Origin of the sequence: Pseudofrankia coriaricola (genome assembly GCF_032027725.1) — a bacterium.
Lineage (GTDB): Bacteria > Actinomycetota > Actinomycetes > Frankiales > Frankiaceae > Pseudofrankia.
On record NZ_JASNFO010000003.1, the window covers coordinates 230687 to 288357 of the forward strand.

Consider the following 57671-nt stretch of genomic DNA (forward strand, 5'->3'; position numbering starts at 1 on the left):
AGCTGGGCTCGCCCAACTCGTGGGTCCGAGCCGGTCCAAGAACGCCCTTTGGCGACGGCACGATCAGCCAACACAGGACAAGCGGCCGGTATAGCTGCCGGACGCGATGAAGGATGGGGCCATGAGCGAGTCGACGACACCGACGGACAGCCCGAACAAGTGGGTTGCCGACCATACCCGCACCTATGTGGAGAGCGGCGGCGAGGAGGGGCACCTCTGGTACGGCCCGGACGGCTCCCTGGCCGAGGGCGTGCCTACGCTGCTGCTGACGACGATCGGCCGGCGGTCCGGCCAGCCCCGGCGCACCGCGCTGATCTACAGCCAGGACGGCGACGACTACCTGGTCGTCGCGTCGAAGGGCGGCGCGCAGGCACACCCGCTCTGGTACCGCAATCTGGTCGACAACCCCGAGGTCGAGCTGCAGGTGAAGGCGGACGCGTTCAAGGCGACCGCCCGCACCGCGACCCCGCAGGAGAAGGCCCGCCTCTGGCCGAAGATGGTCGAGGTCTGGCCGCCCTACACCGACTACCAGAAGCGCACCGACCGGGACATCCCCGTCGTCGTCCTCACCCCCGTCTCCTGAGCCGCGCCGGCTGAGCCACCTTTCCCGAGCCGCGCCTCCTGACGCGCGCGCCGGCCCGCGGGTACCGACCGGCGCGCGCTCGGGCTCAGCCCTTGATGAAGGCGACCAGGTCCCTGGAGAACTCGGCGCTGTGGTCGCCGTACAGGCCGTGCGGCGCACCCGGGTAGACCTTGAGCGCCGCGTCCTTGACGAGCTTCGCGGTCTTGTACGCCGAGGCGACGATCGGGACGATCTGGTCGTCGTCTCCGTGCGCGACCAGGGTCGGGATGTCGAACTTCGCCAGGTCGTCGGTGAAGTCGGTCTCGGAGAACTGCTTGATGCAGTCGTAGGCGGGCTTGAGGCCCGCCTGCATGCTCAGCAGCCAGAACTCGTCGATCACGCCCTGGGAGACCCGCGCGCCGGGCCGGTTGAAGCCGTAGAACGGCGTGGCGAGGTCCTTGTAGAACTGCGACCGGTCGGCGAGCACGCCGGCTCGGATGCCGTCGAACGCGTCGATCGGCAGGCCTTCCGGGTTGGCCTCGGTCTTCAGCATCAACGGCGGGACCGCGCCGAGCAGCACCGCCTTCGCCACCCGGAAGGTCCCGTGCCGGCCGATGTAGCGGGCGACCTCGCCGCCGCCGGTGGAGTGGCCGACGTGGACGGCGTCGTGCAGGTCCAGCGCCGTCACCAGCTGGGCCAGGTCGTCGGCATAGGTGTCCATGTCGTTGCCGGTCCAGGTCTGGGTGGACCGGCCATGCCCGCGCCGGTCGTGCGCGATCGCGCGGAACCCGGCATCGGCGACGGCCTTCAGCTGGGAGTCCCAGGCATCCGCGTTCAGCGGCCAGCCGTGGCTGAAGACCACCGGCTGCCCCGAGCCCCAGTCCTTGTAGAAGATCTCGGCACCGTCGCGGGTCGTGATGAAGGGCATGATCTTCCTCCTGGAAGCTGGCGTGGATCAGCGGCCTGCCGGCGTGCGCAGGCGCCTCGGGCCCTGCTCAGCGCCGCCGCGGGCGCCCCGCCGACGTCTTCGACGCTAGATCAGCGACTGCCGGCCGTCATCCGTCACGTGACTGCTGTCCACCACCGCCCGTCAGGACGGCCGCCCGCCGGCCCGTTCCGGCCGCCGGCCGGTCAGACCGGTGGGCCGAGCGGTTCCGGCTGGGCGCGCGGGAGGCTGACCTGGAAACGGGTGTCGCCGGGCTCGGAGCTGACGACGCGCAGGTCGCCGTGGTGCTTGTTGACGACGATCCGCCAGGAGATGTCCAGCCCGAGGCCGGTACCCTCGCCGACGGGTTTGGTGGTGAAGAAGGGCTCGAAGATGCGGCCGACGATGTCCGCCGGGATGCCCGGGCCGGTGTCGCCGATCTCGACGGTGACCGACTCGCCGTCACCCCAGGTACGCAGCGTCAGCGTGCCGATGCCGCCCATCGCCGAGACGGCGTTGTCGATCAGGTTCGTCCAGACCTGGTTCAGCTCGGCGGCGTAGACCGCGATCGGCGCCAGCGTCCGGTCGAAATCCTTCACGACCTCGATGCCGTCCCCGATCTTGCGCCCGAGCATGACGAGCGTGCTCTTGAGCAGGTCGTGGATGTCGACGGTCTGGAACGGCGCCCGGTCGAGCTGGGAGTACTGCTTGGCCGCGCCGACGAGCGTCGACACCCGGGTCGTCGAGTCCTCGATCTCGTTCATGAGCAGCTCGGTCTCGACGGTGTAGCCGAGCCAGCGGACCGCGCTGGCCAGGTGCTCGCCGCCCACCAGCTCGGCGACCTGGTCGAGCCAGCCGATGTCGATGCCCGCCTGCACGAACACCGGCGCGACGTCCCAGCCGGAGTCGACGCCGTGCTCGTCGAACCAGTCGCCCAGCTCGTCCTCGCGGTCGCTGGCCTCCAGCGGCGACAGCGTCGGTGCTTTGGCAACCCGTTCCGCCGCCTCCTCCTGCAGCCGGATGAGCGTGCTCAGCACCGCCTTGTCATACAGGCCGTCGGCGATGAGGCTGAGCTTGTGCCGCATGCCGGCGACCCGCTCGCGCAGGCCCGCCGTCGCCCGCACGGCCGCCGCGGCGGGGTTGTTGAGCTCGTGCGTCAGGCCCGCCGACAGCGCGCCGAGGGCGAGCAGCCGTTCGCGCTGTCCGACGGTCTCCTGGAGGTTGCGCAGCCCGAAGAACAGGCCCTCCAGCAGGTGCACCGCCATCGGGAACCAGTCGCGCATGAGGAACGCGAACTGGTCGGCGTCGAGCACGAAGAACCGGGACGGCCGTAGCGCCCGCAGCGACTGCGGGTAGGTCTGCGGGACCCGGTCGCCCAGGTAGGCGTTCCAGGCGCCGCCGTAGACGCCCCGGTGGTCGGTCCGGCTGATCTCGACGTCCACGCCCTGGACCCGCTTGATGACGGCGACCTCGCCCTCGAGCAGGACGACGAACAGCTCCGCCGGCTCGCCTTCGACGATCACCATTCCCGACTCGGCCTCGATGACTCGGCCCCGCTCGCACAGCCAGGCGAGCTGGGCGTCGGTCAGCTTCTCGAACAGGAACAGCGACCGCAGCTCGTCAACGCTGCACGGCAGCCCGCCTGCCGGTGGCGTGCCCTGGGGCGCCTCGCCCGCGCTCATGCGAGGTACCTGTGGACGAGCGCGATGGCCATCGCGCCCTCGCCCACCGCCGAGGCGACTCGTTTCACTGACTCCGACCGTGCGTCTCCGGCCACGAACACCCCCGGCAGGCTGGTTTCCAGGTGATACGGGTCCCGGTCGAGCGTCCAGCCGCGCGGGCGGCGCCCGTCGACGACGAGATCCGGACCGGTGAGGACGAAGCCGTGCGCGTCGCGCTCGACGGTGCCGTCGAGCCAGTCGGTGCGCGGCTCGGCACCGATGAAGACGAACAGCCGGCTGGCGGGGACCGTCTCGGTCGCGCCCGTCGCGCTGTCGCGAAGCGTGAGGGTGCCCAGATGCTCGTCGCCCTCACCCGCGACCACGTCCGTACAGTTCCGCACGGTGATGTTCGCGATCCCGGCGATCTGCTCGATCAGGTAGTGCGACATCGAGGCCTGCAGCGACCGGCCGCGCACCAGCATCGTCACCGACCGGGCATGCCGGGCGAGGTAGACCGCCGCCTGCCCGGCCGAGTTGGCCCCGCCGACGACGTAGATGTCCTCGCCAGCGCAGCCGGCGGCCTCCGTGAGCGCGGAGCCGTAGAACACCCCGCGGCCGGTCAGCCGCTCGAGCCCGGACGCCGGCAGCTGGCGGTAGGCGACGCCGGTGGCCAGGACGATGGTGTGCGCGCTGAGCTCCCCGCCGTCGGCGAAGCGGACCATGCGGGTGTTGCCCGCCGTCCGCAGCTCGACGACCTCCCGGGCAGTGATCACCTCCGCCTCGAACTTGACGGCCTGGCGGCGCGCCCGGTCGGTGAGCTGCGCGCCGGACACGCCGTCGGGGAAGCCCAGGTAGTTCTCGATCCGCGAGCTCTGCCCGGCCTGGCCGCCGGTGGCCGTGCGTTCGATGAGCACGGTCTTGAGGCCCTCGGACGCCGCGTACACCGCCGAGCCGAGCCCGGCCGGCCCCCCACCGATGATGATGACGTCGTAGAAGTCCTCGCACGGGGTGGTGCTCAGCCCGACCTCGGCGGCGATCTGAGCGTCCGTCGGGTTGACGAGCGCGGTCCCGCCCGGCGTCACGACCACCGGTAGCGCGACGGTGTGCCCGTTCGCCGCCGCGCCGTTCGGGCTCCCGATCACGGGGACGTCGGTGTCCGCGATGGCGTAGGTGTCGACGGGGACTGGGGCCGGGGCCGGGGCGTCCGCGGTCGCGGCGGCGAGCAGCCGGCGTCCCTCCGGCTCGTCCGCGAGATACCACCGGTAGGGCACCTGGTTACGGGCGAGGAACTCGCGGACCTCGTAGGACCGGGAGGACCACCGGTCGCCGACGACCCGGGTCTCCAGCACCGGCCGCCGGTCCGAACAGTTCCAGGAGTCCAGCAGCGCGTCGATGACCGGGTAGAGCTTCTCCTCCGGCGGGTTCCAGGGCTTGAGCAGGTAGTAGTCGAGATCGACGACGTTGATGGCCTCGATGGCGGCGTTGGTGTCCGCATACGCGGTCAGCAGCACCCGCTTGGCTTCCGGGTAGAGGTCCATCGCCTGCTCGAGGAACTGGATGCCGTCGAGCTGGGGCATCCGGTAGTCGGCGACCAGCACGGCGACGTGGTCGCCGCGCAGTTTCATCTCCCGCAGGGTGTCGAGCGCCTGCGGGCCGGACTCCGCCCGCACGATCCGGCACTGCTCGCCGTAACGGCGGCGCAGGTCACGGGCGACCGCGCGGGAGACGCTCGGGTCGTCGTCGACGGTCAGGATCGCCGGCCGGCCCACGGCGGCCGGTGCCGGCTGGGTGGCGCCGGCCGTGGCCGGCCGCCCGGCGGCGACGGAGGTGGTCTCGGTCACGATCGGCGCCCCTGGCGAAGCCGGCCGAGGCTGGTGGCCGTGGCCGAACGCGCCCGGCCGCGGACCGCGTGGCCGGCGGCGTCACTAAGCACAGAACCGGAAGACACAGAACCGGAAGACATGTATGGAGATCCTGGGGGGCCTGGAAGGTCGGGACTGCCTGGCACTCGCGGGATGCTGGTCACGGTCGACTCCCTGCTCGGGCCGGCCGCCGGGGGCAGAGGCTCCGGGGGACGCCCCAACCCACTGCTCCCGGACCGGCGGAAAACAACCCGGCGCCTCAAGCATAGGTATCCAGCGGCCGGGCGACCTGGCCGTGCGCATCTCCCGGCCGGCCGGCCAGGTCCGGGCTCGCCGCGCGTCCGGCCGGATCGCTCCCCGCGTCCGCGGCGTGTCGCGGCGTCTGCGCGGCCCGATATCCGCGGCCCAGCCGGGCGACCAGCGGGAACGGGTTGTCCGCCCACGTCCGGGTACCTCGGCCAGGAACCCAAACCGGTAGCGCAGCGTCGCGCACCGGATGCGGAAGAGCAAGGGAGGCGAATAGATGTGAGCGCGATCGCGCGGACGGCGGCGACGGCCGCGACGGGCAGGCAGGCGAAACCAGACGAGACCGGACGAACGTGGTTGAGGCCCTGCGTCGCGGAGGGGATCGGCACGTTCTTTCTGGTCCTCGCCGGCGTCGGGACGGCCGTGCTCGCGGGGGGCTTCATGGGGGCGCTTGGAGTGGCGCTCGCCTTCGGCCTCACCCTGCTCGTGCTGGTCTATGTGATCGGCCCGGTCTCCGGCTGCCATGTGAACCCGGCGGTGACGGTCGGCCTGTGCGCGGCGCGCAAGATCGCGCCGAAGGCCGCCGTCGCCTACATCGTCGCGCAGTGCCTCGGCGCGATCCTCGCCGCGGCGACGGTCTGGCTGATCGCCGACTCGGGGCCGTTCGGCTACTCGGCGGGGGCGCAGGGCCTGGGCGCGAACGGGTACGGCGCGCACTCGCCGAGCGGCTTCGGCCTTGGCGGGGCGTTCCTCGCGGAGCTGGTCCTCACCGGCCTGCTCGTGTTCACCGTGCTCGGAGCGACCCACATCCAGGCGCCGCCCGGTTTCGCCGGCATCGCGATCGGCTTCGTGCTGGTCGTCGGCAACCTGGTCGCGATCCCGGTCGACAACGCGTCGATCAACCCTGCCCGCAGCCTGGGCCCGGCGGTGTTCGCCGGCGGCTGGGCGCTCAGCCAGCTGTGGCTGTTCATCGTCGCGCCGCTCATCGGGGCGCTGCTCGCGGCGGCCGTGCACCTCGCGTTGCGGGCCGGGCCGCAGGTCCGCGCGTCGACGTTCCGCGCGCTGCCGGAGGAGTCCGCGTACCGGCTCGCGCAGGAAGCCGCCCGGCTCGAGGGTGTGCGACTGTCGCTGGAGGACCTGATCCGGATGCCCGGCGGTGCCCCGGGCCGGCCGGACGGGCGGGGCGAGCCGGCCGGATCGACGGCGCGCTCCAACGGGGCCTCCCCGGATCTCTATCCGGACGACCAGCCCAGGGGCGACGCGCGCCAGCCCCGCGACGACCGGGCCGGCACGGACCGGTCCGGCGGGCGCTAGGGACGCCAGGCCAGGCACCGGCCCGCGTGGTCGAGCCTCGGTCTTCGGGGCCTGGGCGCTCTTTGGGCCAGGGGTCCGCGACGCTCGAGGGGGCCGCGATTCCCATTGGGGACGCGGCTTCTGGTGAGGCCGCGGCCGCGCCGGCCCGCACGGGGGCCGCGCCGACGGGAGGCATGCACGCCGCGGCGACAGCCCACGCCTGGGTTGTCCACAGGTAGGACGGTGCGGGCGACGATGTCGCAGGGGGCTTCTACAGTAGCCGGGTGACCTTGCCTGTGACTGAGACCGCGGGCGCCTCCGTCCAGGCGCCGAGTCCACCACCGCCGGCACCGGCGGACGCCACCGAGCCGGTGAGCGCCGCCCGGCGGGTGCTGCGGCGGGTGTTCGGGTACGAGTCGTTCCGCGGCGGGCAGCAGGAGATCATCGAGCACGTCATCGATGGCGGCGACGCGCTCGTGCTGATGCCGACCGGCGCGGGTAAGAGCCTCTGCTACCAGATCCCCGCGCTCGTCCGGCCCGGCACCGGAATCGTGATCTCGCCGCTGATCGCCCTCATGCAGGACCAGGTCGACGCGCTGCGGGCGCTCGGCGCGCGGGCCGACTTCATCAACTCCACCCAGGACCCCGACCAGCGCAGGACGGTCGAGGCGCTCTTCCTCGCCGGCGAGCTGGACCTGCTCTACCTGGCTCCCGAGCGGCTGCGGCTGCCGTCGACCATGGACCTGCTCGACCGGGGCAGGATCGCGCTTTTCGCGATCGACGAGGCGCACTGCGTCGCGCAGTGGGGCCATGACTTCCGGCCCGACTACCTCGCGCTGTCGGCCCTGCACGAGCGCTGGCCGGACGTGCCGCGGGTCGCGCTCACCGCGACCGCGACCCCGGCGACGCACCAGGAGATCACCGGCCGGCTCGGCCTGGAGAGCGCCCGGCACTTCGTCGCCGACTTCGACCGGCCGAACATCTCCTACCGCATCGTCCCGAAGAAGGAGCCGAAGCGGCAGCTGCTCGATCTGCTGCGCTCGGAGCACGCAGGCGACGCGGGCATCGTCTACTGCCTGTCGCGGGCGTCCGTCGAACAGACCGCCGACTTCCTGGTCACGAACGGGATCGCCGCGCTGCCCTACCACGCGGGCCTGGACTCACGGGTCCGGGCCACGAACCAGGCGCGGTTCCTCCGCGAGGACGGCCTGGTCATGGTCGCGACCATCGCGTTCGGCATGGGCATCGACAAGCCGGACGTGCGCTTCGTCGCCCACCTGGACCTACCAAAGTCGGTCGAGGGCTACTACCAGGAGACCGGCCGCGCCGGCCGCGACGGCCTGCCGTCCACGGCCTGGCTCGCCTACGGCCTGCAGGACGTCGTCCAGCTCCGCAAGATGATCAATTCATCGGACGGCGACGCGGCGCACCGACGTCGCCAGGGCGTCCACCTGGACGCGATGCTGTCGCTGTGCGAGACGGTCGAGTGCCGTCGCACCGGCCTGCTCGCCTACTTCGGCCAAGAGCGCGCCGGCTCCTGCGGCAACTGCGACACCTGTCTGAACCGGCCCGAGACCTGGGACGGGACGGTCGCCGCGCAGAAGCTGCTGTCGACGGTGCTGCGACTGGCCAAGGAACGCCGGCAGAAGTTCGGCGCCGGCCACGTCACCGACATCCTGCTCGGCCGCATTACCCCGAAGGTGACCCAGCACGAGCACCAGACGCTGACCGTCTTCGGAGTCGGCGCCGAGCTGAACGAGTCGCAGTGGCGCGGCGTCGTCCGCCAGCTGCTGGCGCAGGGGCTGCTCACCGTCGAGGGCGAGCACGGCACCCTGGTACTCACCGAGACGAGTGCCGACGTACTGCGCGGGACACGCAAGGTCTCGATGCGCCGCGACCCAGAACGCCCCGCGAAGACCGCCGGTGGCTCCCGCGGTGCCGGGTCGGCGGACGGCAAGGCCAGGCGCGCCGTCGCGGCCGTGGACCTGTCGGCCGAGGCCGCCGCCGTCTTCGAGCGGCTACGCGCCTGGCGCGGCGCCACCGCCAAGGAGCAGAGCGTCCCGGCCTACGTCATCTTCCATGACGCCACCCTGCGCGAGATCGCGAGCCGGCTTCCGTCGACCCTCGCGGAGCTGGCCACGATCAACGGCGTGGGCGAGAACAAGCTCACCAAGTACGGCCAGCAGGTCCTCGACACCCTGGCCGCCCCGTGAGAGTCATCGGGTCGGCATAAGGGCCGGCCCGGTGCCGGCGCGTCCGTGGGCCAGGCTGTCCGGCGGCGGGAGTGGTGGCTCACGGGACGAGGTCCGCGAGGACCTCGGCGGCGAGACCGTGCGACGTCGTCATTCCTATGCCGGTCGTGACGACGACGGCCCGCACGCCCGGATGCGGCGTCGCGACCAGGAACTCGCGATCGGGTGCGGTCGCGTAGTAGCCGCGCCAGCGCTCGCGGACCACCAGCTCGGCCGCCGGCACACCGAGCAGCTCGGCGGTCTCGGCCAGCACCAGGTCGTCGACCCGTTCGGCCTGGAACGGGTGATGCGTGACGGCGCGCTCGTGGGTGTCGCCGATGATCAGATCGCCGTCCGGGAGCTGGGTGAACATCAGGTTCATGTCGACGGCAAGCAGGTCGGGCCGCTCGGCCTCGAAGCGGGCACGCAGCGCCGGCAGGGACGGGCAGCGCTCGAAGGCGGCGTAACGCAGCAGCGACAGCCCGGTCAGCACGCCGGGGCGGAAACGCGCGCCACTCGCGCCACCATCCACCTCGCCGCCGCCGGCGCCCCCGCCGCCGGCGCTGCCGGGGGCGCCGGTGCCGCCAGGGGCGCTGACCCGGAGCATCCGCAGCGCGCAGCGGCGCATTCCGGCCTCCTCGGCGAGCTCCGGGAGCAGCCAGTCGAGGTCGTGGCCGGTGGCCAGCACGATCGCGGGCGCGGCGAGGTCACCGCGGCTGGTGTGCAGCAGGCCCTCCTCGACACCAGTCGCGGCGGTCCGCCAGAAGAACGTCACACCCCGTCCGGCAAGCCAACGGGCCAGCGCTCCGACAGCCTCGCGCGGGTTCACCCGGACGTCCCAGGGCAGCCAGGCACCGCCGAGCAGCGTCCGCGCGCGCGACGGCACCCGGGCACGCACCCCGTCCGCGTCGAGGAGCTCGACAGGGGCCGGTCCCACGGCGGCGAACTCGCCCAGCACGGCGAGCTCCTCCTCGGAGCGGGCGACCACCACCGAGCCGGTGGGCTCGGCGAAGAACCCGGCAAGCCGGCCGAGCTCGAGCCAGCGCTCGCGCGCCACCTGGGCGTAGCCCATCGCGGCGCCCGCCTGGCCGCTCACGCAGCCGTGGCCGAAGTTGCGCACGGACGCGCCGCGCGCGAACGCGTCCCGCTCGACGACGGCCACCCGCAGCCCGCGCCGCACTCCCTCGGCCGCGTGGGCCAGCCCGATGATCCCCGCGCCTACGACCACCACGTCGAACCGCTCGCGAGCAAACCGCATGGGTCGAGCATTTCGGCGGGGAAAATCCCTGGTCAACGGCGGGGAGAGGAGTTGGCCGCGTGTTCATGTCGTGCCCATGCGTCCGCCGTCCTCGTCCTGGGAAGGTGAACCCGTGGCCGCCGACTCCACCGACTCCACCGTGTCCACCGGCTCATCCGTGTCCGTCCTCGTGCCGCCCGCGCCGGGCGTCGGCGCCGCCCCGGGCGTTGTCGCCACGGACGGCGCCTCGGGCGTCGTCGCGGACCGCCCGCGCATCGACCTGGCGGTGTTCGACATAGCCGGCACCACCGTCGAGGAGCACGGCGCGGTGTACCAGGCGCTGCGGCGGGCCGTCGAGGCCGCTGGCGGCGCGCCGGGCGACGACGACATCGAGCGCTGGATGGGCGCCGACAAGCGGGCCGCGATCCGCGCGCTGCTGACCGGCGCCCCGGCCCGTGCCGCCGAGGACCAGGCGAGCGTCGACGCGGCGGAGGTCGAGCGGGTCTTCCTTGACTTCCGCGGCCGGCTCGCGGCCGCCTACCGGACGCGGCCGCCCATGCCCATACCCGGCGTGGTCGAGGCCTTCGGCACGCTGCGGGCCCGCGGCATCCGGATCGCGCTGACCACCGGCTTCGACCGGTCGGTCGTCGGCCCGCTGCTCGCTTCCCTCAGCTGGGACGGTGGCCTGCTCGACGCGGTGGTGTGCGCGGACGACGTCCCCGCTGGCCGACCCGCCCCCTACATGATCTTCCGTGCGATGGAGCTGACGGGTGCCACCGCCGTGGCCCGGATACTGGTCGCCGGCGACACCGTCCGTGACCTGCGGGCCGGGACGAACGCGGGCGCCGGTGTCGTCGTGGGGGTGCTGACCGGCCAGGTCGGCGCGTCCGTGCTCGGCGCGGTCCGCCACACCCACCTGCTCGCCAGCGTCGCCGACATCCCCGCTCTGGTCACCGGGCCCACCGGCTGAGGCCGTCCCGCGACGGACGCTCCGCGCCCCAGACCTCCCAGATCGCTTCGCGATCCGGCAGGGACCCCGGCCGGGCGCGGCCTGTCGGGCGCGGAGCGCCCTCCCACGTGATTCCGGGCCGATGCCTATGACGGTGGTCGGCCTGGTTCCGGGGCCGATGAGGTGGTTGGGTTCGCGCAGCGCTGATGCGCCGTCACCATTGGTGGCCGGGTCACGCGAACGGCTCACTGGCACGATGCGACGCCCCGCATCGTCACTCGACACCCAATCCGATGGCTTCGCACCCAAGCACGACGAACACGGGGCGTCGTGGAGCGATGAGTTCGGCGGCCAAGGACGGTCATTTCCTGGACGGCCGCCGGAAGTCGGCGGCGCCCGTCGACGGGGGCCATCTCACCGCCGACGACCTGGGAGGTTGCCAGCATGCCGAAGACGACGCCGTGCCTGTGGTTCGACGGCCGGGCCGAGCAGGCCGCCGAGTTCTACGTCTCCCTGTTCCCGAACTCGAAGATTCTGGACGTGTCGCGCTACGGGCCGGACACCCCGGGGACGGCGGGCGCCGCGATGACCGTGGGCTTCTCGCTGGACGGGCAGGAGTATCTCGGGCTCAACGGCGGCCCGCAGTTCCCGTTCACCGAGGCGATCTCGTTCATGATCTCCTGTGGTTCGCAGGAGGAGGTCGACCACTACTGGTACGGGCTGACCGCGGGCGGCGGTGAGGAGGGAAGCTGCGGCTGGCTGAAGGACCGCTTCGGCGTGTCCTGGCAGGTTGTCCCCGCCGCGCTGTACGAGCTGCTCGGCGACCCGGACCCGGAGCGCGCGAACCGGGCCACCCAGGCGATGCTGAAGATGAGCCGTCTCGACATCGCCGGGCTGCGCCGGGCCGCGGGCGAGACGCCGGTCGCCGGCTGAGGGCGTCGCCGTGTCAAGGGCGTCAGTACATCATCCGCGGGTCGGCATAATGCTTGAACTCCAGCAGGTTGTCGGACGGGTCGCGTAGGACCAGCGTCCGGTGCTCCTCGACGAGCCCCTCGAACCTGAGACCGATGGGCTGGAACACCGGGACGCCGCGGATCCGGACCAGGCGCAGGAGCGCGTCGAAGTCCTCGGCGTGGTGGAAGGTGACGCCGAAATGGCGCGGGTAGAGCTTCAGCCGGAGCGGCAGCGGGCCCGCGTCACGGTCCGGCGGCTCGGACAGATGGCACACGACCTGGTCGCCGAAGAAATCCAGGGTGATCCGGTCGGGATAGCGCCTGGCCAGCTTGCAGCCGAGCTGGCCGACGTAGAAGTCGACGGCCTCGTCCAGGTCGTAGGCCGGGATCGCCAGGTGGAACGCGTCCGCCGGTTCACGCATACCCGCCCCCGGCGGCGGCCCGGCCCGCGCGCGGCCCGAGGTCCGTCTCGACGTCGAGCAGCGTGTCCGAGCGCAGGCCGAGGCGCAGCGTCTCCAGCGCGAGCACCTCGGCCGGCGCGATGTTACCGAGGTTCACGTTCGTCCCGACCCGGCGCACGAAGTAGGTCTGCAGCTCCTTCGTCGGCGCCTCGAACAGCAGTTGATCCGCCGGTAGGCCGGCGTCCAGGATGTCCTCGATCAGCCCGAAGCGGAGCCGGCCGTCGGGCCGGCAGATGCCGCTGCGGCCGCTTTCCCTGGCCTCGGTGATGACGAGGTCCGCGCCCGCGTCCAGGTCCGCGCGGATGAACTCGACCCAGCGCGACGGTGAGAGCCGCTCGGACCGCTCGCCGTCCTTGAAGCCGACCTCGCTGAGGACGACGAAGTCATCCGTGAGCTTCTCGATGTATGCGTCCTTCTCGTGGTTCGGCAGCTCGATCGTCCCGTTGGACACCTCGATATGACTACAGCCATGGGCTTTGCAGAAAACCCGGTAGTCATCGAACCGATCCTGCAGCACATGCTTCTCGAACAAGGTCCCGCCGAAGAAGTAGTCAATTCCGAGGGACCGCAGGACATCAATCTTCCGGTCGAGGCCGGACGTGACCAGGGCGGTCCCCCAGCCGAACTTCACCAGGTCGATGAACTCGGCCGCACTGCTGATAGCGTCCTGGAAATGGCCGGTCGGAAGGCCGTTGTCGATCACCATTGTCAGCCCTCGCGCGCGGGGCCTGACCTGCCGGTTCGGTAGCCGAAGGGCGGTCTCCCGCATATTCGATTCCTCCTCGCGTCAGCCCCCACCACCGATCCTCACCAGGAAACCTGAACCATCCCTGAAAGGACGATACGAAAGAGCCATGTGCCGCCGCGCCGACGGCGGCGCCGCCCTGCCGTCCGTGCACGCGACGGCTACCTGCGCAATAATGCGCGCGGCCAGCTTCGCCGGTGGCCGGGTGAGAGCCCGCGCCGCGCTCGCGGATGAAAATGCTCACAGCGCGGACTCAGGCTCCCCGAATGTCATCCTCAGGTTTCCGGGGAACCGTCTGGCCAATGAGGACCCACGCGGATGGAGCCGATATCGGCCGGACGGCGGGCACCGATGGGCTTTTCGAACTCATCGCCCGGCGCGGCACCGGCCCCGCCGCCGGCCGCGCCTACCTCACCAGTGCGCGCACCGGCCGCCAGGTGACGTACGAGGATCTGGCGCACGCCGTGCACGACTGGCTGGGCGAGTTCGACCGCCGAGGAGCACATCCGGGAAGCCGGGTGGCGCTGGCGGTGGCGGACCCGCTCGACTTCGCCGCGGTCTTCCTCGCGACGGTCGCCACCGGCCGCTGCGCGGTCCCGCTCCCGGCCCGCGCCCCCGGGCCCGAGTTCGCACGATCGCTGGCGACGCTCACGCCCGATCTCGTCGTCGCGGACCACGCGATCACGACCGGGCAGCGCGCCCTGACACCGGACGCCTGGGGTGGCGGTGGCGGTGGCGCCGGTGGCGGCGTGCTGCTGGCGAGCTCCGGCACGACCGGGACGCCGAAGCAGGTGTTGCTCGATGCCGGCCGGCTGCTGCACGTCGCGACGGCCATCGCCCGCCACCATCAGCTCACGGCGGCCGACGTCGGCTTCAACTCGCTGCCGCTGGTGCACGTGAACGCGGAGGTCGTCGGCCTGCTCGCGACCCTGGTCGCCGGCGGCGAGCTGGTGCTCGACGAGCGCTTCCACCGGAAGGGCTTCTGGAACCTCGTCCAGTCCCGTGGCGTCACCTGGATCAACGCGGTGCCAGCGATCCTCGCCATTCTCGCCCGCGGGCCGGCGCCGAGCGCCGCGCAGACGCGCACGGTGCGGTTCGCGCGGTCCGCCTCCGCTCCCCTGCCCGCCGCGGTGCTCATCGCGTTCGAGGCCCGCACCGGCCTGCCGGTCGTCGAGACCTACGGGATGACGGAGGCCGCGAGCCAGATCACGGCGAACCCCGTGGGCGGCCGGCGCCGGCCCGGCTCGGTCGGCCGGCCGGTCGGCACCGAGGTGCGGATCGTCGACGAGGACGGCCGCCCGCTTGGGCGCGGGCAGGTAGGGCGGGTCCAGATCCGCGGCCGCGGGGTCATCTCCGCCTACGCCACCCAGGCCGGCGACGATCTTTTCCGCCCGGGTGGCTGGCTCGAGACCGGCGATCTCGGCCAGCTCGACACGGACGGCTACCTGTTCCTGGTCGGGCGGACCGACGACGTGATCAACCGCGGCGGCGAGAAGATCTTCCCCCGGGAGGTCGAGGAGGTGCTGCTCGCCGACGCCCGGGTCGCCCGGGCGGTCGTCTACGGCCTCCCGCACGAGGTGCTCGGCCAGGTGCCGGCGGCGCGCGTCCAGCTGGCGGGCCCGGCGGACGGCGCGGAGCGACGGGCGCCGCATCGGCGAGGCCCCGCGGCGGCGGCCGCGGCGCACGGCCTGCTCGCCGACCTGTCCGAACGGTGCGCCGCGCAGCTGGACCGGCACAAGCGCCCGGTTCGCATCGAGGTCGTTGACGACATTCCCGTCGGCCAGACCGGCAAGGTGCTGCGTCGGCTGATCGAACCTGGACAGGCCGTCGACGGCTCGGAAGCGGCCTGATGCCGCCGGCACAGGCCACCACTGTCACCATCGCCACCGCCGTCACCACCACTGTCGCCGACCCCGCCGCAGCTACCGCGCACACGGCCAAAGACGCGGACCCGGCTGCCGAAGGCGCCAGGCTGACCGATGCCGCCTCGCCGCCTCGAGCCGCCGCGAACGCCGGCCCGGCCGGCCGGCCGGCGGGCGGGCACCGGCACGTGCACGAGGTCGACGTCGTGCGGGTGCTGACGTTCGTGGCCGTGATCGGCGTCCACGCGACCGGCGGGACGACCGACGGCGGCAGCTACCTGGGCAACGCCGCGCTGAACCTGCTGCACTTCACCCGCGAGGCGTTCTTCGTCCTCACCGGCTTCGTCCTGGTGTACAGCTACGCCGACCGCCCGCCGCGGGGAGACGGGCTCCGCAGGTTCTGGGCCCGGCGGCTGCTGCTGGTCGGCGTTCCGTACGCGGTATGGACAGCGGTCTACGGCGCCGCGGTGGTGGGCACCCGGACGCGCTCCGACGGTCCATGGGGCGGCCTCGCCCAGTTCGGTGGGCTCCTGCTCAGCGGTGACGCCCACTACCACCTGTACTTCCTGCTCGTGTCCCTGCAGATCTACCTGGTGACGCCGCTGTTGCTGGCCCTCGTCCGGCGCGCCGACCGTCACCTGGCCTGGCTGCTGGCCGCCGGCGCGGCGGTGCAGGCGGCGATCCTCCTGGAGATCCAGTACGGCCGGCCACGCGGCGGCCTGGCCGGCTGGCTGCGGGACTACTGCCACGCCCTGCTGCCGACCTACCTGTTCTGGGTCCTGCTCGGTGCCGTCGCCGCCGCCCGCCTGGACGCGGTGCGCGGCTGGTTCGACCGGCACCGGCGCCTGGTGCCCGTCCTCGTGCTCGGCGGCGCCGCGGCCACGCAGGTCTGGTACTCGGTCCTGGTCCACCGCGGCCGCGGTCCGGCCTTCGCGTCCTCTGTGTTCCAGCCGGTGATGATCATCTGGGGTACCGCGACCGTCGTCGGGCTGTTCGCGGTCGGCCGGCTGTGGGTCAGCCGGCGCACCGCCGGCTCTCGCCTGGACCGGCTGCTCCGCCTCGGCTCGGAGCTGTCCTTCGGCGTCTACCTGATCCATCCGCTGTTCGTCGACAACCTCGTCGACGTGCTGGCCGGCAGGATCCCGGCGCCGCTGTCGACTCTCCTGATCGTCGTGGCGGCGCTGGCCGCCTCCGCCCTGCTGGTCGCGTTCGCCCGGCGCACCCCGCTGAGCCTGCCGGTTGCCGGCCGCCCGATGCGGCGTCGAGCCGCCGGCGGGACGAACGCCGCGCCTCGGGCGGCCGACCGCAGCTAGTCTCCCGCTGGGTGCGAGCCGCGTTCTCGGCCGCGGGCGAGAACGGCCGGCCCGAGAACAGGCGACCAGATCACGGCAGGCGGGCGGCACGGCGACGACCGTGAGTTGAGGAGTGGTGCTGTGACGGTGACGGGCGGGTTCGAGCTGGGGCTGGCGGGCAAGGCCGCGGTGGTCACGGGCGCGGGCGCCGGCCTCGGGCAGGCGATCGCCCTCGGGCTGGCCAGGGCCGGGGTGCTGGTCGGCCTGGTGGAGATCGACCCGACCAGGGCGACCGCCACCGCCGAGCTGATCGAGAAGGGTGGCGGGAGGGCGCTGCCCCTGCCGGCGAGCGTGATGGACACCGCCGCACTCGCCGAGGCGATCACCGCCGCGCACGCCGAGTTCGGCCGGCTCGACATCCTCGTGAACAACGCTGGCGGGGTGAAGGGCGCCCGGTTCCTCGACCAGAGCGAGCGCAGCTGGCGGCGTCACATCGACATCAACCTCGTCAGCATGCTCGCGGCGACGTCGACCGCCGCGCCGCTGATCGCCCAGACCGTCGCCGCCTCGGGCGACCCCGCGAGCCCCGTCGGCCCCGGTGGCCATGGCCGCGGCGGCGGCGGCTCGATCGTCAACGTCACCAGCATCGAGGGCATGCGTGCCGCGCCCATGTACGCCGTCTACGCCGCCTGCAAGGCCGGAATGATCAATTTCACCCGGACGATGGCCGTGGAACTCGCCGACCAGGGCATCCGGATCAACGCGATCGCCCCCGACATGACCGGGACCGCCGGTCTGCGCGGCATCATGCGCGGCCCGGTCGACCCGGACGAGCTGCCGCCCGTCCCGCCCGGGCGCCTGCCCGGGATCGAGCGCTACGTCCCGCTCGGCCGGGAGGGCGTCGCCAGCGAGGTCGCCGACGCCGCCGTCTTCCTCTGCTCCGACCGTGCCAGCTACATCACCGGCACCACCCTCAGCGTCGACGGCGGCACCGCCGCCTCCGGCGGCTGGATCCGCTCCGGCACCGGCTGGACCCTTCAGGGCGACCCCACCCCCTCCGGCTTCACCCACGGCGGGCCGAGTGACGGCCGCCCGGACGGGGCGTGAGATCTCGCAGCGGGCACGGTTCGGCGCGCTGCGAGCCGTCGAGTCGTGGCGGCTGCGCCGCGGGCATGCCATTCCCTGGCACGCCGAGGAGGGGCCCCGAGCCTTTCTGACCACCGTCATCCGCATACCGGAAACGGTGGGCGACCGGCTGCGCGAGGCGGCGCGGCCGGCCGCCGGGGCCGGTGGCCACCACCTTTACCCGGCGGCGAGCCTGCACGTGACACTCATCAATCTCGATCGTCACGCGGACGTCCCGGTGGCGCGGGTCGAACAGGTGCTGGCGGACTGCGTCTCGGCCGCCCCGCCGGTCGTCTTCGACCTGTGGGGGCTGGCGGTAGCACGCAACACCATCTATGTCCAGGCATACGCCCGCCCGGCACGGGCGGTTCCGTGGCTGCGCGCGTCGATCCTGCGCCGGCTGGACCCGGACCGCCGGGAGGGGCCGCCGAGGGGGGCGGCCCTGGCGTTCAGCAACGTCGTCCGGTTCCGGTCGACCGACATCGCCGCGGCCCGGGAGGTCACCCGCGCGCACCGGGCGGACCACTTCGGCTCGTTCTCCCTGGAGGCGGTCGAACTGGTCAGGACCGACAAGGTGATGTCGGCGGCGGGAACGGAGACCCTCGCCGTCTTCCCCGCGCGGCGGCGGCCACGCTGACCGGCCGGGCGGGGCGATCCCACGCCGCCGAACGTGAAGTGGGACTCGTCAGCCGCGAGCGGGCCGGACGGGCCCGTCGTCCGACGTGGCGCGCGGGTAACGTGTGAACAAGAGCATTCCGCTGTTCAGGCCTCGGCCAGGCCGGCTTCGGCGAGCCGGCGGGAGTCCGGGATGGCGGACCCGCGCGAGGCCGGAAACCCTGCGGCGGGGCGGGGTCAGGTTCGCTGGACCGTAGGGGGTCCGATGGCTCAGGTGGACACGTCCGCCGTCGCCGCGCCGACGACGCTGTCCGCCAAGGGCACCCGCCTCAACCGGCGCGGGCTCGCCACCCGGGGGCGCATCCTGGACATCGCGGTCGACCTGCTCAGCGGCGGTGGGCCGGACGCGGTCAGCGCGAACCTGATCGCCCGGGAGGCCGGCGTCACCTGGGGGACGATCCAGCATCAGTTCGGGGAGGCGGACGGCGTCTGGGCCGCGGTCATCGAGCACGTCTCGACCAGCCCGGACTTCTACCCGAAGACGGAGCATCTCTCGTCCGTGCTTCCGTTGACGAGGCGGCTGGAGGCCGTCGTCGACCTTGTCTGGACCGCACTGGACTCGCCGAGCGTGCGAGCCGTGCACAACCTGCGCCTGTACCTGCCGCGCGACCTCGCGGTGCTGGAAGAGGAGTTCCCGCGCACCGCGGCCGCGCTCGCCGCCTGGGACGCCCGCTGGGCGCAGGCCTGGGATCGCATCTTCGACGGCCTGAGCGTCTCCCGGGAACGCCTGGCCAAGGCACGTTCCCTCGTGCCCGCCGCGATCCGTGGCCTGCACGACATCAGCGACCTGAGTACCTACACGGATATCAGCCTCGCCCGGACCGGCCTCATCGAGGCCATGGCGCTCTATCTCTCGTAGCAGTCTCTCGTAGCACCCGGTATCTCTCGTAGCGGCCCGCGCGCCGGCGGACTAGAACCCGTTGCATGTCGGAGCGCGTCGCGGCACGGTAGCCGGATGGGCGGCGACAGCGACGCGGGTGAGCCCGCGGTCTTCGACAGCGGCGCCGGCTCCCGCCCAGGCCTCGCCGCCCCCGTGGTGGGGGCGGTGGACGACGCGCGGGACTTCGCCGGCCTGCCTGGAGTAGCGGTCGTCGCCGGCGGAAGCGGCGGGATCGGCGCGGCGGTCTGCCGGCTGCTCGCCGAGCGCGGCAGCGACGTCGTCCTCACCTACCACCGCAACGCCGACGCGGCGGCGGCGAGCACCGTGGCGGTCGCGGCCGCCGGGCGCCGCGGCGAGGCCCGCCAGCTCAGGCTCGAGGACGAGGCGGAGACGGCCGCGTTCGTCGCCGACGTCGCCGCCCGGTTCGGCGCGATGCACACCCTGGTGGTCGCCTCCGGCCCGCACGTCCCGCAGAAGCACCTCTCGACGGTGAGCCCGGCCATGTTCCGCCGCCAGGTGGAGGGCGAGGTGGTGGCGTTCTTCAACCTCGTCCAGCCCGCGCTGTCGGCGCTGCGGGCCGCCCGGGGCAGCGTCGTGGCGGTCACCACGGCGGCGACCCGCCGCTACCCGGTCCGCGACGGCCTGTCCGCCGGCCCGAAGGGGGCGGTCGAGTCGGTGGTGCGCGCCCTCGCCGCCGAGGAGGGCCGCTTCGGGGTGCGGCTGAACTGCGTCGGCCCCGGCATGCTGACCGACGGGATGGCCGGGCGGCTGATCAGCGCCGGCGACTACGCGGACGGCGCGCTCGACGTCGCCCGCCGCAACATCCCGCTGCGCCGCTTCGGCGCGGCGACCGACGTCGCCGAGGCGGTCTGTTTCCTCGCGTCGCCGCGCGCCGCCTACATCACCGGTGTCATGCTCGACGTCGACGGCGGCTACCACCTCTGACGGCCCGCCACCGCCCACCGCCGGCCGGCCACCCGCACTGGTCCGCCGCCCGCCGGCGCGGGCGGCGCGCCCCTCCGGGTGGCACCCGGCTAGCCCCACCACGGATCGGGGCACAGCACCAGTGTGCCCAGGGCGCCGCGCTGGTGAGCTGATCTCATGGAAAAGCTCCAGCAGAGGGCGCAGGCCGGTGCCGAAGCGTCGCCCGCGCCGAGCGCCGCCGAGAGCAGGGCAGTGGCGCTGCGCGACGTCCGGAAGGTCTACGGGCGGCGGGCGGCGGCCGTGACCGCCCTGGACGGCGTGACCCTCGACATCGACCGGGGCACGTTCGTCGCGGTGATGGGGCCGTCCGGCTCGGGCAAGTCGACGCTGCTGCAGTGCGCGGCGGGGCTCGACCGGCCGAGTGCTGGCGAGGTGTTCCTCGACGGCGTGGACCTGCGCCGACTGAGCGAGAACGAGCTGACAGTGCTGCGCCGGGAGCGGATCGGCTTCGTCTTCCAGTCGTTCAACCTCGTTCCGGCGCTGTCCGCCGAGTTGAACGTGGCGCTGCCGCTGCGGCTGGCCGGCCGCCGGCCGCGGCGGCGGGAGGTGCGGGACGTGCTCGCCGCCGTCGGGCTCGCCGGGCGCGGCCGGCACCGGCCGGCCGAGCTCTCCGGCGGCCAGCAGCAGCGGGTCGCCATCGCGCGGGCACTGGTCACCCGACCGGCGGTGCTGTTCGCCGACGAGCCGACCGGGGCGCTGGACACCCGGACCGGCCGCGAGGTGCTGACGCTGCTTCGCGAGCTGGTCGACGTCGACGGCCAGACGATCGTGATGGTCACCCACGACCCGGTCGCCGCCTCCTACGCCGATCGGGTCGTGTTCCTCGTCGACGGCCGAGCCGCCGGCGAGCTGCTCGGCCCGGACCCGGCCACCGTCGCCGCCCGGCTCGCGGGCCTCGAGCCCGATGGCCGCGAGTACGACCACGAGGACCACGAGGACCACGACGGCCCGTCGGCCTGGCGGCCAGCGGCCCGCGCGTCGGCGAGGCCGGCCACGCGGGCCTCCGGGCCGCTGCCAGCCCCCGCGGCGCTCGGCGAGGAGAGCTGACGTGACCGGCCTCGTCTGGCACACCGTCCGTGCCCGCATGGGCAGCCTGCTGGGGACCTTCCTAGCGCTGGCGCTCGGTGTCGCGCTGCTCGCGGCGATGACGCTGACGCTGGTCAGCACGGTCGGCGGCTCCGCCCGCACCCCGCGCTGGTACGTCGCGCCGGACGTCGTCGTCGCCGGCGCCGGCACGGTCAGCGTCACGACCGGCTCCGGCGACGACCGGGAGACCTCCTCGACCAGGACGACCTTCACCCGCGCGCTGCCCGCCGGGCTCGCCGGCCGGCTCCAGGCCGCCCTGGGCGGCGAGGCGACGGTGGTCGTGGACGTCGCCGGCTACGCGGCGGCCGACGGCGCGCCGGGTGACACCGTCCATCCGTGGTCCGCCGCGGCCCTGCACCCCTACTCCTGGGTCGCGGGGGGCGCGCCACGGGCGGCCGGTGACCTCGTGCTCAGCGCGCCGACCGGGCACCGCCCCGGCGACCGCATCACCGTAGTGACGACGCATGGCACACGTGTGTTCACGGTGAGCGGGGTGCTGCGCACCGATGCGCCAGGCGCGTTCTACGCCACCGACGCCGTCGCCACCGAGCTCGCGGACGGCCGGGTCTCGGCGGTGGCTCTGACGGGCCGCCCGGCCACGGCCGCCGCCGGCGGCCCGGCCGCCGCCGCGGCTCGCCCGCGCGACGCGGCGGCGCTGGCGACGGCCACGCGGGCCGCCGTCCGCGAGGCGAGCGCCGACGACGGCTCGGTCAGGGTGCTCACCGGCAACGGCCGCCGGGCCGCCGAACCCGACCCGGACGCCGAGCGCCGCACGGTCGCGATCGCCCTGCTCGGCACCACCACCGGCCTCGGCGGCTTCGTGTCGGTCTTCGTCGTGGCCGCGACGTTCGCGTACTCCGTCGCCGCCCGGCGGCGCGAGTTCGGCCTGCTGCGCGCCGCCGGAGCCACCCCGCGCCAGGTTTTCCGGCTCGTGCTCGGCGAGGCACTCACGGTCGGCCTGCTGGCCTCGCTCTCCGGCGTGGCGCTGGGCGCGCTGCTCGCCCCGGAGTTCGCGCACGTGCTCGTTCGTACCGGGTTCGCGCCGAGTGACTTCACCGCGCACTTCATCTTCTGGGCGGTGACCCCCGCGTTCGGGACGGGCCTGCTGGTCGCGTTGGTGGGTGCCTGGGCGGCGGCGTGGCGCGCCGGCCGGATCCGGCCGGTCGAGGCGCTACGGGAGGCGGCCGTGGACCGGCGGGCGATGACCGTGGGACGCACGGTCATCGGCCTGCTCGCGTTCGGCGGCTCTGTGCCACTCATCGCCGTGCTGATGGCGAACCCGTCGGCGGACGGCGTGGCGCTGATCATCATCGCGGCGATGCTGCTGATCGTGGGGTTCGCGCTGTTCGCGCCCGTGCTCATCCCGCCGCTGGCGTGGCTGCTCACCGCGCCGCTCGCCGCCTCGCCCGGGGCCGTCGGGCTGCTCGCCCGCCATGGCGCGCGCGCCGCCGTGCGGCGCACCGCGGCGACGGCGGCGCCGATCCTCGTGACGATCGGCATCGCCGGCGCGACGCTCACCGGCTTCGGGACGCTGCAGGCGGCGAGCGACAGCGCCGCCCGCGACCAGATCACCGCCGACGCGCTGGTCGTGCCGGCCGTCGGCGCCGGCCTGCCCGACGCGACCGTCGACGCGCTGCGCGCCATCCCCGGCGTGCGGGCCGCCGTTCCGGTCGCCGACGCGTCCGTCTACGTCCGCGACGGCGAGGACCCAGAGGCATGGGTCGCCCGGTATGCCCCCGGCGGGGATCTCGACGCCGTGCTCGACATCCCGGTGACGGCCGGCCGGCTCGCCGACCTGACCGGCACCGACACGGTCGCGGTGCCGGCCGGCAGCCGCTGGAAGGTCGGCGAACGGGCCGAGCTGTGGCTCGCCGACTCGACGCCGGTGCGGCCGCGGGTGGTCGCCGTGCTCGGCCGGCGGCTCGACCTCGACGAGACCTTCCTGCTGCCGGCGGCGCTACGCACCGGGCACGAGCCGACGCTCGCGACCGTCGTCTACCTGCGGCTCTCGCCAGAGGCGACGCGGTCGGCGGCCGCCGGGGCCGCCGTCGCCGCCGAGGTGGCGGCGACGACGGCCGCCACCGGAAGGATGGTCGGCACCGGCGAGTACCTGTCCGCGGCGAGCGCCGAGCAGGCAAGGGCCAACCGCCAGGCGTCGGTGGTGGTGCTCGGCATGGCGCTCGTCTACACGGCGATCGCGATCGCGAACACGCTGGTCATGGCGACCCGGGACCGGGCGCGTGAGTTCGCCACCGTCCGTCTCGCCGGTGCCACGCGTCGGCAGGTGCTGGCCGTCGTCGGCGCCGAGGCCGTCCTGGTGACCGGCATCGGCGCCGCGCTCGCGGCCGCGGTCACGGCGATCACGGCCTGGGGCGCCCAGTACGGCCTGGCGGACCTCGCGCCGTCCGTACCGATCACCGTTCCCTGGGGCCCGCTCGGCGCGATCGCCGCGGCCTGTCTCACCATCGCCCTGCTCGCCAGCGTCATCCCCGCCGCGCTGCTGCTGCGTCGCGACCCTGCCGACCTGGCCGCCGTCCGGGAGTGACCGGGCCCGTCCTCACGAACTGGCCGCTCCGGGCGGGTGCGACACTCGTCGCCTGGTTCGGCGCAGAGGCGGGAGGGACGACGCATGGCCGACGACAGGGCCGACGACAGGCGCGCCTCGGCGCGCAACTGGGCCGGGAACGTGACGTTCGCGGCGGCCCGCGTCGTCACCCCGACGTCGGTCGCCGAGCTCGCGGAGGCGGTGACCGCCGGCGGCGCGGTGCGCCCGCTCGGCACTCGGCACTCGTTCAACCGGATCGCTGACACGGACGGCACACTGATCTCGACCGCCGGGCTGCCACGCCTCGTCCGCGTCGACCCCGCCGCGCGGGAGGTGACGGTGAGCGCCGGCACCCGCTACGGCGACCTGGGCCGTGAGCTCGACGCGGCCGGCTGGGCGCTGCGCAACCTCGGGTCGCTGCCGCACATCTCGGTCGCCGGCGCGTGCGCGACGGCGACGCACGGCTCGGGCGAGCGCAACGGCAACCTGGCCACCTCCGTCGTCGCCCTCGACCTGGTCACCTCGTCGGGCGAGCTCGTGACGGTCAGGCGGGGCGTCGACGAGGACTTCGACGGCCACGTCGTCGCCCTCGGCGCGCTCGGCGTCGTCGTCGCGCTGACCCTTGAGATCGTCCCGACGTTCCAGGTCAGCCAGCACGTCTACGAGGGCCTGACGCGCGAGAGCCTGCTGGCGGGCGTCGGCGAGATCCTCGGCGCGGCCTACAGCGTCAGCGTGTTCACCACCTGGGACCCGGACGCCGGCTCGCAGGTGTGGCTCAAGCGGCGGCTCGGCGAAGACCGTGAAGCTGGCGAGGACCACCAAAGCGGCGAGGGCGGCGTTGGCACAGCCGCGCCAGCACCGGCCCAGCTGTGCGGCGCCCGGCCGGCCGCGCGCCCGCTGCACCCGATCCCCGGCGTCGACCCGGAGCACACGACCCGGCAGCTCGGCGTTCCCGGCCCCTGGTTCGAGCGGCTGCCCCACTTCCGTCTGGGCTTCACCCCGAGCGCCGGCGACGAGCTCCAGTCCGAGTACTTCGTTCCCCGTGACCACGCCGCCGCGGCCATCGAGGCCGTCTACAAGGTCAGCGGCGAGATCCGCGGTGCGCTCCAGATCGGCGAGCTGCGCACGGTCGCCGCGGACAGCCTCTGGCTCAGCCCTGCCTACCGCCGCGACGCCCTCGCGCTGCACTTCACCTGGCTACCGGACGAGGACGCCGCTGCCCGCGCGGTCGCCGCCGTCGAGCGGGCACTCGCCCCGTTCGATCCCCGTCCGCACTGGGGGAAGGTCTTCGTGCTGGCTCCCGGGCAGGTCCGGGCCGGATATCCCCGGATGGCGGACTTCGCCCGGCTGGCGGCCCGCCATGATCCGCCCGGTGTCTTCCGCAACGCCTTCCTCGACGCCTACCTCCAGTCCGACTGACGGCGTGGCCTCGGCGGCCCGCCCCGGGAGACCGGACGGCCCGCCCGCGGCACGGACCGCCTGCCCGCCCCGTCGGGCCCGGCAGCTGGCCGGCCGGCGGTGATGGCACCAATGGGGCTTGCCTCGGGGGAACCGGCCTAGTCGCTTTTCGGGCGATCATCGGTGCGGTTGATGGATGGCGTCCGGTTGACCACACCAGGCGCTCGCATATATGACTTTGAGTGATCGGTCCCATACAGAAGGCGCCTGTCCGCGACAACGACACCACCCGCGTCCAACGGATTCGCAATCATGCGCACCGACAACCTATCCAGCTACGTTCCGCAGCATTTAGCGGATCTGGTTTGGCCGCCACGTCGCGAGCACCACATTGCTACCGCCTGTATCGTTCCAATTGGTTATAGGGATCACGTCCTGTCACGCTTGATCTAATTGCCGGCCCGCCCAGCGCCCGCGAGCCCGGCCAGCGTCTCATTTACCCGGGGGAAATGTGATCACGGCCCAGGCGGCGCAGGAGCACGCCAGCAGCGACACCATTTTTGTCGCGAGTTCCATCGGTCTCGCCTTGATCGGCTCGTTCGCCGCGCTGGTGAGCGCTCTGCGCATCCCGTCCTCCCAGGGCGCCGCCCGGCGCAGGTGGGTCGCCGCGTCCGCGGTCTCCCTCGGCGGCGGGGCGATCTGGTCCATGCATTTCATGGGAATGCTCGGTTACCACGTCGGCAACCGGCAGCTTGCCTACAACCTTCCGCTGACCGCTCTTTCTCTGCTGATCGCCGTCGGCGTTTCGGCGATCGGGTTGTCCATCGTCGGAAGCAACCCGAGAAGCGCCGGCCGCCTCGTCGTCGGCGGGGTCATCGCGGGGCTCGGCGTGGCGGCCATGCACTACACCGGCATGGCCGCGATGCAGTCGGGCAGCACCGTCACCTATGACACGAAGCTGGCCGGCGCCTCCGTCGCGATCGCCGTGGTGGCGGCGCTGGCCGCTCTCTGGCTCGCCTTCCGGGTGCGCACCACCGCGCACATCGTCGCCGCGTCCGTCGTCATGGCCGTCGCCGTCTGCGGAATGCACTACACCGCGATGGCGGCCACCCAGATCGCCCAGACCGACCACCTGGACCAGATCAGTGGCGCCGATCCCATTGTGCTGAGCTTCCCCGTCATGCTGATCGCCTTTACGGTGCTGGCGCTCATCATCTTCGCGGCGCTGGGCGGCTTTGCCAACTCCGGAATGTCACCGCTCGGCGTCACCGGGACGAACGGGCGGCGATCGCCCGCCCCGGCCCCGGCCGGCCGGCGGAGCTCGGCTCCGACTGGCCGTCACCAGCCGGCACCAGCCGCGGATACCCGCGACGCCGCGGGGCGAGGCGCCTTCGACGGCCAGCCTGGGCGCGAGCGCTTCGACCACGCGGCACCCGCCGGGCAGGACTGGGCGGGTTATCTCCCCTCGCAGCCCGCGCCCGCCGCTCCGGCGTTCCCGGAAGACGACCGCCAGACGCCGCTGTACCGGTAGGGTCGGCCGGAGTCACGCGGTAGTTGTGTGGGGGCCGTGTAGTACCAGTCTTAGGCAGAAGGTGCTGGCCGGATGACGACCATCGACGACCTGGCCGCTCTCGGGCGCGAGGAGCACGGCCTGGCGGTTGTCTCGACCGTGCGGGGCGACCAGACGATCCAGTCGTCGGTTGTCAACGCGGGCGTGCTGGCGCATCCGTTCACCGGCGAGGCCGTGCTCGGTTTCGTCACCTACGGCAGGGTGAAGCTCGCGAACCTCCGCGCCCGCCCCCAGGTGACGGCCACCGTCCGGTCCGGCTGGCGGTGGGCCACGGTCGAGGGGCGCGCGGAGCTGATCGGCCCTGACGACCCGCATCCGGACGTTGACGCCGAACGCCTGCGGCTGCTGCTGCGCGAGGTGTTCACCGCGGCGGGCGGCACCCACGACGACTGGGACGAGTACGACCGTGTCATGGCCGAGCAGCGGCGCACGGCCGTTTTCGTCCGGCCCGACCGGGTCTACAGCAACTAGAACCGTCGGTCGCGGTCAGCTGTCACCATCATCGCCAACGCGGTCACCGTCGCCGGGCGGTGGGCGCGTACAGCGCGGCGCGCAGGCCCGGGGCGAGGTACCGGACTAATTCATCAGCCGACATGCTCGCGATGGGTTCGAGCTCGAGCACGTAGCGCGTGAAGATGACGCCGGCCAGCTGCGCGCTGAACGCGGCGGCCCGATAGGGCGCGTCCGCGGCGCCGATGTACTCGGCCACCCGGCCCACGATCTCCCGTTCCAGCACCTCCCGGAACAGCCGGGCCACCTCGGGCTCCTGCACGAGCGCCGACATCACGAGCCGGAGCTGGCTGCCGCGGTCGGAGTCGTCCCAGGTGGCGACGACGGTGCGCAGCACCCGTTCCGGCAGCGTCGCCCGGTCGCCCGGCAGCGCGGCGGACAGGAGCTCGGGCGGGTTGGCGAGCAGGCCGAGCGTCGCGCCGAACAGGCCCTTCTTGGAACCGAAGAAGTAGCTGATCAGGGCGACGTCCACCCCGGCCTCGGCGGCGATCGAGCGCAGTGTCACGGTTCGGTAGCCGTCCGACAGAAAACGGCGACGCGCGACCTCGAGGATCTGGCTGCGAGTGTCCGGGCTGCCGGCCCGCCGGCCGCGCGGGCTCCCCTCGGCCTTATTCATCATGGTTGAAATTGTGCGGGGAGCAGGCGACCTTGGCCAGGGTTCACACCCCAGGCTGGAGGCCCACGATGACCATCACCACGGCGACCCCTGCGTCGCCGGCAGACCGGCAGGGCGGCCCGCACCGCGCGGTGCTCCCAGTCGTCATGCTCGCCCTCGCCACAGTCGTCGCCGCCGTCGCGTCCCTGAACGTGGCGCTTCCCTCGATCGCGCGCGACACCCACGCTAACCAGACCCAGCTGTCCTGGATCATCGACGCCTACGCCCTCCCCTTCGCGGCACTGCTGCTCCTCGGCGGCGCCATCGGCGACCGGTACGGGCGGCGGCGCGCACTGGTCGTCGGTCTCGCGGTCTTCGGGGCCGGCTCGCTCGCGGCCATGACCGTCAGCGATCCGGGCTGGCTCATCGCGATGCGCGCCGTGCTCGGGGTCGGCGCCGCCCTGGTCATGCCGGCGACGCTCTCGACGATCACCGCCACCTTCCCACCGGAACAGCGGTCGCGCGCCGTCGGAGCCTGGGCCGGCGTCGCCGGGGCGAGCGCGCTGCTGGGAGTGCTCACCTCCGGCCTGCTCCTGGAGGTCTGGTCGTGGCGCTCGGTGTTCGGGCTGAACGTCGCCCTCGCGGTGGTGGCCGTCCTCGCCACCCTCCGGGTGATCCCCGAGTCGGCGGACCCCGGCGCCGGGCGGCTTGACGTGATCGGCGCGCTGCTCACGGTCGCCGGGCTTGGCGTGGCGGTCTACTCGATCATCGAGGCGCCCACCGAGGGGTGGAGCAGCCCCCAGACGCTGATCGGCATCGCCGCCGGGGTCGTCATCCTGGTCGGTTTCGTCTTCTGGGAGCTGCGCCACCCGAACCCGCTGCTGGACCCGCGCCTGTTCGCCCACCGCGCCTTCACCGCCGGCACCCTGTCGATCACCCTGCAGTTCTTCGCGTTCTTCGGGTTCATCTTCCTGCTCCTGCAGTACCTGCAGCTGGTCCGCGGCGACGGCCCGCTGGTCGCGGCGGTGAGCCTGATACCGATGAGCCTGACGATCATGCCCGCCGCGCGCGTGGCCGCGCCCCGGCTGGTCAGCCGGGTCGGCGCCCGCCCGGTCGTGGTCCTCGGGCTCGGTCTGGTCACCGCGGGCCTGCTGGTGCTGTCGCGCCTGGAGGTGGGCAGCGGCTACTGGCTGCTGCTGGCCGGCCTGCTGCCGCTCGGCGCCGGCATGGGCCTGGCGATGACGCCCGCGACGACCGCGATCACCGACGCGCTGCCGGCCGCGAAGCAGGGCGTCGGCTCGGCGACGAACGACCTTGCCCGCGAGCTGGGCGGCGCCCTGGGGATCGCCGTGCTGGGCAGCATCCTGCAGTCGACCTACCGCGACCACCTGCACCCCGCCGGCCTGCCGGCCCCGCTCGCCGAGTCCGCCCGTTCCTCCCTCGCCCTCGCCACCCGGCTGGGCCCGGCCGTCGCCCAGCAGGCCGAGACCGCCTTCGTCGACGGCATGCGGACCGCGCTGACCTGCGCCGCCATCGTGGTCGCCGTCGCGGCCGTCGCCGTCGGGGCCCTGCTCCGCCCCGCCGCCGCGCAGGCCGCCCCAGGCCAGGCAGCCGAAGCGGCCCAGGACCAGCGGTCCCCGCATCCCGCCTCGTCGTAGGCAGCTCCACCCCAGGACCAGCGGTTCGAACCGAACTCATATGTTCGCCAGATGGAATGGTCCGTGGACGGCACGGCAGCCGAAGGCCGGGGGGGAACGATGGAGGGAGCCGGGCCACGGCTGCTGGTCGTCGATGACGAGCCGAACATCGTCGACATGCTCCGGATGGCGCTGCGCTTCCACGGGTTCGACGTGGTCACCGCGCAGTCCGGGCGGCAGGCCACGGCGGCGGTGGCGGCACGGCGGCCGGACCTGATGGTGCTGGACGTCATGCTGCCCGACGGCGACGGCCTGGAGCTGTGCCGGCAGTGGCGGGAGCAGGGCGTGGACGTGCCGGTCGTGTTCCTGACCGCGCGCGACCGGCACACCGACAAGATCGCCGGGCTGACCTATGGCGGCGACGACTACGTCACCAAACCGTTCTCGATCGACGAGCTGGTCGCCCGGATCAGGGCCGTGCTGCGCCGCACGTGGCGGGAGCCACCCGCCGCGTGCGCGCCGGCGCTGACCTTCGCCGACGTCCGGCTGGACGAGGACACGCACGGCGTCACCCGCGGGGGCCATCCCGTCGAGCTGGCCCCCACTGAGTTCAAGCTGCTGCGATACTTCATGACCAACCCGAACAGGGTGCTCTCCCGGGAGCAGATCCTCGACGCCGTGTGGAGCGAGGACTACCGCGGCGGCGCCACGGTCGTCGACCAGTACGTCAGCTACCTGCGGCGCAAGCTCGCGCCCTTCGGCCCGCCGTTGATCCACACCCAGCGGGGCTTCGGCTACGCCCTGCGCGAGGCCGCCACCTCGCCGGTCCGGCGACCGGATGCCGGCGAGGCGTGACCGAGGTCCCGCCGTGACGCTGCGCGTCCGCCTGATGCTCGGGCTGCTGGCGTTGCTCGCGGTCTGCCTGGCGGTCGCCGGGACGGCCAGCGCCCTGGCCCTGCGGTCGCACCTGATCGGCCAGACGGACAACCAGCTGCGCGGCGCCCAGAACCTGATCAGCACCCGCGGCGTCTCGACGCTGACCCGGCTCGCTCCGCTGTTCGGGGGCGTGGGCCTGCAGCGAGCCGTCGCTCCCACCGAGTTCGTGGTCGAGCTACGCCAGCCGGACGGTTCGGCGTTGACGCTGACCGGCGGGACCGACCAGCCGGCGGCAGGCGGCCGGCTCCTGGCCAGCGTCACCGACCTGGACCGCCGGATCGCGGCGGGCACGCCGTTCACCATCGAGGCGGCGGACGGCCGCTACCGAGCACTGGTCACGGCGCTCCCCGGCGGCGTCACCGACCTCGTCGCGCTGCCCATGCGGCCGGTCGAGGACACCATCGGCCGGCTCCTGCTGGTCGAGACCATCGTCGCCGCCGCCGTGCTCGCGCTCGGTGGGGGCTGCGCCTGGCTCCTGCTCGGCCGCGGCCTGCGCCCCCTGCGGGACATCACCCGCACCGCGGCCGCGATCGCCGACGGCGATCTGGAACGCCGGGTGCCGCATGGCCGGTCGCGTACCGAGACCGACCGCCTCGCCGCCGCCCTCAACGTCATGCTCACGCAGATTCAGACCGCCTTCGAGGGCCGTAGGCGCTCACAGGAGCGCCTACGGCAGTTCGTCGACGACGCCTCGCACGAGCTGCGCACCCCGCTGACCTCGGTACGCGGCTACGTCGACATGCTGCGCCAGGGCATCGTGCCGCCGTCGGGCACCGACGACGCGCTTCGCCGCGTGCAGGACGAGACCCGCCGGATGAGCACCCTCGTCGACGACATGCTCTACCTCGCCCACCTCGACGAGGCCCGGCCGCTCGAACACGCCACCGTCGACCTGGCCGCCATCATCCGGGACGCCGTCGCCGACGCCTCCGCGGTCGAGCCGGACCGTCCGCTGTCCGTGCGGGTGCCGCCGGAATGCCCCGCCGTCGGGGATCCCGACGCGCTGCGGCAGGTGATCGGCAACCTGCTGACCAACGTCCGGGTCCACACCCCGCCCGGCACCGCCGCCGAGGTCTCCCTGCGCACCACTGGCGGCGAGGTCCTGTTCGAGGTCCGCGACGAGGGGCCGGGCGTGAACGCGGCCGACCTGGACCGGATCTTCGACCGTTTCTACCGTTCCGCCGCCGGCCGGGACCGTGGCCGGGGCGGCAGCGGCCTGGGGATGTCCATCGTCGCCGCCGTCGCCACCGCCCACGGCGGCCGGGCCGAGGTCGCGAGCGCCCCTGGGCAGGGGCTGGCTGTCCGAGTCACGCTGCCCGCGCCCTGAACCAGCACCGCGCCAAACCCGCACGCCGCTCGCCTCCGGCTCACATCTCGTCCGCATGAACGGGCGGTCTGCTAGGTGTCATGCGGATCAGCGCCATGCGCACACTGGTGGAGGGACCCGGCCTACCGACCTGCCCGCCCGCGCGGCAGGCGGGCGGGCGGGACGGTCGAGCGTGGTGGAACAGTCGGTGGCGATGGGTCGCGGCGGTGCCGCTCGTGGTCTCGGCCGCCCTCCTGCTGACCGATCGTCTGCTGGTTCGCGTCGCCGAGCACCGCCTGACCAACCGGCTGGGCTGCATGGGCACGCTGACGGGAACTCGATCCGTGCACATCGACGGATTCCCCTTCCTGACGCAGCTCGCCGCCGGGCACTTCCGGACCGTGACGGCCACGGCCGACGGGTTCGGCCGGGCCGATCGGCTGACCGACCTCGCCGTGACGTTCCGCGACGTCCGAGTTCCGGTCTGGTCGGCCGTCCTCGGCCGGCCGAGGACGGGTTCCCTGGCGGTTGGCTCGGTCTCGTTGACGGCCGTTCTGCGCCTCGGCTCCGACGGCCCGGACGGCCGGTTGGCGCGCCCGCTCGCTCCGGGGCCGCCCGTGACCGGGCGCCCGGTGTCGTCGGTGGCCGCGCGTCCGTCAGCCGCCGTCCTGCCACCGGGCGCGCACCTCGACGGCGTCGAGCCGGTGCCCGGCGGGCTGCGGCTCGCGGTCACGATGCCAGGAGCCGCGCTGGCCGGTATGGACGGGCGGACGTGCCGTGGCTGACGCGCGACGACCCGGCACCGCGGCCCCCAACGTCGAGGCCCCCAGCCCCACGACGCCCAGCCCCACGACACCCGGCACCGTGGCGCCCAGCACCGTGGCGCCCGGCACCGTGGCGCCCGGCACCGTGGCGCCCAGCACCGTGGCACCCGGCACCGCGACGTCGCGCCTCGCCTGGCGGCTCGCCGACCGGCGCGGCATGTCCGTGCGCGACCGCGGCGCCAGGCTGCTCATGATCCTCACAGCGCTGCTCGTCCTGCGCGGGATCCAGGCCGCCGTCGCCGGGCTGACCGTGCTGGCCGTGACGGTGTCGCGGTTCGAGCATCCGGCCCCCACGCTGCATCTGGCCCGGCTCGCCGAGGTCGAGCCCGCGCCGATGACCGCCGTCACCGCGCTGACCATGATCCTGGCCTCCGCGGGTCTCGCCGCCGTTCTGCTGCCCCGCCGCCAGGTGCTCGCCGCGTTCGCCGGGATCAAGGCGTTCGCGCTGGTTGCCGCGTCGGCGCTCACCGTCATGTTCACGGCCGAGCCGGCCAGTATCCGGGCCGCCGTCGCCGGCTGCGGCGTCGGCATCGTCGCCCTGTTCTGGCCGGCGGCGCGGGACGCGGCCGGGCGCGTACTGGCGGCGGTGGGCCTGCCTCACCCGCACGGCCGAGCCGGTGACCTCATCCTCGCCGTGAAGATCGCGCTGCTGGTGGCGATCGTCGCCATTCCCGTCTGACAGCACATACAGCGCGCGGCGTCCGGCCGTCGCCGGCACCCCGCGGAACGCAGGCCAGCCCTGATCCGGGTCCGCCCTCGACCCACCCGAACGTCATGAGACCACCACTCAGTCAAGGAGGCATCGCACGATGCACCCCACGGCTTCCTCTCACTCGTCCGTCCCTGTTTCATCGCCGAAGGACGTCCCGGCGACCGCGCCGCGGGACGTGAACGAGGTTCCCGGGCCGCCCGGCGGCGTGGTGGCGACCGTCCGGCGGCTGCGCGCCGACCCGTTGACGCGGTTCCCCGAGCTCCGCCGCGACTACGGGCCGCTGGTTCGGCTGGCCAGCTGGCCGGTGTCCGCCTTTCTCGTGTCCGACCCGGACGCGATCGCCGACGCGCTGGTCGGTAGCCACCGCCTGTACGCCAAGGGGGCCGTGGTCCGCGGCCCCGGCTCGCGCGCGACCGTCACGCAGCCGCTGACGTACCTGCTCGGCCAGGGCCTGCTGACCAGCGCCGGCGAGACCCACCTCCGCCAGCGCCGGCTGATCCAGCCGCTGTTCCACAAGCAGCGGATCGCCGGCTACGGCGAGCAGTTCGTCGCCCTGGCCGACGCCGCCGCCGCGACCTGGCGCGACGGCCAGCGGCTGGACCTGCACGCGGAGATGACCGAGATGACGTTGGCGATCGTCGCCAGGACGCTGTTCGACGTCGATGTCGACGATCGCATTATTGACGTGGTGCGGGCCGCCGTCGGCGAGAACATGCCGGCCGCGCGGCGTGCGAGCCTGCCCGGCTTCCAGCGACTGGAGCGGCTCCCGCTACGGGCGGCGCAGCGACGCCAGGACGCCCGCGCGGCGCTCGACAACGCCGTGTACGAGATGATCGCCGCCCGGCGCGCCGACGGTGCCAGCGACACCACCAGCACCACCGGCACCACCGGCACCGACCTGCTGTCCCTGCTGCTGGCCGCCCAGGACGCCGACACCGGCGAGCGGATGGACGACACCCAGATCCGCGACGAGGCGATGACCCTTCTGCTCGCCGGCCACGAGACGACCGCGAACGCGCTGGCGTGGACGTTCCATCTGCTCGGCGGCGAGCCGGCGGTGGCCGCCAGGCTGCACGAGGAGGTCGACACGGTCCTCGGGGGCCGGCCACCCACGATCGACGACCTGCCCCGGCTCGCCTACGCGGGCGCGGTGTTCTCCGAGTCCATGCGGCTCTACCCACCGGTCTGGGCGATGGGCCGCCACCTCGTCGCGGACCGCGAGGTGGCCGGATACCTGCTGCCCGCCGGGTCGACCCTGGTCTTCAGCCAGTGGGTCATACACCGGGACGAGCGCTGGTGGCCGGAGCCCGACCGCTTCGACCCGACCCGCTGGCTCGACAAGGCGACGGCGCACGACCGCCCCCGCTTCGCCTACTTCCCGTTCGGCGCCGGGCCTCGTCAGTGCATCGGCAACAGCTTCGCGGTCGCCGAGGGCGTCCTGACGCTGGCCGCGATCGCCCGCCACTGGTCGTTCACCCCGGCCGCGGGCGCGCCGGTCGTGCCCGAGCCGCTGGTCACCCTGCGCCCCAAGGGCGGCCTGCCGATGCTGGCCCACCGGCGCCGTTGAGGCGGGTCTCACGTCCGGGTGACCTTGGGCACGTGACGGTCGACCTCCACGACGCCGTATCGCCGAGGTGCCGGCGATACGGCGTCGCCGATGTCGGTCTTCGGACGGTCTCGGACTCCGCCCGAACCGGGGTCTCGACCGCGGCATCGCCATCGCGGGCGGCGACATCGGCGTCGCGACCGTCGATCGCCGTGTCCCGCGCGGATTCCTTTACTACATCGGCTGGACCTGTCAGCGTAGACGAGTGAGGGCGCTGATCAGATACTGCACGACACCGGCTGGCCCCGTGGCGTATTCGACAATGGGATCTGGACCGGCCTTGTTGTGCGACTCGGGGTGGATCACTCACCTTCGCGGGCAGCTGGATCTGTTTTCCTTTGGCGGGTTTGTTGAACGTCTGGCGCGGCATTTCACGGTGATCCGCTTTGACAAGCCCGGATGCGGACTGTCGGATCGGGACGGCGTCGACCTCTCGTTCGACGGACAGATGGCCGCGGCGCTGGCGGTCGCCGACGCGGTGGGCGCGCGTCGCTTCCGCCTGTTCGGTGCCTCGCAGGGGGGTCAGCTCGCCGCCGCGATCACGGCGAGGTACCCAGAACGGGTCGAGGCGCTCGTGGTCTACGGAATGTGCGCCAGCGGCCGAGATCTGGCGCCGCCCGACGTCAGGAAGTCCGTCGTCGCGCTGGTGCGGGCGCACTGGGGCATGGGGCTGCAAGCACTGGCACACGCCTTCGTCACCGATCCCACCGCTGACGAGATGGCGGCGTTCACCCGGTTCCAGCGGACGAGCGCCTCGGCCGCGGTGGCCGCACAGTTGCTCGAGGTGTACTACGACACGGATGTCCGGGGGCTGCTTCCAGCGGTCCGGACACCGACCGCGGTCCTGCACCGCGAAGGCGACCGAGGCACCAGGTTCGACTTGGGCCGCGAGGTCGCCGCGTGTGTCCCCGGGGCCACCCTGATCCCGCTGCCAGGCTCCAGCCATCTCTATTACCACGGCGAATGGGAGGCGGTCCTGGACGCGGTACTCACCTTTCTAAGCCAGCCCTCGCGCAGGGGACAACGGCTGACGGACCGTGAGTTCGAGATCGCCGAACTCGTGACCGAGGGGCTCACCAACCATGCCATCGCCGGCCGCCTGTCCGTCGCGCCACGAACGATCGAGACGCACGTGGAGAACATCCGGCGCAAGCTGCACATGAGCTCCCGCGCCCAGATCGCGGCCTGGACCACCGAACAGCGGCTGCGCCAGCACCTCCGAGGGATCGGTTGAACACCCGATATCCGCGCCCTATATCCGCACCGCCATGGGCGGCGTCTACGCCCGGTCGGTGTCCGACCAGGGCTACGCCCCACAGGTCAACGCGATCATGGCCGCCAACCCGCGACCGAGCCCGCGACGCGGGACCGTTCCACCCGCCGCCCAGCCGCTACTCGACCAGCTCGCCGCCTACGGAACCGGCGACAAGGTCAGGGAGCGGCTCACGCCCTGGGAGCAGGCCGCCGACATTGTCACCATCCTGCTTGTCGTGACCACGGCGTCGGTCCAGACGGCTGCATGGTCGCGTGGCGACGAAAGCCGCTGTGTGGGGGAAGGGGCTCAGCGCCGCCGGCGTGCGCGCAGCACCAAGTCGTCGGTGTGGTGCGCGCCGGCGCCGCCCTCGGGTGCGACGCGCGGTCGCTGCTCGTCGCGCTCGACCTTCCAGTCGTCGTTGAGGAGCGCGGCGACCGTGGAGGGCCAGACGTAGTCGGCCGGGTCGAAACCGTCGTCGCGCACCTGGTGGGTGTCCATCCCCGCGTGGTGCACGAGCAGCAGCACGCCACCGGGCGCGACCGCGGCGAGCAGCGCGCGCTCGGCCGCGGCATCGGGGGTGCGCAGCAGCGCCGGGTACTGCGCGGAGACGAGATCGAACGACGCCGGCGTAAGCCCCGCCTGCGCAAGTTCGGCGTGCACCCAGCGAACGGCGACGCCGGCGTCGCGTGCGTGCCCAGCCGCCCGCGCCAGCGCGACACCCGACACGTCGAGGGCGGTCACGTCCCAGCCACGGTTCGCGAGCCAGACCGCGTCCGCGCCCTCGCCGCAGCCGACGTCGAGCGCCCGCCCGGGTGTGAGCCCGGTGGCCTCGGCCACGAGCGCGCCGTTGGGCTGGCCGCTCCACAACTGCTCCCGGTCGGTGTATCGCCCGTCCCACTGGGCCGCCACCGCGGGGTCGCCGACGTATCCGTCGGCAGGCGGGAGAGTGTGGGACGCGGGCGATCCTGCCGCGATGTCGTCGGTCACCGGGTCATCGTTGCCCATCGCGCCCCGGTCTCACCACTCTGGTTGCCGGTTCGGCAAAACGAGGGTCGGGTGCGTGGATCGCTACGGCGCAGGCGACCGGCTGGCCGGGTCCTCCGCTCGATGCCCTGGGAACTGACCAGAATAGGAGCTGTGAGCGGGGGGATGCGCACGTGACCACGATCCTGCTCGGGTTCGCCGCGGGACTGCTGATCGCGGCGGTCACGGCTCCTGTCGGGGTCTCCGGGGCGGTGTTCCTGCTGCCCGTCCAGCTTGACGTGCTCCGGGTTCCGAATCCTGCCGTCACGCCTACGAATCTGCTGTTCAACGTGGTCGCGACCCCGGGGCCTCTCGTCCGGTATCGCCAGCAGAACCAGCTCCGTGGCCCCCTCGTCCGCCTGCTTGTCCTCGGCACACTGCCCGGCGTCGTCGCGGGCGCGGTGATCCGAGTTCACCTCGCGCCAGGCGCTCGCCTGTTCCGGCTCCTGCTCGGGGGGCTGCTGCTGCCCTTGGGTATCTGGCTGGTCGCGCGGACCCTGCGCACCGATCGCACGAGCAGTGCTCCCCCGCCTCGGCCAAGGATCGTCGCCGCCCTCGCCCTGGTCGTCGGGGTCCTCGGGGGGATCTACGGCATCGGCGGCGGTTCGATCCTGGGCCCGATCCTCGTCGGGCGCGGCATGCCGGTCACGGTCGTCGCGCCCGCCACCCTCGCCTCGACGTTCCTCACCTCGGTTGTCGGCGCGGTCACCTACGGCCTGCTCGCCCTGACGACACCCGGGAACATCGCACCCCACTGGATCCTCGGTCTCGCCTGCGGGCTCGGGGGCCAGTGCGGCGGCTACCTCGGAGCACGGCTTCAGCCCCGCCTACCCAACACCGCTCTGAAGCTGCTCCTCGGAACTCTGGCCATGGCTCTCGCCGTCCTGTACCTGATCCAGGCCAGCTGAGGCGTCGGCGACACGGCCCGACGCATCACGATGCTGTTGGGGCTCCGCCTACCCGGCGTTCGAGCGACTCACCGCGGACGTCGAGACCCGCGCACCGGTTCCCGCCGCACCTGATCGACGCACTGGAGTGGACTTGGTTCAGGGTCCTGAGATCAACCCGCTGGCTGGGTCGGTGCGACCCACACGGTTCTCACATCCAGCTCGCAGCCACGACGCATCCACCGCTGGTGGGATCACCGCACTGGACGCCACCCAGGCCGGCGTCCGCCACGCGTCGTCGTCAGTCGGGAGAATGGTGTGAACAGTCGGAACAGGGTTCTCGGCCGCTCGGTCGCGCTCGCCGGCGGGCTCCTGCTCGCCGTATCCGCCTGCCGTGCCGGTGCCGGAACGCTGCCGCCGACGGGCCCGGCGGCACCCGCGTCCGCCGCGACCACGAGCACGGCCACGGATCCGATGGCCGGCGCGACGGCACCGGCCGGCGCGGGCACCGGCGGCCCCGGCTCGCTGACCATCGGCATCACCAGCCCGGTGTCCGTCGCGGGACACGTCAACACCCCGGTGAGCTGCGAGGTCTCCGGGCGGCGCTACGTCGAGTCGGCGACCGGCGTCGTGAACGCGACCACGGTCGCGCAGAGCGTCCGGGTGGCGGGCTACACCGGCCCAGGGTCGTACGCGGCGGTGGTGACCGTGTCCCTGGTCGCGGCCGATGCCTCCCGCTACGCCATCGACTCCGTGCCGGCAACCGTCCAGATCACCTCGACCGGCGGCTCAGTCTCGTTCAGCGCCAGCACGGACGCCGGCCGCACGCTGACGGGCTCGATCAGCTGGGCCTGCTCGTAGCCCCGGCCACCCTGGCGGCCGCGCGCCGGGACGCCGGGACGCCGGGACGCCGGGACGCCGGGACGCCGGGACGCCGGGACGCCGGGACGCCGGCGCCGTCAGGCGTCCCGGCGTTCGAGGAGCACCGCGCCGGCCAGCAGTGCGCCTACCGCCCACAGCGCCAGGACGCCGAGGCCCTTCCAGGGGCCGATGGCCGGGGCGCCGCCCGTGATCTGAACCGCGAGCCCGGCGCTGACCGGCTCGATCCGCAGCAGCCGCCGCTGCCAGGCCGGGTCGGCGACCGCGGTGTTGACGATCGGGAGCGCGTAGAGGAGCGCGAGGACGACCCCCATCCCGGCGGCCGGGCTGCGGACGCCCGTCGCGATCCCCAGGCTCAGCAGCCCGATGAGGACCAGGTACAGCACCGAGCCGATCGCCGGGCGCGCGGCCAGGGCGTGCTCGGGCAGCAGAAACCGGCCCACGGCTACGGACCCCGCCACGGCGACGGCCGCCGCGGCCGCCACCGCGGCGGCGACGACCAGCGCCTTGGCGGCCAGCACCCGGCTCCGGCGCGGCATGGCCGTGAACGTCACCACGGCCAGGCCGCTGGCGTACTCGTCGCCCACGGCCAGCACGGCGAGGATCGCCACGACCGCCTGGCCGAGCTGCACCCCGGTGAGGCTCAGCCTCGGCAGGTCCGCGCCGGGCAGCGGATCCGAGAACCCGGCGGCCGCCGCGCTCACCGCGACCGTGCCGGCGACCATCGCGACCAGCAGCGCGCACGTGCCCAGCGACGTGCGCAGCTTGGTCCACTCGGCACGCACTGTGTTCATGGTTCGCTCCGTCCGGGCGGCGCGCTCCGGCCCCGTCCCTTGCTTCGCGGCGGGACGAGACCTCCGCGCGCCGTCCTCCTCCGCTCACGGGCGCTACGGCGACCTCCGCTGCGGCCCAACCACGTCGCTTCGCTCGTGGCCGGGCCTCCGCGGAGGCGCGCGTCCGCGCCAGCACGGTCGCCTGCCGCCGTAGCGTCACCAAACCGAAACCGCAGCCTCCACCGGGCCTTCGGGGCATCCGTCGGCGTCATGCGTCCCGCCGGCGTTGCGTCACCGCGGCGGCGGCGAGGACCACGGCGGCCCAGCCGGCGAGGACCGCGAAGCCGGCCCACGGCGCGAGCGGGAAGTACCCGTCGGCCGGCGTGTAGAGGTTCGCCACCTGCGGGTACTCCGGCGACGCCTGCTGCAGCGCGAACGCCGCCGCCGGGCTGACCCGCAGCAGCCAGCGCGCCACGTCGCCGGGCAGGACGGTCATGGCCAGCAGGTACGGCAGGACGATCAGGAGGACCGCCGTCGTGACCGCCGTGACGCCGCGTCGCAGCAGCGTGCCGAGGCCGAGAGCCAGGATCGCGGCGACGGCGAGCAGCGCCGCGGTGCCGACGACGACGCGCACCTCGGTGCCGGCCGGGACGGGATGGACGTACACGCCGTTGCCGCGCAGCACGCGTTGCCCGAGGACGACCGTGGCCGCCGCCGCGGCGAGGCCGGCGACGAACATGACCCCGCCGACGACGGTGACCTTCGCGGCCAGCACCCGCGACCGGTCCGGACTGGCCGCGAACGTCGTCCGGACGAGCCCGCGGCGGTACTCCGCGCTGACGAACACGGTGCCCACGACGACGGCCAGGATCAGGGCGACGAAGGTGCCGACGAGCGTCTGGGTGATGGACACCCCGAGGCCCCCGGCGCCGGCCACGGCCGGCGCGATGTCGCCGGAACCGGTCAGGCGTATGGCGTCGCCGGCCCGCTCGGATCCAAGGGCACCGCCGTCCGGTCCAACGCCGCCCGAGGCACCGCCCGCTGGGCCGCTGGGCGCGCCGATGACGTCCGGCCGCCAGGCGGTGCCGGTCCAGCCGTCCCGCGTGGCGAGGTGGTCGAACGTGCCGGTCACCTGGGTCGGTCCGCCCATGGCGCCGGACATCAGCCCGGCGTGAAGCTCCTCGGAGTGCTGCGGGGACGTGGCGAACAGCCCGACCTCGACGGTCGACGGCAGGCCGCGCGGCCGGGCGGTGCCTACGGTCGTCCACCGGCCGCCGTCGACGGACTCGGCGGCCGTGACGGTGTCCCCGGCGCGGCTCAGGCGCAGCCAGCGGGGGGCGGCGGCGGTGACACCGCCGGGGCTGCCGGCGACGTCATGGGTGTAGTCGTACTGCATCCGTACCCCGTGGCCGCCGGTGACCATGACCGCCGCGTAGGACGAGCCCCGCCCGGTACCCGCCCTGACGATGAGGCCGGCCTTGGCCCACGGCTCGACGGCGTGGCTCGGTTCGTCCGGGTTCCCGAGCCCCACGCCGGTCATGGCGGTGAGCCGGACGGTGACGACGCCGTCCCCGGTGAGCGCCTGGTGGAGAAACGTGAAGTTGTCGGTGACCTCCTCGCCGCCGGGGCCGACCGGCAGCGCGCACTCGGAGCCTGGGCCGTTCGTGCCGCAGCTCCCCTTCATCCCCGGATTGAGCCCGAACGCCACGATGACGCCGACGATGGCGACGGTGCCGATGACCCAGCCCCGTATGGTCCGAAACTTCGTCCATTCGGCACGCAGCGTGTCCGCGAACGCGTTCACAGTGCCTTCCCCGGTGTGGCGGCCGGCGCGGCGGCGGCCGGATCGGCGGCGGCCGGATCGGCGGCGCGGTACTCCACGGCGTCGCGGGTGAGCTCCAGGTAGGCGTCCTCGAGCGTCGCCCGGTGGGCGGCGAGCTCGGAGAACGGCACGCCGTTGCAGCGCGGCGATCGCCTCGGCCGGCAGGCCGGTCACGACGAGCGTGCCGTCCCCGGCGACCGTGACGGACCCGCCGCCGCCCGCCAGCACCGCCGCCGCGCGCGCGGCGGCGGAACGCACCGTGACCCGGCCGTCCGACACGGCGGCCAGCAGCTGGGTGACGCTCGCGTCGGCGAGCACCCGGCCGCGGCCGGCGACCACCACGTGGTCGGCGATGTCCTGCAGCTGGCTCATCAGGTGGCTGGAGACCAGGACTGCCCTTCCTCCAGCGGCCAGCTCCCGCGTCAGGCGGCGCATCCAGATGATCCCTTCGGGATCCATGCCGTTGAACGGCTCGTCGAGCATGAGCGTGGGTGGGTCGCCGAGCAGGGCGGCGGCGATCCCGAGGCGTTGCCGCATGCCTAGCGAGAAGCCGCCGGCCCGGCGGCGTGCGACGGACGTGAGCCCCACGGTGTCGAGGACCTCGTCGACCCGGCGCGGACCGAGTCCCTGGGAGTGCGCGAGCCACAGCAGGTGGTTGCGGGCGGTGCGGCCGGGCGAGACGGCGGCGGCGTCCAGGAGTGAGCCGACGTGCCGCAGCGGATGGCACAGGGCGCGGTACGGGTGCCCGTCGACGAGGGCCTCGCCGGCGTCGGCGGCGTCCAGACCGAGGACGACCCGCATGGTGGTCGACTTGCCGGCGCCGTTCGGCCCGACGAAGCCGGTGACCTGCCCGGGCTGGACGGTGAACGTCATCCCGTCGAGGGCGGTGGTCGCGCCGAACCGTTTCCGCAGTCCGTTCACGGTGATCATAGGTCGGGTTTCTAGCCGTCCGCCGGTGTCAGCCCGGTGCCGTCCGACGACACCTTGCCGCCACCATCGGCCTGGGATGGTTGGGGGATGCGCGTCCTGGTGGTGGAGGATTTCGAGATCCTGGCCCGCACGGTCAGGACCGGGCTGCGCCGCGAGGGGATGGCGGTCGACGTCGCGCTCGACGGCGACGACGCGCTGGCCCGCCTGGCGGCCACCCGGTACGACGTGGTGGTGCTCGACCGGGACCTGCCCGGCACGCACGGCGACGAGGTGTGCCGGCGGATCGTCGCCACATACCCGTGCAGCCGGGTCCTCATGCTGACCGCGTCGAGCACGGTCAGGGACCGGGTAGACGGGCTTGGCCTGGGCGCCGACGACTACCTGCCGAAGCCGTTCGACTTCGCCGAGCTGGTCGCCCGGATCCGCGCGCTGGCCCGCCGGCCGACCGCCCTGGTGCCACCGGTGCTGGAGCACGGGGACCTGACCCTCGACCCGGGCCGGCGGGTCGCGTCCCGGGGCGGGCGGCGCCTCGACCTCAGCCCGAAGGAGCTCGGGGTGCTCGAGTGCCTGCTCGCCGCGGCGGGACGGCCGGTGCCGGCGGAGGAGCTGCTGGAACGGGTGTGGGACGAGGCGGCGGACCCGTTCACGACGGCGGTGAAGACGACGATCCGCCGGCTGCGCGCCAAGCTCGGTGATCCGCCGGTGGTGTACACCGTGCGCGAGGGCGGCTACCGGATCGGCGAGCCGTGATCCGCCGCCGGCGGACGCTGCGGACACAGCTCATGCTGCTCTACGCCGTCCCCTTCTTCGTGTCGGGCACGGTGTTGCTGACGGCGGCGCTGGCCGGGATCAGGGAGTCCGAGCCGGCCGGCGCCGGGCCCGGGGCAGGGCCGGTCACGACGACGCAGTTCCCGTTCGTCACCTGGTCGGTGAGCCTGGCCGCGCTGGCGCTGGCGTCGGTCGGGCTGGGCTGGCTCGTGGCGGCCCGGTTCCTGCGGCCGCTGCGCACGATCACCACTACCGCGCGGCACATCTCGGCGAGCAACCTGCACCGCCGGCTGGGGCCCACCGGCCGTACTGACGAGTTCGCGGAGCTCGCCGCGACCCTCGACGACCTGTTCGGGCGTCTCGAGGCGGCGTTCGCGTCGCAGCGGCGCTTCGTGGCCAACTCGTCGCACGAGCTGCGCACACCCCTGACCGCGCAGCGGGCCCTCTTGCAAGTCGCCCTCGCCGACCCCGACCCGACCGTCGAGGAGCTGCGGACCGCCTGCCAGGAGGTGCTCGAGCTGGGCACGGCGCAGGGGCAGCTGATCGAGGCACTGCTCACCCTGGCCAGCGGCGAGCAGGGGGTGGACCGGCGGGAGCCGTTCGACCTGGCCGACATCGCCCGGCGGGTCCTGTCCTACCGCCTGTCGGCTCGGCCCACCGGCATGGCCGTCGAGACAGCCCTGGCCGCGGCGCCGGCCTCGGGGGATCCGAGGCTTGTCGAGAGCCTGGTGGCGAACCTGGTCGACAACGCGATCCGCCACAACGTGGCGGGCGGCCGGGTCGAGGTGACGACATCGGCCGCGCCCGGCGGGGCCCGGCTGTCCGTGCGCAACTCGGGGCCGGTCGTCCCGCCGGCGGAGGTCGACCGGCTTTTCGAGCCGTTCCAGCAGCTGGACGGCCGGCGAGTCCGGCACGGAGAAGGCCACGGCCTGGGCCTCGCGATCGTCCGGGCGATCGCCGACGCGCACGGCGCCACGCTGACCGCCACGGCCCGCCCGACCGGTGGGCTGGACATCGAGGTCACGTTTCCGTAGAGATCGACATATCGGCGACGGCGCGGTCGCGCGCGCCGAACCGACCACCGTGTTGCTGGGTGCCGGGAAGCGCCTGTTCAGCGAGATCGACAAGGACAGGACGCTGCTGAAGTTGGTGGCATACGACGCCTACCCCAACGGCGTCCAGAAACAGGTCTTCGAGGTCGTCCACTGAGCCCAACCACCCCGGGACAGCGTCGGCAGGCCACCGCGAACGCTTCGGCGGGCGTCGTGCCGTTTGGCCGTCAACGTCCACGCATTTCCGGCGAGCGGCGACGTGACGGCTGGGAGCAGAAGCGCGCGGACCGGGCCCGCCATGACAAGAAACAACGCCATCCAGGTCGATCACCACCATCCCAGGCCCCGTCAGCGGCGGGCCGGCTACCCGCTTCGATAGTGGTCGGCTATCGGCGCCAGCGAACCTACCTGCTCAGCGGAAACGTCCTCCACGGCCCGCGGAAACCTCTACAAGTACCACTACCACAGCTGTTTCGCATGTAACCCATACAGCACCGGCATCTGCTGGGCCGAACGCATCCCAGCTGACAGCTCGAGACCGAGATCCCGGGACGGCTGCGCTCGACGCTCGCGGCGAAGTCGCCTACCGTCTTCAACGGAGGGCGCCACCGGTTGAACCGGTGGCGCCCCGGAAGGTGTCGGTTTTCGGTTGGAATCTATTCGGTGTCTGTCCCGCCGAAGACCGACCGTTCTTCAAACCGCTACACGGCGGGCGCCGGCGCCGGCGCGGGTGCCGGCGCCGGCGTGGTCGGAATGGAGGGTGCCGTCGGTGCGGGGGCATCCACGGGGGGCTGTCCCACCGCGGAGGTCAACGGCTGGTCCGGACCATTGCCGTACCACCGATTCGGGCTGAACCAGAGCACCTGCTCGTAGGTGAACTTGACCTTCTTCTTGATTACCTTCTTGTCGCGCTTACCGTAGTCGGAGTTGTAGTCAGCCGGCTGGTAGGCGTCCGTGGCCGCGGGGTCCATGGTCGCCGAGCCCTCGTGACCGACGTACCCGTAGCCAGGGGAGTAGCTGGCCGGCTGGTAGGAGTCCGTCTCCCCGGGGTCCGCGTAACCGTCGTCGGAACCGGTGTCATCCGCGTAGCCGTCGTACGAGTCCCCGTACTCCTTCTTGTCGTGCTTCTTCTTGTCCTTGTCGTACCAGACGACCTTCTCCCAGGTGACCGAGTCCTTCTTCTTCTTGACGTTCTTGGGGTCCTTCTTGTACTCGTCCAGCGTAGACGCCAGTGTCGTTCCGGTGGGCGCCATCGGGTCGGTGATCTCGGCGAACGTGGCCGGGTCAACGACCCCAGCCGGGCCGGTGGCCTCGGCGAACGTGGCCGGGCCAACGACCCCAGCCGGGCCGGTGGCCTCGGCGAACGTGGCCGGGCCAACGACCCCAGCCGGGCCGGTGGCCTCAGCCGGGTCAACGGCCCCAGCCGGGTCCGCAACCTCAGCCGGGTCAACGGCCCCAGCCGGGTCGACGGCCCCAACCGGGTCGGTGGCCTCAGCCGGGTCAACGGCCCCAGCCGGGTCGGTGGCCCCAGCCGGGTCGGTGGCCCCAGCCGGGTCGACGGCCCCAGCCGGGTCCGCAACCTCAGCCGGGTCAACGGCCCCAGCCGGGTCGGTGGCCTCAGCCGGGTCGACGGCCCCAGCCGGGGCGGCGAGCGCGGTCGGGGCGGCGAGCGCGCCCTCGTCCGCGTAGCCGTCGTCGGAACCGGCGTCATCCGCGTAGCCGTCGTACGACTCCCCGTGCTCCTTCTTGTCGTGCTCCTTCTTGTCGTGCTTCTTCTTGTCGTGCTTCTTCTTGTCCTTGTCGTACCAGACGACCTTCTCCCAGGTGACCGAGTCCTTCTTCTTCTTGACGTTCTTGTAGGGGTCCTTCTTGTCTTTGCTCGGGTCCTGGTACGAAACCAGTGCGGCGTCGTCAGATTCCTCCGCACTCGGGTCGTCGATGCCGGGACCGTCTGCTTCGCCGTTCCCGTAGTGCTTCTTCTTGTCCTTGGTGTCGTACCAGACGACCTTCGTGTGGGTGAAGGACTCCCTCTCCTTCGTCACGCTCGGACCGTGCTTCGGCACCGCCGCCTGCGCGGCCGTCGTGCCCGTGCCGAGGGCAACGGCTACGGACACGAGACTCGATGCGGCCAAAAGGGCGACACGCCGCCCAATTACCCTCGTCATTCGGAACCCTTCCCATTGGATGTTTCCTTCGCCTGCTGGCGACAACATAACCGCCGGAACCCGGGGTGGCGGCAGCGCAAAACAGGCGTGTTGCCTGCGAGTTAACGGCGCCTTCTCTGTCGCACTTCGATGGCTAGATGAATGCCGCGGATTGTGATGTCAGTGTCTGTCCGCTGGCGCGCTTTCGATTCCCAAGAAGGCATGGTTGGGAGCGTCGAAGGAGTACGGTTCCGAGGTTTTACGGTCCGATCGGAAGAGCCGCCGACAGCGCCCTGGAAAGATTACAAAACACACCGCCTATCCGGAGCTTTTGCCCGCTTCCCGCTCGAGGAACTACCGGCGGGATCGCGGCGGTCGCTCCGTTCCCACGGCGGCGCGACGCCAGTGGCGCGAATTCTCCCGGTGCGGCGGAGATAAACAGCTCGTACGTCGGCACCGGTTTCACGGGGAAGAGGTCGCTGGGCCGGAATCATCACGTCATTGAGCAGCGGGTACCAGTCAGTGCGGCGCTGGGACGGATAGGGACCAACGGCCATGAGCTACATCGCGGACCTGCGACGACTGGTCGGGGCGCGACCGCTCATCCTTCCCGGAACAGGCGCGGTCGCACCGTCAGGGTGCGTGTGAGCGCGACCCCGCTCGCGGCCGGAGACAACGGGCCCACCGGTTCCGTCCTCGTCATGCAGGTTCTGGACGACTGACAGAGGCCAACCGCGGCTGCCACGATCTCACTGTGGTCGTGGGATGATCTGCTCGTGACGACGCGCGGCACCGTTCGAGAGTGGTCGCACGAAGAGGGTTGGGGAGTCATCGACTCACCCGAGACCCCCGGCGGTTGCTGGACCCACTTCAGCCACCTGCTGATTGCCGCCTACCGCGGTCTGCATCCTGGCCAGCAGGTCGAGCTGGACTGGGAGGCACCTGGCCAGGACGGCTACCCCTACCGCGCCGTGCGTGTCTGGCCGGCGGGGCAAGAGCCCGTCGAACCGAAAATCGTCGGCCAAGGAGAAGGCGGCTTCAGTAGCACTCTCACCATCAGCTGGGACGACGACCCAGCCCCGGCCTGACGACACGGCGCTCCCGGTCACGTGCCAGAAAAGCCGGCAAACCAGCCGCCGTCCACCGCAAACGGACGTGATGAGAAGCCGGGCCGGGCTGGAGGATTCGCGCAGCCGTTGGCCCTAGAGCCGCGTCTGGCAACGTTCGCGCGTTTCGGAACGGCCTTTTCAAGATCAGTCAGACGTTACGCGCCACCGGTGACGGGCGACGTCTGACTAATCTTGACTTTGATGGTGCCAGCGACGGGGTGAACATTCGCTGGAGCGGCACTGGAACGCGGCGCGCGCGGCCTCGGCGAGCGGGGCACCCTTACCGATCTGAACGACTCGCCCCGGAAGAATTTCATCCCTTGGCGAAGTAGTCCGCAAGCATCGCCTGGGACCATCCGGCCCGGCGGCCTTCTCCCCGAGGATCGAACTCGGGGAACCAGGGCCTGATGTCCAGGACCGGAGTTCCGTCGACCGCTGACGGCGGCGAGCTGGTAGGACTCGGACGGCTCGCCGCGACCATGCGCGACCGCATTCTCAGCCGCTGGCCCTCACTTCAACCGCTGCCCGCACAACGGCCGTAGGGGCGCCCGCGCGGGCCGTTCGCGTCATTAGACGATCTCGAAGTGTATCGGGCGGAGCCTTCGGCCAGGTGGCGGCACGCGTGGCGGTGAGCGGCGCGTCGCGGCGTTCCGCTTGACGTCGTGTGGCTGGGCTCACCCGTGCCGGGTATGCGGACGGAATCAGTCCGTGCCCGCGTGCTGGGGTACTGGTTTACCCTGGGCACGTGGTCACCATCCGGCGTCGGAGCTTCGGCGCTGTCTGGGCGGTGGCACTACTGGTGATCGGCCTGTTGGGCGCTGGCGCCGGCAGCGGTGGATCTGGTGCGGCCACGTCGGACCGGGCGCTGGCCGCCGTTTCTTCGGTCGTAGGTTCCCCGGCCCGCGCGCATGTGGTCGTTCCTCGCGTCGATGGCCGCATGGCGCTGTCGGCGAAGCTGGCCCCCGATCATCCTGGTGATCTGGCCGTCGCGGCGGTGCTCTTCGCGCTGGTGATACCGGGTCTCGTCTGGTGGCGACGGGCTCCCGGCCACGGCCGCCGGCCGGACAAGCGCAACGGTGTGTGCGGCGCCCGTGGCCCACCATCCAGGCGGGTAACGCCGTAGTAAGACCCTTGGCTGCGGCTCGCTGATCGCGCGACCGGAGGATCACGGAAATCCGGCCGGTCCTGACCGGGCGCCACTTTGTGGGTGGCCCGGTGGCGAGGGCAGGCAGTTGTCTTCTGACCGGCTTGGCCCTCCAGGTTGACCCGCCGGACATCCAGCTATCCCCCGACAGCTATCCCCCGACGTCCGCAACAGCGGCGTTGCGGCGTTGCCAGACGCTGCCGGTGATCTGCCGCTGGGGTAGCGCTTCCTCGCTGTGCGTTTCCTCATCGCCCACGGGCCCGGCGTTCTTCCGCCGCGTTTGAGACGACGCAGCTGTGGCCTTCACATACACCTTGCCTGGCGCCCTCCGCCCGTCGCGGACCGCGTCCAGGGACACCGTCATGGAGAAAAGTCTGTGCATTCAGGACTCGACTGGGGCCGCGTGCTGCTCGTGGTCCCACTACTCGGCTTCATGTTCATCGCGCCAGCGATCGTGGTCTGGTGGGATCTGCGTAGAGACCGTCGCCGGTTCGGTCTGGACGCGCTGTCGCGGCCCATTCGCTACACCGCCGATGGCAGGCCTTGCCGGGAGGGGCTGCCACTGCCTACCGCCAGCGGTGCTGGCGCCGACCCGGTAGCCGTCGACGTGCCGTTGAAGGGACTGCGCATCCACACCGGCGCTGCTCCCGGGCCGACTGCCGACCCCGAAGCGTCCGCAACGGGCCGGTGACTCCCCGTCAGATGTCGCCTCCGATGGCCCGCGCGCTGTTGCGGGCCGGGTTCGTCGCGGTCGCGGTCGCCGCGGCCTGTACCGCGGCGTTCGGTGACCGGTGGGAGACCCTGGCGCCGGTCGCGGTACCGGCGGTCCTCGTCGGTCCGGTGCTGCCATGGCGGCAGGCGTCCCTGCTCGCGGGCTACACCGTCCTGGCCGCGGTCCTCGTCGTGCACGTCCACGACACGACGGTGCTCGTCGACAGCGGCTGGCGGCGGATCGGCCACTCCGTCCTGCTCGCCGCCATCACCGTGGCGGCCGCGGCGATCCGCGACCACGCCAGCCGCGCCAACTAACCCGGGCAAGCCGACGTTCGACCCAGTGAATTTGAGTATTCGCGCTCAGGCCATGCCGGGGACCGATGGGAAGACTGGCTTCTCATGCTCACCTCGCCGCCGGCACGGACGCCAACCTCCACCCTTGCGCGAGCCTTCCACGGTTGGGCCGCCATCCTTCTGATCGCGGCCGTACCGGTCGCGGTCGTGGGACTGCTGGGACAGGACGACTACCCGGGCGTCCCGCGCTCGGAACTCGACTACGCCGTCCGACCGCTGGACATCCCGGCCGGGCGGATGACGACCATCGGCGTCGTCGCTCTGCTCCTGGCGGCAGCCGCAGCGGCGCTCCTGCTACACGGGGGCCGCCGCGGCGCCGCCGACCCGCGCCGGTGGCAGGTGATGTGCCCGCTCGTTGGAGTCGGCGTGATCCTCGGCTTCGGGTACCACGTCGCGACCGCCGGAGTGATCGGCGCCAACATCGGGTTCGGGCTCGTCATCTTCTTCGGTGTGCCTCTGGTGGCCATGCTGCTGGTGGTCGCGGCGGCCCGGGAATGGGCGCTGCGCGCCGAGGCCAGGCGACGCGCCCCCTGAAGCGCCGGTCTGCGTCATAGATGCTGGCCAAAAAGCAAGAACCCCCGCCACTCGCGTGACGGGGGTTCAAACATGCTTACGCTTGTGGAGGTGGCGGGAATCGAACCCGCGTCCTCCGGCGGCGCGTCAGGGCTTCTCCGGGCGCAGCCTGCTACTTATTTCTCGGCCCCACCGGTCCCGCAGGCAGGCCGGTGTGGGCCCAGTCACTGTTTGATGTTCCGCGCTACCCCGTGACCGGGTGGCGAGGTGATCCTCCTAGCGATGCCAGGTCCTGGGCCGGAGGAGCTCCCAGGCTGACAGTTACCTATATCCGTCAGGCCGCGAGGGCGTAAGCGGAGGTAACAGGCTGCGTCTTGTTGGCAGCTATTCTTTTGAGCGGATCGTTTGCGAGATAACCGCTCATCCTCGGCCCGCTTCCCCTGGCGTGGCGTCCGAAGTCGAAACCGGTCACCCCCAGGTTCAGGTTCCACGATCACCGAGGCGAGTGACGCGCCCTGGCGAAGGTGGCTCACACGCCCACCCATGCCTCGCGGCAATACGATGACCGTGTGTCATGCCGTGCTGTGTAGTTCAAGAGGAGCAACGAGCCCAACGGGCCCTGGCAATCAAACATACCCCCGGCTGCTCCACCCGGCAAGTTCGTTTCCCGCCAAGCAGTACAACGCCCGCCAGCGGAGCTTGTTCCCGCCCAGGCGGGAGGGCCCGCCCGCGTGGGGCGTTCTGGCACCGCTCTCAGGGCGGACGGACGCGGCCGGTGGCGACCTCCAGCGCGACGACGACGGCGAGCGCGGACGCCAGCGCGAGCGGCACGGGCACGCCGCCCGCCCGGTAGGTGGCCGCGCCGACGAGCGCGCCGCTGAACATCATGACCGGGGCGGCGGCACGCCGCCGGGTGCTTCGGCCGAGCTCACGGGTGCGCCAGCCATCAGCCGCGATCATGGTCAGTTGGGTCGTCAGCACGTTGGTCGGAATGTCCGGCATCGCCAGGCGACGCCCGGCCGCGTTCTGCATGCCCATCGCCAGTGCCAGGACGGCGATCATCGCGTACCGCATCCGGCCCCTCTCGGCGTCGAAGACCACGGTGATCACGAGGCTGATGACGAGCAGGCCGGCGTAGGCCGCGGCCGTCAGCGCCAGCGGGCGCCGCGCGGCCCACACGGCCGCGTCCTCGCGGGGGGCGGGGTCCTCGCCGGAGGCGGCGTCCACCGTGGCGCGCGGCGGGCCGGTCCCGGCGCCGATCCCGCCGGAGGCGACCACCTCGGCGGCCGTTCCCAGCTCGCCTGGCCCCAGAGCGCCGGATCCCAGAGCGCCGGATCCCAGAGTGCCCGGTCTCGCCGCGTCCCCGCGACCGTGCCAGGCCGGTGACCGCCAGGCCGGTGACCGCCAGGCCGGTGACCGCCGGGCCGGTGACCGGCGGGGCGGTGACCGGCGGGGCGGCGCGCCGATCACAGCGCCGACGAAGAAACCGGCCACCGCGGTCGCGAGGAGCGCGGCCGAGTGGCCGGGCGCCCCGGCGAGGGTGAAGCCGAGGAACATGATGTTCCCGGTGACCATCGCGACGAACAGGTGGCCGACGGCCAGGAACACGACCGCGTCCACCAGTCCGGACACGAACGTCATGGACAGCAGGGCACCCGCCGTGGCCCGCGGCCAGCGCGCGTCCGGGCCGCCAGCCCGCCCGCCACGCCCGCCCCGCACCATCGCCAGCCCCCACCAGGCACACCGCAACCGCAACCGCGACCAGGCAGTCGGGCGCGTGCCGTCCGACATCCGAGGGCGCCCCGCGCCCTCGTCACAGTGTCGCCCGGCTGCCCGCGGACTGGCCGGCGGCGGGCGCGGGTGCCGCCCTCGTCCACGTTCGCCCGCCAGCACGCGACCGGTAGATCACTACCTCCGTGTCGTCACAGTCGCGGATTCGGCCAGATCACGACCGTGACGGCACGCCCGTGGCGATCATGAACGATCGTGGGCTGGGTGTCGCGGCGCTAGAGGCGCAGCGGGCGGATCGGGGCCGCGACCAGGGTCGGGTCGTTCTTCCAGTCGACGCCGGGGACGTCGATGTAGAGCTCGATCTCGTTGCCGTCCGGATCGACGATGTACAGGCTGTGCGTCACCGTGTGGTCGGAGGCGCCCGCGATTGAGACGCCGGCCTGGGTGATCTGGGCGAGCACCTCGCGCAGCTCGTCGTCGGTGTCGCCGACCTTCAGCCCGAAGTGGTACATGCCGACGCGCCGGCCGCGCGGCAGTTCCGCCGCATCCTCGCCGACCTCGATCAGCAGCAGCTCGTGGTGGGTCCGACCGGAGGAGAACCCCGCCGCTGGGAACGGCAACGGGCCGTCATTGGTGGGATCCGGAAAGACCTGGCGGAATCCGAGGATGTCCCTGTAGAACGACGCGGACCTTTCGATGTTGTGCACGTAGAGCACCACGTGCCCGAGTTCCTTGATCTCCATCGTCTCCGCCGCCTCCGGTCGCTGGGCCTGGTCACTGGGCCGGCGATGCCGCCCTCACATCCGACCTCACCTGCGGCCCCACTACATTGTTGCCAACGCAACCATGCCTGATCGACGTCTGTTCCGTCACCCCGCCGCGCGGCCGCCGGGCGCGGCAGGACCACCCGGCGCGGCAGGGCCGCTTGGCGCCGCTGGGGCGGTACAGACGAAGGCCCAGGGACGGTTGTGGTGACGCGTCATGACGAGGGTGACAGCCGGACCGCCCGCGACCAGGTCCCGACGGGCGGGAAGCAGCCGGCGTCGCAGGGTGTCGACGTCGCCCGCGAGGCCCCGGCGGCGCAGGTCGAGCGCGCCGATCCCCATGCCGCGCAGCAGGGCGGTGAGCCGGCGGACGTCGAAGGGCAGGCTGGCCTCGACCCGCAGCAGCCGGGCGAACGGCGTCGGGACCGCCTGGTCGGACGTGAGGAAGGCGATCATCGGGTCGACCTGCCAGGCGCCGAGCCGGCGGGCGAGCTCTCCGACGAGCCCGGCCCTGGTGACGGCCGGGCTCGGGTCGTACAGGTAGGCGCCGGGTTCCCCGACCTGACGCGCACCCACGCCGTCCTCGTCCGGCACTCCGGCGAGTGTCGCGGCCACGGCGCCCAGGAGGCGGCCCCCCATCTCGGGCGAGGTCTCCGGCGAGGTCTCCGGCGGCCCTCCCGCCGCCGTCGGGCCGTCGCAGCCCCACGGGCCGGCGTCGTCGGGCCGGACGGCGTCGAGCTGAACGTCGTCGAGCTGAACGTCGTCGAGCAGGACGGTGGCGCGCCGCGGCGTCCCGCCGGCCAGGGCGGGAGAGAACAGCACCGCCTCCTTCAGGTCGCGGCCGTCAGCGACGAACTCGATCTCCCAGCCGGGTGGGACGAGCGCCGTCGGCAGCCCCGGCGCCGCCTTCACCGCGACGGCGGGCACCCGCTCCGCCAGCGCGAAACACCAGGGCAGCGGCGGTTCGCTGGTGCCGGCGGCGAACCGCCGGCCGTCCGCGCGGCGCGCCGGGTCGACGAACACCGCATCGAGGCCCGCCAGGTCCACGTCCCGGACATCCGCGCCGCGCGCGTCGATGTCCGCGTCCGGCACGTAGACGCGCGCGTTGTGGACGGCGATACGCAGGTGCAGCGGGTCGCGGTCGACGGCGAGGAGCGGGTGACCGGCGCCGGCCAGCGCGAGCAGGTCCCCGCCGATGCCGGTACACAGGTCGGCGACGCGGCCCAGCCCGGCGAACCGGGCGGCACGGTGGCGGGCCGCCGCCTCGGCCGTCGACTGCTCCAGTCCTGCCCTGGTGAACAGCATCTCGGCCGCGCGGGTGAACGCGCCGCCCGCCCGCCGGCGCAGCTCCGCCTGGGTGAACGCGGCGGCGACCAGTCCGGGCTGCACCCCCTCGGCGCGCAGCCGGGCGCCGGCCCCGAGCTCGTCGCCGGCCTCGATTGCCACGGCCGCCCGCGCGAGTAGCCGCGCGCCCCGCGCCGAGGTCAGCTCGTCCAGCCATTCGGGCCCAGCGGGGCTGGAGGACCCAGAAGGGCTGGACGGCCCGGAGAGGCCGGAGGGGCCGGACGGCGCGGCGGCTTCCCCGTCCGCTGGCCCGCCCCTCGGCTCGGCGCGTTGCGCGTCGTAGCCGGGTCCCTCGTCCTGGGCGTCCGTGGACCCGTCGAAGGCCGGTGGAACGAGCCACTCGGTGTGGGCCAGCCGGCGGCGCTCGGCGCCGGACCCGGGACCCCCGCCGGCTGCCCTGCTAGGCGGCCGGCGACGCGGAGACGGTCGCTGGCTCAGCTGTGGCGGCCCTTCGCCCGGCGGCCCATGATGCGGGCCATCTCGCGCTTCGCGTCCTTCTCCGCGAGTGCGGTGCGCTTGTCATAGTTCTTGCGGCCACGGGCGAGTGCGACCTCGATCTTCGCCCGGCCGTCCTTCCAGTAGAGGGCGAGCGGCACGAGGGTCAGGCCGCCCTCCTTGGTCTTGCCGACGAGCTTCTCGATCTCATCGCGGTGCAGGAGCAGCTTGCGCTTGCGCCGTGGCGTGTGGTTCGTCCACGTCCCCTCGACGTACTCCGGGATGTGGACGTTGTGCAGCCAGACCTCACCGTGCTCGACCTGCGCGAACCCGTCGACGAGCGACGCACGCCCCAGCCGCAGCGACTTGACCTCGGTGCCAGTCAGCACCACGCCGGCCTCGTAGGTGTCGAGGATGTCGTACTCATGCCGGGCACGCCGGTTCTGCGCGATCGTCTTGCGACCGGTCTCCTTCGGCACCGTCTTCCCTCAACCGTCTTCCGTCTTGCGTCGTCTGTCGTCTTCTGTCTCGCGTCCGCGAGACCGCGCTCAACCCCGCGCGGCCAGCACCCCAAGGTCACGAGGGTACCGCCACGCCCGCCGCTTCGGGCGCCGCGGAGCTTCTCGTGATCGTTCGGACGACGGCGGCGCCAGGTCGCCTCGCGGCTGCCCGGCGGGCTCGTCAAGCCCGCAGGTGGCGGTGCAGCGCGAGGCTGCCCATCGCGGCGGCGGCGAGCGCGCCGAGTGCCACGACGGCGCCGCCGGACACCCACACCGCGTCCCAGCCGAACAGCGGGAACGTCGTCTGGTGCGCGAAGTGCCCGTCGACCAGGAACGCTTTACATATAACCAGCGCGGCCGCGGCCACCACTCCGCCCGTCAGTCCCGACAGGGCGCACTCCAGCACGAACGGTGCCCGGATCGTCGCGTTCGTCGCGCCGACGAGTCGCATGATCGCCGTCTCCCGGCGCCGGGCGTGCGCCGAGACGCGGATCATCGTGTAGATCAGCGCGCCGGACGCGGCCGCCTGCACGGCGGCGAGCGCGAACGCGGCGATGCTGAACCCGTCCAGCACCCGGTAGAGCGGCCGCAGCAGGGCCCGCTGGTCGCGCACCGCCTCGACGCCGTCGCGGCCGGTGTAGCCGAGGACGATCTGGTCGCCGGCGCGCGGGTCGACGAGCCGCAGCCGCAGCGCCGCCGGCAGGTCGGTCGGCCTCACCCCGGCGGCGACGTCGGGCGAGGACCGGAAGTCCCGCTTGAACCGCTCGTAGACCTGCTGTTTGTCCTCATAGCGGACGGTCAGCACCGCGGGGTCGGCCTTCAGGTCGTCGACCAGCGTGGCCCGCTGGGCCGGGGTGATGTCGTCGGCGAGGTCGACGACGACCTCGAGCTGATCGACCAGGTAGCCGTCAATGGTGTGGACCTCGGCGCGCAGGAGCAGCCCCGCGCCCAGCATGCCCAGGCACACGGCCGCGGTGATGACCACGGCGGACGTCACCGCCAGGTTGCGCCGCAGGCCGGCGCCGAGAATCGCGAGCAGTGGCCCGATTCGCACCTAGTCCACCCCGCCGCCGGCGCCGGCGGGAGCGCCCGCGCGGTCGCCCGCGTCCTCATCCGTCCTGACCCGGGCGGCCGTCGCGGTCGCTCGTCCCGGCGTCTGTCCCGGTGTCTGTCCCGGTGTCGCGGCGGTGCCACCCGCGTCATCCGCCTCGTAGGCGCCGCCGTGCTCGTCGCGGACGCAGGCGCCGTCCGCGAGCTCGATCACCCGGCGGCGGCGCGCGTCGACCAGCCCGGCGTTGTGCGTCGCCATCACCACCGTCGTCCCGGTCCGGTTGACGGCGTCCAACAGTCGCATGATTCCCTCACTGGTGGCCGGGTCGAGGTTGCCGGTCGGCTCGTCGGCGAGCAGCACGCGCGGCCGGCCGACGAACGCCCGCGCGATCGCGACCCGCTGCTGCTCGCCGCCGGACAGCTCGTCGGGATAGCGGTTCTCCTTGCCTGCCAGGCCGACGAGTCCCAGCACCTCGGGCACGACCGCGCGGACGACGTGCCGCGGCCGGCCGACGACGTCGAGGGCGAAGGCCACGTTGCCGGCGACGGTGCGGTCGGGCAGCAGCCGGAAGTCCTGGAACACGCAGCCGACGGCGCGGCGCAGCAGCGGCACCCGCCGGGCGGGGATCGCCGCGAGATCCACCCCGTCGAGGGTCACCAGCCCGCTGGTGGCCCGTTCCTCGCGCAGCAGCAGCCGCAGCAGGGTCGACTTGCCCGAGCCGGACGGGCCGACGAGATAGACGAACTCCCCCTCGTCGATCCGTAGGGTGAGGTCACGCAGGGCCGGCTGGGTACCCGCCGGGTAGGTCATCGTCACCGCGTCGAGCCGGATCATCCCGAGCCCCTTCCGCGCGGCCAGCGCGGCGGCACGCGAACCGCCGCCGCTACGGCCATCCCAATGCATCACCGTCCGAACTACTCTCAGCACTGTAAGTGACTGGATGGTCGTGACCGGTGAGCGGGCGTACGGTGAACAGACAGCGTCCGACAGTGTGGTCCGAAGGATCATGGCGGGGACCAGGGTGGCGAAGAGTCCCTCGCGGCCTGGTAGCCACCCGCGGATCCGGGAAGAACGCATCGTGGGGCGGTGCCCGCCCCCGCGGACGGGAGAAGGGACGGCGGCAATGTGCTGTGACGACCTGGTCTGCGCGCGGTGCGCGAGCCCCGTGGCCGAAGGCCGCTGCCCGACGTGCCGGGCCGCCCGCGCCGAGCTCCACCACCAGTCCGGCGGGTTCACGCTGTCCCCCCAGCTGCTCGCCGTGCTGCTGCTCATCCTGACCGCGCTGGCGCTGCTCGCCGCGCATCAGGTCCAGTAAGTCGGATACAAGACCCCGCTCGTTGGAATCCTGACGTCGACGACGCCCACCCCCGAGCCCGACCAAGGTGGATCCTGGCACCATGGCACCCGGTCGGGACCGACGGTTCCTGAGGACATCTGGCCAGCCGTGGACATCTCTGGCCGTCGTCGCGGCAGTCCTGACCGCCGCTCTGGTCGCGTGCTCCAGCGACGGGCGCGACGGCGTCGGAGCTGAGACGCCTGGCGGCGCCTCGTCGACGGCCGCGGCACCGGCAAGGCCAGGCGACGCGACCGCCGGCCAGCCGGGTGACGACTCGCGGGCCGACCGGGTGATAGCGACCGGGCTGCGCTCACCGTGGGGGCTGGCGTTCCTCCCGGATGGCGACGCGATCCTCAGCGAACGCGACAGCGGCAAGGTCCTGCTCATGCCGGCCGACGACAGTGGCGGCAAGGGCGGCTACGACACGCCGGTGGAGATCGGCACATTGCCCGGCGTGTACCACGTCGGCGAGAGC

At 72.8% G+C, this 57671-nt stretch carries 52 protein-coding genes, 1 other RNA gene and 1 pseudogene (2 of these 54 running past the window's edge); 35 read left to right on the forward strand and 19 right to left on the reverse strand.

The annotated features are described in order from the left end of the window. Both QOZ89_RS04760 and QOZ89_RS04765 read left to right on the forward strand, forming a co-directional pair. Window positions 1-94 carry the end of an ATP-binding protein gene (locus tag QOZ89_RS04760; protein WP_071049299.1) on the forward strand. 1646 nt of this gene lie to the left of the window's left edge, so only the last 94 of its 1740 coding nucleotides appear in the window; the start codon falls outside the window, past its left edge; it ends in the stop codon at window positions 92-94. 27 nt (window positions 95-121) lie between these two features. Then, on the forward strand, window positions 122-583 hold the full coding sequence (locus QOZ89_RS04765; RefSeq protein ID WP_312623062.1) for a nitroreductase family deazaflavin-dependent oxidoreductase: 462 nt from the start codon (window positions 122-124) through the stop codon (window positions 581-583). Between the two features lie 85 nt (window positions 584-668). Here the strand turns inward: QOZ89_RS04765 and QOZ89_RS04770 are convergent, their stop codons facing one another. The 3 genes from QOZ89_RS04770 to QOZ89_RS04780 form a co-directional block, all read right to left on the reverse strand. Then, on the reverse strand, window positions 669-1490 hold the full coding sequence (locus QOZ89_RS04770; RefSeq protein ID WP_312623063.1) for an alpha/beta fold hydrolase: 822 nt from the start codon (window positions 1488-1490) through the stop codon (window positions 669-671). 203 nt (window positions 1491-1693) lie between these two features. Next, entirely contained in the window at window positions 1694-3169 is a 1476-nt protein-coding gene (locus QOZ89_RS04775) for an ATP-binding protein (protein WP_071049302.1), read from the reverse strand. Then, on the reverse strand, window positions 3166-4917 hold the full coding sequence (locus QOZ89_RS04780; RefSeq protein ID WP_116271543.1) for an NAD(P)/FAD-dependent oxidoreductase: 1752 nt from the start codon (window positions 4915-4917) through the stop codon (window positions 3166-3168). The genes QOZ89_RS04775 and QOZ89_RS04780 overlap by 4 nt, the downstream gene beginning before the upstream one ends. 618 nt (window positions 4918-5535) lie before the next feature. Between QOZ89_RS04780 and QOZ89_RS04785 the strand changes: the two genes are divergently transcribed. After that, window positions 5536-6570 (forward strand): aquaporin, encoded by a 1035-nt coding sequence (locus QOZ89_RS04785; RefSeq protein WP_312623066.1) that lies wholly within the window; start codon window positions 5536-5538, stop codon window positions 6568-6570. A 275-nt stretch (window positions 6571-6845) separates the two neighbouring features. Beyond that, the gene (gene recQ, locus QOZ89_RS04790) at window positions 6846-8762 is read left to right on the forward strand and encodes a DNA helicase RecQ (protein WP_397428678.1); all 1917 of its coding nucleotides are present in this window, start codon (window positions 6846-6848) and stop codon (window positions 8760-8762) included. Between the two features lie 79 nt (window positions 8763-8841). Here recQ and QOZ89_RS04795 read toward each other — a convergent pair whose 3' ends face one another. Beyond that, the gene (locus QOZ89_RS04795; protein WP_312623067.1) at window positions 8842-10038 is read right to left on the reverse strand and encodes an FAD-dependent oxidoreductase; all 1197 of its coding nucleotides are present in this window, start codon (window positions 10036-10038) and stop codon (window positions 8842-8844) included. A 112-nt stretch (window positions 10039-10150) separates the two neighbouring features. Here QOZ89_RS04795 and QOZ89_RS04800 point away from each other — a divergent pair, with 112 nt between their 5' ends. Beyond that, complete coding sequence (locus tag QOZ89_RS04800) at window positions 10151-10987, forward strand: phosphonatase-like hydrolase (RefSeq protein WP_198543274.1); 837 nt, start codon at window positions 10151-10153, stop codon at window positions 10985-10987. Window positions 10988-11410: 423 nt separating this feature from the next. Then, window positions 11411-11899, forward strand: a complete 489-nt coding sequence (locus QOZ89_RS04805) for a VOC family protein (RefSeq protein ID WP_071049305.1) — start codon at window positions 11411-11413, stop codon at window positions 11897-11899. Window positions 11900-11921: 22 nt separating this feature from the next. On the opposite strand, the gene QOZ89_RS04810 is transcribed toward QOZ89_RS04805, so the two are convergent. Beyond that, window positions 11922-12341: a VOC family protein gene (locus tag QOZ89_RS04810; protein ID WP_312623069.1), complete on the reverse strand. Its 420-nt coding sequence runs from the start codon at window positions 12339-12341 to the stop codon at window positions 11922-11924. Next, on the reverse strand, window positions 12334-13149 hold the full coding sequence (locus QOZ89_RS04815) for a phosphosulfolactate synthase (RefSeq protein ID WP_071049307.1): 816 nt from the start codon (window positions 13147-13149) through the stop codon (window positions 12334-12336). The genes QOZ89_RS04810 and QOZ89_RS04815 overlap by 8 nt, the downstream gene beginning before the upstream one ends. A gap of 278 nt (window positions 13150-13427) precedes the next feature. On the opposite strand from QOZ89_RS04815, the gene QOZ89_RS04820 reads away from it, so the two are divergent. From QOZ89_RS04820 to QOZ89_RS04870, 11 genes are all read left to right on the forward strand, one after another. Next, complete coding sequence (locus tag QOZ89_RS04820) at window positions 13428-14975, forward strand: AMP-binding protein (protein ID WP_312623072.1); 1548 nt, start codon at window positions 13428-13430, stop codon at window positions 14973-14975. Further along, the gene (locus tag QOZ89_RS04825; protein ID WP_071049309.1) at window positions 14975-16300 is read left to right on the forward strand and encodes an acyltransferase; all 1326 of its coding nucleotides are present in this window, start codon (window positions 14975-14977) and stop codon (window positions 16298-16300) included. Before QOZ89_RS04820 ends, QOZ89_RS04825 begins: the two co-directional genes overlap by 1 nt. A 120-nt stretch (window positions 16301-16420) precedes the next feature. Continuing rightward, window positions 16421-17386 (forward strand): SDR family NAD(P)-dependent oxidoreductase, encoded by a 966-nt coding sequence (locus QOZ89_RS04830; RefSeq protein ID WP_083418747.1) that lies wholly within the window; start codon window positions 16421-16423, stop codon window positions 17384-17386. Further along, on the forward strand, window positions 17361-18041 hold the full coding sequence (locus QOZ89_RS04835; protein ID WP_071049310.1) for a 2'-5' RNA ligase family protein: 681 nt from the start codon (window positions 17361-17363) through the stop codon (window positions 18039-18041). Before QOZ89_RS04830 ends, QOZ89_RS04835 begins: the two co-directional genes overlap by 26 nt. 243 nt (window positions 18042-18284) lie before the next feature. Beyond that, window positions 18285-18938, forward strand: coding sequence for a TetR/AcrR family transcriptional regulator (locus tag QOZ89_RS04840; protein WP_071049311.1), 654 nt, complete (start codon window positions 18285-18287; stop codon window positions 18936-18938). 96 nt (window positions 18939-19034) lie between these two features. Then, a complete protein-coding gene (locus tag QOZ89_RS04845; RefSeq protein WP_198543275.1) occupies window positions 19035-19904 on the forward strand; it encodes an SDR family NAD(P)-dependent oxidoreductase in 870 nt (289 codons plus the stop codon). Between the two features lie 156 nt (window positions 19905-20060). Beyond that, a complete protein-coding gene (locus QOZ89_RS04850; protein WP_312623078.1) occupies window positions 20061-20990 on the forward strand; it encodes an ABC transporter ATP-binding protein in 930 nt (309 codons plus the stop codon). A gap of 1 nt (window position 20991) precedes the next feature. Continuing rightward, on the forward strand, window positions 20992-23574 hold the full coding sequence (locus tag QOZ89_RS04855; protein ID WP_083418748.1) for an FtsX-like permease family protein: 2583 nt from the start codon (window positions 20992-20994) through the stop codon (window positions 23572-23574). An 84-nt stretch (window positions 23575-23658) separates the two neighbouring features. Then, the gene (locus tag QOZ89_RS04860) at window positions 23659-24993 is read left to right on the forward strand and encodes an FAD-binding protein (RefSeq protein ID WP_312623079.1); all 1335 of its coding nucleotides are present in this window, start codon (window positions 23659-23661) and stop codon (window positions 24991-24993) included. Between the two features lie 490 nt (window positions 24994-25483). Further along, complete coding sequence (locus tag QOZ89_RS04865; protein ID WP_312623080.1) at window positions 25484-26503, forward strand: MHYT domain-containing protein; 1020 nt, start codon at window positions 25484-25486, stop codon at window positions 26501-26503. A 72-nt stretch (window positions 26504-26575) separates the two neighbouring features. Continuing rightward, window positions 26576-27013, forward strand: coding sequence for a TIGR03618 family F420-dependent PPOX class oxidoreductase (locus QOZ89_RS04870; RefSeq protein WP_071049314.1), 438 nt, complete (start codon window positions 26576-26578; stop codon window positions 27011-27013). Window positions 27014-27056: 43 nt separating this feature from the next. On the opposite strand, the gene QOZ89_RS04875 is transcribed toward QOZ89_RS04870, so the two are convergent. Next, window positions 27057-27671: a TetR/AcrR family transcriptional regulator gene (locus tag QOZ89_RS04875; RefSeq protein ID WP_083418749.1), complete on the reverse strand. Its 615-nt coding sequence runs from the start codon at window positions 27669-27671 to the stop codon at window positions 27057-27059. A gap of 65 nt (window positions 27672-27736) precedes the next feature. Between QOZ89_RS04875 and QOZ89_RS04880 the strand changes: the two genes are divergently transcribed. The 7 genes from QOZ89_RS04880 to QOZ89_RS04910 all read left to right on the forward strand — a co-directional run bounded on the left by QOZ89_RS04880 (window position 27737) and on the right by QOZ89_RS04910 (window position 35902). After that, a complete protein-coding gene (locus tag QOZ89_RS04880) occupies window positions 27737-29305 on the forward strand; it encodes an MFS transporter (RefSeq protein WP_312623082.1) in 1569 nt (522 codons plus the stop codon). Between the two features lie 99 nt (window positions 29306-29404). Beyond that, the gene (locus tag QOZ89_RS04885; protein WP_071049316.1) at window positions 29405-30139 is read left to right on the forward strand and encodes a response regulator transcription factor; all 735 of its coding nucleotides are present in this window, start codon (window positions 29405-29407) and stop codon (window positions 30137-30139) included. A gap of 13 nt (window positions 30140-30152) precedes the next feature. Beyond that, window positions 30153-31547, forward strand: coding sequence for a sensor histidine kinase (locus tag QOZ89_RS04890; RefSeq protein WP_071049317.1), 1395 nt, complete (start codon window positions 30153-30155; stop codon window positions 31545-31547). A gap of 95 nt (window positions 31548-31642) precedes the next feature. Then, window positions 31643-32311 (forward strand): LmeA family phospholipid-binding protein, encoded by a 669-nt coding sequence (locus QOZ89_RS04895; RefSeq protein ID WP_312623083.1) that lies wholly within the window; start codon window positions 31643-31645, stop codon window positions 32309-32311. Then, on the forward strand, window positions 32304-33029 hold the full coding sequence (locus tag QOZ89_RS04900; RefSeq protein WP_312623084.1) for a histidine kinase: 726 nt from the start codon (window positions 32304-32306) through the stop codon (window positions 33027-33029). Before QOZ89_RS04895 ends, QOZ89_RS04900 begins: the two co-directional genes overlap by 8 nt. 130 nt (window positions 33030-33159) lie before the next feature. Beyond that, window positions 33160-34629: a cytochrome P450 gene (locus tag QOZ89_RS04905; RefSeq protein WP_312623085.1), complete on the forward strand. Its 1470-nt coding sequence runs from the start codon at window positions 33160-33162 to the stop codon at window positions 34627-34629. 301 nt (window positions 34630-34930) lie between these two features. Next, on the forward strand, window positions 34931-35902 hold the full coding sequence (locus QOZ89_RS04910; protein ID WP_274536538.1) for an alpha/beta fold hydrolase: 972 nt from the start codon (window positions 34931-34933) through the stop codon (window positions 35900-35902). Window positions 35903-36229: 327 nt separating this feature from the next. On the opposite strand, the gene QOZ89_RS04915 is transcribed toward QOZ89_RS04910, so the two are convergent. After that, window positions 36230-36910: a class I SAM-dependent methyltransferase gene (locus QOZ89_RS04915; RefSeq protein ID WP_071049336.1), complete on the reverse strand. Its 681-nt coding sequence runs from the start codon at window positions 36908-36910 to the stop codon at window positions 36230-36232. A gap of 170 nt (window positions 36911-37080) precedes the next feature. Between QOZ89_RS04915 and QOZ89_RS04920 the strand changes: the two genes are divergently transcribed. Further along, window positions 37081-37854, forward strand: a complete 774-nt coding sequence (locus tag QOZ89_RS04920) for a sulfite exporter TauE/SafE family protein (RefSeq protein ID WP_071049320.1) — start codon at window positions 37081-37083, stop codon at window positions 37852-37854. Between the two features lie 297 nt (window positions 37855-38151). Next, on the forward strand, window positions 38152-38694 hold the full coding sequence (locus QOZ89_RS04925) for a hypothetical protein (protein WP_071049321.1): 543 nt from the start codon (window positions 38152-38154) through the stop codon (window positions 38692-38694). Window positions 38695-38792: 98 nt separating this feature from the next. On the opposite strand, the gene QOZ89_RS04930 is transcribed toward QOZ89_RS04925, so the two are convergent. The 3 genes and pseudogenes from QOZ89_RS04930 to QOZ89_RS48205 form a co-directional block, all read right to left on the reverse strand. After that, window positions 38793-39506, reverse strand: a complete 714-nt coding sequence (locus QOZ89_RS04930) for an ABC transporter permease (protein WP_071049322.1) — start codon at window positions 39504-39506, stop codon at window positions 38793-38795. 247 nt (window positions 39507-39753) lie between these two features. Next, complete coding sequence (locus QOZ89_RS48200; protein WP_071049323.1) at window positions 39754-41289, reverse strand: DUF1349 domain-containing protein; 1536 nt, start codon at window positions 41287-41289, stop codon at window positions 39754-39756. Then, window positions 41286-42237, reverse strand: a pseudogene (locus QOZ89_RS48205) (ABC transporter ATP-binding protein). Before QOZ89_RS48205 ends, QOZ89_RS48200 begins: the two are co-directional and overlap by 4 nt. An 87-nt stretch (window positions 42238-42324) precedes the next feature. Here QOZ89_RS48205 and QOZ89_RS04945 point away from each other — a divergent pair. Genes QOZ89_RS04945 through QOZ89_RS04955 form a run of 3 tightly spaced genes read left to right on the forward strand, consistent with a single transcriptional unit; the run spans window position 42325 to window position 44214 of the window. Next, a complete protein-coding gene (locus QOZ89_RS04945) occupies window positions 42325-42987 on the forward strand; it encodes a response regulator transcription factor (RefSeq protein WP_312623086.1) in 663 nt (220 codons plus the stop codon). Then, entirely contained in the window at window positions 42984-44039 is a 1056-nt protein-coding gene (locus QOZ89_RS04950) for a sensor histidine kinase (RefSeq protein WP_241841780.1), read from the forward strand. Before QOZ89_RS04945 ends, QOZ89_RS04950 begins: the two co-directional genes overlap by 4 nt. Before the next feature lie 49 nt (window positions 44040-44088). Then, entirely contained in the window at window positions 44089-44214 is a 126-nt protein-coding gene (locus tag QOZ89_RS04955; RefSeq protein ID WP_274536539.1) for a hypothetical protein, read from the forward strand. Window positions 44215-44758: 544 nt separating this feature from the next. On the opposite strand, the gene QOZ89_RS04960 is transcribed toward QOZ89_RS04955, so the two are convergent. Then, on the reverse strand, window positions 44759-46171 hold the full coding sequence (locus QOZ89_RS04960) for a collagen-like domain-containing protein (RefSeq protein WP_312623087.1): 1413 nt from the start codon (window positions 46169-46171) through the stop codon (window positions 44759-44761). 806 nt (window positions 46172-46977) lie between these two features. Between QOZ89_RS04960 and QOZ89_RS04965 the strand changes: the two genes are divergently transcribed. The 4 genes from QOZ89_RS04965 to QOZ89_RS04980 all read left to right on the forward strand — a co-directional run bounded on the left by QOZ89_RS04965 (window position 46978) and on the right by QOZ89_RS04980 (window position 50056). Further along, window positions 46978-47289, forward strand: coding sequence for a cold-shock protein (locus tag QOZ89_RS04965; protein ID WP_071050308.1), 312 nt, complete (start codon window positions 46978-46980; stop codon window positions 47287-47289). Window positions 47290-48830: 1541 nt separating this feature from the next. Next, on the forward strand, window positions 48831-49145 hold the full coding sequence (locus tag QOZ89_RS04970) for a hypothetical protein (RefSeq protein WP_131804085.1): 315 nt from the start codon (window positions 48831-48833) through the stop codon (window positions 49143-49145). A gap of 11 nt (window positions 49146-49156) precedes the next feature. Continuing rightward, complete coding sequence (locus QOZ89_RS04975) at window positions 49157-49483, forward strand: hypothetical protein (protein ID WP_312623088.1); 327 nt, start codon at window positions 49157-49159, stop codon at window positions 49481-49483. A 186-nt stretch (window positions 49484-49669) separates the two neighbouring features. Continuing rightward, window positions 49670-50056: a hypothetical protein gene (locus QOZ89_RS04980; RefSeq protein WP_241841911.1), complete on the forward strand. Its 387-nt coding sequence runs from the start codon at window positions 49670-49672 to the stop codon at window positions 50054-50056. A gap of 82 nt (window positions 50057-50138) precedes the next feature. On the opposite strand, the gene ssrA is transcribed toward QOZ89_RS04980, so the two are convergent. The 7 genes from ssrA to ftsE form a co-directional block, all read right to left on the reverse strand. Continuing rightward, window positions 50139-50511, reverse strand: a transfer-messenger RNA (tmRNA) gene (ssrA, locus tag QOZ89_RS04985). Window positions 50512-50788: 277 nt separating this feature from the next. Further along, window positions 50789-51826 carry a YoaK family protein gene (locus QOZ89_RS04990; protein WP_312623089.1) on the reverse strand — a complete coding sequence of 346 codons (1038 nt, stop codon included), beginning with the start codon at window positions 51824-51826 and terminating at the stop codon, window positions 50789-50791. A 215-nt stretch (window positions 51827-52041) separates the two neighbouring features. Further along, on the reverse strand, window positions 52042-52509 hold the full coding sequence (locus tag QOZ89_RS04995) for a VOC family protein (RefSeq protein WP_071050314.1): 468 nt from the start codon (window positions 52507-52509) through the stop codon (window positions 52042-52044). Window positions 52510-52635: 126 nt separating this feature from the next. Continuing rightward, window positions 52636-53976 (reverse strand): class I SAM-dependent methyltransferase, encoded by a 1341-nt coding sequence (locus tag QOZ89_RS05000; protein ID WP_312623090.1) that lies wholly within the window; start codon window positions 53974-53976, stop codon window positions 52636-52638. A gap of 332 nt (window positions 53977-54308) precedes the next feature. Further along, complete coding sequence (gene smpB, locus QOZ89_RS05005; RefSeq protein ID WP_312623091.1) at window positions 54309-54788, reverse strand: SsrA-binding protein SmpB; 480 nt, start codon at window positions 54786-54788, stop codon at window positions 54309-54311. A 202-nt stretch (window positions 54789-54990) separates the two neighbouring features. Continuing rightward, window positions 54991-55863, reverse strand: coding sequence for a permease-like cell division protein FtsX (ftsX, locus tag QOZ89_RS05010; protein ID WP_312623092.1), 873 nt, complete (start codon window positions 55861-55863; stop codon window positions 54991-54993). Next, complete coding sequence (gene ftsE / locus QOZ89_RS05015) at window positions 55864-56694, reverse strand: cell division ATP-binding protein FtsE (RefSeq protein WP_312623093.1); 831 nt, start codon at window positions 56692-56694, stop codon at window positions 55864-55866. It abuts the gene before it with no gap. A 289-nt stretch (window positions 56695-56983) separates the two neighbouring features. Between ftsE and QOZ89_RS05020 the strand changes: the two genes are divergently transcribed. Continuing rightward, on the forward strand, window positions 56984-57175 hold the full coding sequence (locus QOZ89_RS05020) for a hypothetical protein (protein ID WP_071050318.1): 192 nt from the start codon (window positions 56984-56986) through the stop codon (window positions 57173-57175). Window positions 57176-57257: 82 nt separating this feature from the next. After that, window positions 57258-57671: the 5' portion of a PQQ-dependent sugar dehydrogenase gene (locus QOZ89_RS05025; RefSeq protein WP_071050319.1), read on the forward strand. Its footprint extends 876 nt past the window's final position; 414 of the gene's 1290 nt are visible here — the first part of the coding sequence; the start codon lies at window positions 57258-57260; the stop codon falls past the right edge of the window.

Coding starts and splice junctions, on each gene's coding strand:
- QOZ89_RS04975 (WP_312623088.1), top strand. CDS start 49,157: ATGTCGCCTCCGATGGCCCGCGCGCTGTTGCGGGCCGGGTTCGTCGCG.
- QOZ89_RS04775 (WP_071049302.1), bottom strand. CDS start 3,169: ATGAGCGCGGGCGAGGCGCCCCAGGGCACGCCACCGGCAGGCGGGCTG.
- QOZ89_RS04815 (WP_071049307.1), bottom strand. CDS start 13,149: ATGCGGGAGACCGCCCTTCGGCTACCGAACCGGCAGGTCAGGCCCCGC.
- QOZ89_RS04860 (WP_312623079.1), top strand. CDS start 23,659: ATGGCCGACGACAGGGCCGACGACAGGCGCGCCTCGGCGCGCAACTGG.
- QOZ89_RS04805 (WP_071049305.1), top strand. CDS start 11,411: ATGCCGAAGACGACGCCGTGCCTGTGGTTCGACGGCCGGGCCGAGCAG.
- QOZ89_RS04765 (WP_312623062.1), top strand. CDS start 122: ATGAGCGAGTCGACGACACCGACGGACAGCCCGAACAAGTGGGTTGCC.
- QOZ89_RS04875 (WP_083418749.1), bottom strand. CDS start 27,671: ATGATGAATAAGGCCGAGGGGAGCCCGCGCGGCCGGCGGGCCGGCAGC.
- QOZ89_RS04995 (WP_071050314.1), bottom strand. CDS start 52,509: ATGGAGATCAAGGAACTCGGGCACGTGGTGCTCTACGTGCACAACATC.
- QOZ89_RS04840 (WP_071049311.1), top strand. CDS start 18,285: ATGGCTCAGGTGGACACGTCCGCCGTCGCCGCGCCGACGACGCTGTCC.
- QOZ89_RS04945 (WP_312623086.1), top strand. CDS start 42,325: ATGCGCGTCCTGGTGGTGGAGGATTTCGAGATCCTGGCCCGCACGGTC.
- ftsE (WP_312623093.1), bottom strand. CDS start 56,694: ATGATCCGGCTCGACGCGGTGACGATGACCTACCCGGCGGGTACCCAG.
- QOZ89_RS05020 (WP_071050318.1), top strand. CDS start 56,984: ATGTGCTGTGACGACCTGGTCTGCGCGCGGTGCGCGAGCCCCGTGGCC.
- QOZ89_RS04850 (WP_312623078.1), top strand. CDS start 20,061: ATGGAAAAGCTCCAGCAGAGGGCGCAGGCCGGTGCCGAAGCGTCGCCC.
- QOZ89_RS04870 (WP_071049314.1), top strand. CDS start 26,576: ATGACGACCATCGACGACCTGGCCGCTCTCGGGCGCGAGGAGCACGGC.
- QOZ89_RS04930 (WP_071049322.1), bottom strand. CDS start 39,506: ATGAACACAGTGCGTGCCGAGTGGACCAAGCTGCGCACGTCGCTGGGC.
- QOZ89_RS04845 (WP_198543275.1), top strand. CDS start 19,035: ATGGGCGGCGACAGCGACGCGGGTGAGCCCGCGGTCTTCGACAGCGGC.
- QOZ89_RS04825 (WP_071049309.1), top strand. CDS start 14,975: ATGCCGCCGGCACAGGCCACCACTGTCACCATCGCCACCGCCGTCACC.
- QOZ89_RS04990 (WP_312623089.1), bottom strand. CDS start 51,826: ATGTCGGACGGCACGCGCCCGACTGCCTGGTCGCGGTTGCGGTTGCGG.
- QOZ89_RS04895 (WP_312623083.1), top strand. CDS start 31,643: ATGCGCACACTGGTGGAGGGACCCGGCCTACCGACCTGCCCGCCCGCG.
- QOZ89_RS04795 (WP_312623067.1), bottom strand. CDS start 10,038: ATGCGGTTTGCTCGCGAGCGGTTCGACGTGGTGGTCGTAGGCGCGGGG.
- QOZ89_RS04885 (WP_071049316.1), top strand. CDS start 29,405: ATGGAGGGAGCCGGGCCACGGCTGCTGGTCGTCGATGACGAGCCGAAC.
- QOZ89_RS04910 (WP_274536538.1), top strand. CDS start 34,931: ATGGGATCTGGACCGGCCTTGTTGTGCGACTCGGGGTGGATCACTCAC.
- QOZ89_RS04905 (WP_312623085.1), top strand. CDS start 33,160: ATGCACCCCACGGCTTCCTCTCACTCGTCCGTCCCTGTTTCATCGCCG.
- QOZ89_RS04770 (WP_312623063.1), bottom strand. CDS start 1,490: ATGCCCTTCATCACGACCCGCGACGGTGCCGAGATCTTCTACAAGGAC.
- QOZ89_RS04810 (WP_312623069.1), bottom strand. CDS start 12,341: ATGCGTGAACCGGCGGACGCGTTCCACCTGGCGATCCCGGCCTACGAC.
- QOZ89_RS04880 (WP_312623082.1), top strand. CDS start 27,737: ATGACCATCACCACGGCGACCCCTGCGTCGCCGGCAGACCGGCAGGGC.
- QOZ89_RS04820 (WP_312623072.1), top strand. CDS start 13,428: ATGAGGACCCACGCGGATGGAGCCGATATCGGCCGGACGGCGGGCACC.